Source organism: Novosphingobium subterraneum, assembly GCF_000807925.1.
Taxonomy (GTDB): domain Bacteria; phylum Pseudomonadota; class Alphaproteobacteria; order Sphingomonadales; family Sphingomonadaceae; genus Novosphingobium; species Novosphingobium subterraneum.
Window position 1 is genome coordinate 282,434 of the sequence record NZ_JRVC01000001.1, and the last position, 55,218, is coordinate 337,651.

Below are 55,218 nucleotides of genomic sequence, written 5' to 3' on the forward strand. Positions count from 1 at the left end.
GCGTCCAAGAAGGCGGACCTCGCCAAGACGTGCGAGACGATCTTCGCCGGTAAGGCGATCATCGAGCAGGAGGTCAAGGAAGCCGCCCTTGCCTGGCTGCCCGAGGCCATGAAGTTCAGTGCGGCCATGCCGGAGGGCGCACAAAGCGCTGATCCTGATGCCTCCGAAGACGGCAAGGCCGACATCGACGCGATCGAGGGGGTGGTCGCACTGCCGGATGCCGAAGAGGAACCCGAAGGCGCCGCCACAGACACGGCAGTGGCTGCCTGAACGCCTCACCCTCCTCCTGATGTCCTGGCCCGGTCGCTCACTCGAGTGGCCGGGCCTTCTTCTTCCACGAAGGGAAATGCCGATGCGCCGCGGACCAAAGCGCGATGTCGCGCAGGAAATTACCAATCTCATCATTGCACGGATCGAGGCCGGCACAATGCCCTGGCGGCGGCCCTGGAAAAAGACCGGGGCAGGGGGCGCGCCCTTGCGTGCAGGCGGACTGCCCTACACCGGGATCAATCGCCTCTATCTCTGGGCTGTCGCCGACTGCTTCGGCTACGCCTCGCGCTACTGGATGACCTATCGTCAGGCTCAGGAACTGGGCGGGCAAGTGCGCAAGGGTGAGACGGCCGAGCCGAGCATCTATTTCAACAGCACGAGCAAGACCGACGTAGATCAGGCGACTGGCGAGGAGACGTCGAAAACCATCCGGTTCATGCGATCCTACAGCGTTTTCAATGCCTCGCAGATCGAAGGCCTGCCGCCGCATTTCTATCCCAGTCCGGTCCCCGAAGCACCGCCGCAACCCTCTGTGAAGGCAGCGGCCATCCAGGCCTTCTTTGCTCCGATACCTGCTGATATCCGCCATGGCGGTGACCGTGCATTCTTCTCTCCGGGCGGAGACTATATCCAGCTTCCAGAACGCGGCGCCTTCCGCACCGAGGACGGATATGTCGCCACCAAAGCGCACGAACTCGGCCATTGGAGCGGGCACCCCTCGCGGCTCGCGCGCACATTCGGCAAGCGGTTCGGCGACAAGGCCTACGCCTTCGAGGAACTGGTCGCGGAGCAGGTCAGTGCCCGGATCTGCTATGAGCTGGGCCTCCCCGCAGACCTCCATGAAAGCCACGCCAGCTACATCGCCCATTGGCTCGATATCCTGAAATCCGACAAGACCGCGATCATCACGGCTGCCGCCAAGGCCGATCAGGCTTTCAACCTGCTTGCAGCCTATTCGGGCTATGAGAGTGAACCTGCGGAGGAAGCCCATGAAGAGGCGCCAGTTCCGGCTTACGCTTGAGCCAACCGCAGACGACGCGGTGCGGCTTGCGCAGCTGAGCCGCTATGCCAGCGACCTTGCGAGCAGAGGTTCTGCGGACATTGGCGCAGCGCTCGGCGGCCATGTTGGGGTGCTGTTCCCCGGGCGGAACCGTCATGCGGTCCTGGAGAGCCTCCTCGGCAAAGGAGAACCCGGTTGGTCACTGGTGTCCGATCCGGGGCAGGGCGGCTCCCTGGTTATCCAGACAACCGAGGCTGGCGCTGCGGTCTCGGCGATTGCGAGAATCCTCGAACAGGTCGCTCCCGGGGCTCTCTTGCGGCCGATGATCTATGAGCCACTGTCCCTGAGAAGCTCAGGGAAACATCACCGCAGTCTGCATTGAGGGGAGGGGGAGGAGGCCATTGCACTTGCAATGGAAAGGAAGCCGCATGTCCTGCGACATCGATTATCGTTACCGCCGCGCGCTCGAGCCCTATGGGCTGACGACGTTCGAGACCGCGCTGCGAGCATTGAACGAGGCCGTCGATGATGTGCGCCTCGCAGGCCGGCAGGTCGCCACCTGTCCCGCGGTTCTGCTCCTCACTCGCCACCTTCAGCGCATTGCCGACGGAAGGCCGACAACCTGCGAGGCCGACGACCAGATCTTGCGGGCACAGTGCATCGAGCGCCTCGGCGAGCTCAAGCACCGACCTGCGATCATTGCGCTGGTCAAGCGCGGGATCGACTATCGTCCTGAAGAACTGCGACACTACCGGCGCGAGGGTACGCGCGCGCTGCGCCAGATCGCAGCCGGGATCGGGCTCGATCATTCCGCCTACCGCATCAGCTACTACACCTCGCAGGAGGCCCTCGCCGGTGAGCATGTGCTCGAAGCAGACGGTGTCTACATCCGCATCAGCCCCGAGCGGTTCGGCGAACCGGGTCTCGCCTGGCGGAACCCGTTCTGGAAGCCCCCCGGCGCGGTCATGCGCAAGGCTCCGATCACCGCGCTTGCCGACATTCCGGCACTCACAGCGCGGATCGCCCGCGAACTGCAAATCGCACCTCCGGCTCAGCCGGGGCTCATCTGAAGGACACGCACATGGGCTGGCTCTACATGCACCGCGCAGGGATGGGAGGGCATGAAACGCCCAAAGCCTATCTCGACGATCAGCTGACCTACGAACGGGAGGCCTGCGAAGATGCTCCGTTCCGGGGGTGCCGGGTCCTCAAGAGCGTTTTCACCGGCAGCACCTACTATGCAGCCGTCGAGCGCTACGGTGAAGATCGCGAGAGGCTCTACGTGACGGCGGTTATCTGCCTGGTCCACTGGAACCCGAAGGCGGCCGATGGCCTGATCTTCGGCTACAAGGACATGGATGAGCAATCTGGCCCCGTCGAGGCGAATTGCCCGCGAAGCATCCTGGAACTGCTCACCTCATCCTCGCACCCCTATGCCCTGGACTGGCGCAACCGGTGTTACGCCATGCTGCGTCTCAAGGAGCGAAAGGTTGCCGATGGCGACATCCTGCGGCTTCCCGAACCGCTGCGCTTTACTGACGGCAGCGAACACCGCGAGTTCCGGGTCAGCAAGCGCGGGAGCAAGATCGAGCTGCGGACACCCGATGGCTTCGGGGCCTATCGTATCTCCCGGCTGATGGAGCGGCGCTTCGAGATCATTCGTCCCGCCCGAAGGATCAAGACCTTCTTCCCGATAGCCCAGTAGCGAGGGCCTCTTCCATGACTTCTGCCAGCCTCGATCCGCGCCGCCGTGTCCTTTGCGGGCGGGCCAATGCCGAGCGCGTCGCCATCCGGATGAGCGCGAAAACCGGGAAGAGCCACGCTGTGGTCAGAACCGGCAACACGCTCCAGCCCTTCTGTGTCATGCCGACGGGAGAAAACCCACCCGGTGCGATCGAACTGCAAGTTGTCGTCCTGTGACGAACTCGGCGCCAGCCCTATGGCAGCTTGAAAGCCATGCAGAATGACGCTATATCGCGTCAGAAGTCATGGAGCTTTGCAATGGCGATTCAGAACTATGCGGACAATGGCGCGTTTGCTCCGCGCAAAATCGTCGATGCGCTGCGCACCACCAGCGACGAACTGGCGCGCTCGCTGGGTCTCGGCAAGGACGCGATCCAGCGCAAGGACCGGATTGCCTCCGATCGTACCCAGCGCCGCCTTCGGCAGATGGTCGAAGTGCTCAACAAGGTCGAACCGCGGTTCGGTTCAGCCTTGCTGGCCTATGCCTGGTACCGCTCTGAGCCGCTGCCGGGCTTTTCGGGCCAGACTGCAATGCAGCTTGTGCAGAACAACCGGGCCGATGACGTTCTGACCTATATCGACGCCGTCGACGCCGGCATTCACGCCTAGCCTCATGCACTTCACCGGGCTGCTCTACCGCGCCCACAATCCGGTCTGGTCCCGCGAACCCCTCTCAGGGGAGGGGGCGGCCCGGTTTGGCGGACGGTTCAATCGCATCGGGCGCAGCGCGCTCTATACTTCCCTCGCCCCAGAGACCGCGCTGCGCGAGGCCAATCAGGTTGGCACCCTCCAGCCCACCACGCTCGTCGCTTATCAGGCCGATATCGGATCGTTGCTCGATGGCCGCGATGCGGCTGCATTGCGGCCTTTCGGTATCGCACCGGCTGAGCTCGCCGACCCGGCGTGGCGCGATCGGATGCTCTCAGGCAAACCGGTCCCGACGCAAGATCTGGCGGAGGCCGCGATCGCGCAAGGCTATGTGGGCATTGTCGTGCCGAGCTACGCCCGCGGCGCTCCCGCCGACGCTCTCAACCTTGTCCTCTGGCACTGGGAAGGGCGCATCACGCTCGTAGATGACGACGACCGGCTTGGCCTGCGCGATCCCTGATTTCTGCCTGTTAGGCCGGCAAGCTGATGCCTGCCTAGTCTTCGATCCGGCCGCCAAGCGACGGATCGAGATACCACGAGGGTCCCTCGACGAAGTCGGCCGAGCGTGCTGGAACGGGCCCGTCGGGCTCACTTGCGACATAAGGATTGACCTGCGGTGCAGGCCTCTCGCCGGAGCGAAGGAGCTTCCCCGACATTTCGCAGCGAGGGCGCAGGAGATCGAGCAGCCATTCGAGATCATCCAGCATCTGGACGATGCCGCGCCCCGCCAGCGTGTAGTAGAGACACCGCTGATAATCATCGCACTGGCACGAAAGCACCTGCGTCAGCTTGTTCTTGGCACCGGGTGTGCCCTGGAAAACCCCCTGCAGCGCTTCGTAGAGTTCGCGCGCCGAATAATAGGCATCGAACGCTTCTATCCCGATAGAGGCATTGGCGAGCGAGCGCCGCGTAGGCGTCACCAGTGGGTCAACCGATGCATCGCGCAGCGTCAGATCGAGGTCGAATTGGCCGAGATCGAATACCTTGTTCATAAGACAAAATTCCTCTATGTGACGAACATAGAGTGAACAAAAGGGGCGGTCAAGAGCGTCAGACCATGTGGTTGGTGGCCAAGGACACCACAGGTAGCACCGGGCGCGTCGCCATTGGCGACGGTCTGCGAGCAGCCTTGGTCCGCTGGTACACGGGCCATGGCAACGAGGCCGATCACCGGGCCTGCGTCTCTCTCGTCGTGACAGCGCGCGAGAATCACAAATGGCTCGCCTGCGATTGTCTGGGCGAGGTCACCGCGCCGCCGCTGCTGAGCCCGGCCTACCTGAGCTTTCAGGAAACCTATTACCTGCGGCGGCTGACTTCGAGGCCGATGCATGCGCCGGCGTGTCCATTTTTCCTGCCCCAGGCACCGCCGCGCATCCGCGAGACAGCAAGGGATTCGCTCTACGCGCTCGATGTTCCAGATGGCCTGTTCAACGCGCACCAGAAGGCGCCGGAGAAACTCGCCCAGAAACCGGACCACAGTGAGCCAGACGACCGGTCGCGTGGTGTTGCAATCCCGCGCCTCGGCAAACTGCTGTGGCTGCTGCTCGAGCGGGCGGGTTCCAACGTGCTGCGCGAGCTTCCGCCAGCAGGGCCACGGGAGGGCTCGATCAGCCAGGAGATGCGTTTCCTGCGCCGGGCTGCGCAAGGTCTCGAGATTGCGCCCGGGGTTCCGCTCTCGGCCCATCTCTACACGAACGCCATCGATTACGAAAAGCGGCGGGTTCACGCCCGGCTGCGCGCTGCGGCCGAGAGATGGCCTCATGAATTCGCGCCCCAGGCGTTTCTTCTGCTCGAGGCCAATGCGGTCACTTCCACCGAGATCGTCACCGGTCTCGGCACGATCTCGGTCCGGAACCGCATCCAGCACACCGGGATCATCCGCGCCGAAGTTGAGCCGCCGTTCCTTGTGCTCGCCGTCGTCGGCGAGCACAGCAGGAAGGAGGGCTATGTCGCGCTGCGCGCCTACGCTCAGCCTGTCTTGAGCGGCAACCAGTTCGTGCCGACAGAGCGAGACCACGACCGAGACGTTCTGCGGGCGCTCCAAGACGCGCAGTATATCCTGCGACGCCGGGACATCCGGATGGCGGTGAAGAAGATCCTCTTCGATCTGCCATTTGCGGACGTCTCCGTAAGGCCGGATTTCCTGATCGCCCTTCTCGACGACAACACCGGGCAGGAGTGCCGCTTTGCGCTGCAAATCCTCCAGTCGTCCGACGAGGATTATCTCGCCCTCAGGGCAATCGAGCGGACTCGTCTTTCGCAGCTTGGACCGGTGGCGGCCCTCGCTCTTGGAGACGTCACGCCCGAGATCGTTGCCCGGACCGCTCTCGGGATCCTGAGCTGAAGAAGAGGGGGAGGGTCTGAGCGAACCTGCAACAGGAGAGTTCGCTCATGCCATGTTTTGCCCCATCACCGCGTCCCTCCACTTCCATCTGGGGCGCCGTCCAGCAGGCCGATCAGCTGGCCCCCGGCATATGGTCAGTTATGACCGCCAGCCACGGCGGTATCATTCTGTCCGATCAGAGACAGGCCGCCATGCCAGCGGCGCTACGGATCGAAGGCGGGGCCTACGAAGAAGATTGCGATTGGGGGCTCCCGATCCTTGCCTTCACCAGCGAGCTTGAAGGGCAGGGCTCCTGCTCTGCGGGCTTGCTGCAGCTTGCCCGCGATACTACCCGATGTTGGCACCCGGACCGCTTCAGCGCCTTCACCGGCGAGGCCATAGAGGAGAATTCCTCTGCGATCCTGCGGACGCGCAAGGCCTATATGGCCGCGATCGGCGAATTCTGCGTGACCAGCGCCTGGGGCGATTGGGCCGAGTGGGTGCCGGACGGCAAAGTCGGCGTGATTGCCCGGCAAGTCGAGCGCGTCGATCACCTTGGCCGCCCAACCTATGGCGAGGCCGAGGTCTGCGCGCTCATCGCCAAGGACCTCTACGCCGCGCGCGGCGAGGTTAAGGCGCTGCGTGATACGGCGCACGACATCATCCCGATTCCTGAAGCCCTGCGACCCAAGCGCGTTGGCTGAAGAGCAGGCCAAGGCAGCCGGGCTCCGGCCAGGCATCAATCCGCTGTTCTGAAGGGAAGGGGGAGGGGAAGGGCGAAACAGTGCGATGAAGGACCCCTTGTCATGAACCCGACAGTTATTCGACCCAGCGTCAGCCCGAAGACGATCACCAAAGTCACGCGCCTCTTCAATGGCACCATCGGCGATATCCTCGGCGAGCTCCTCCAGAACAGTCGCCGCGCGGGCGCTTCCCGGATCGATATCGCCTGCTGCGCGGATCAGGACGCAGCGCGCCTGACCCTTGTCGATGATGGAACCGGAGTCGCCCATCCGCAGACCATGATTGCGCTGGGGGATTCGGGCTGGAGCCAGCACATCCATGAGGCCGAAGACCCGGCAGGCATGGGTGTCTTCAGCCTGGCGGGCAAGGAAACCCGGATCAGCTCGCGTCATACCGATGCCGACATCGGATGGTCGGTCCATGTCCCAGCGGATGGCTGGACCGGTGCGCAGGACATTGCCGTGCAGCCCCTTGCTCGCCCCGTCGGGACGACAATCAGCTTCCTGATGCCCGGCGTGAGCGAGCAGACCACCGAGCGGATTCTGCGCGAGGTCGCGAAGTTCTACCCGCTGCCGGTGTTCTTCAATGGCACGGAAATGCCACGCGAGGACTTTCTCGCCAAAGCAATCTACATCGCCGAGTGGAACGGCAGCCAGATCGGCGTGTTCGAAGGGCGCGAATACCACCAGGACCCCACCACGAATTTCTATGGGATGGTGCTCACCCGCAAGCTTGCCAGCGTCTCGGAGAGCCTTGGCGGCAAAACATACCATGCCCGGCTCGATATCGGGGCCACCCCGGGCCTTGCCCTTGTGCTCCCGGCGCGCAAGGAATTCGTCGAGAATGCCGCGTTTGCGGCGCTGCAGGCAGCGTGCAGGCGCACGATCTATGCCGCGCTGGCGCACAGAGGCCAGCACCGGCTTTCCTTCGAGAACTGGAAGGAAGCGCGCGATCTTGGGGTTGCCCTGCCGGAGGCCGACCCCTGCCTGCCCCGCTGGCATGCTGCCATTGCGGAGAGCGACAACGTCAATGTCGAGTATGAGGAAATCGCAGCAGGTGCGGACACGATCCTTGTCGCGGATCTTGAGCCCGATATTGCCCAGGGACTGGAGCGCGCGCTGCGCGACCACCCCTTGCGCCCGCACCTCGTCGAGAACCATCCCGCATACGCTGGCTATGGCTGGTATGACGCGCTGCATCAGCTCGGCAACGTGCGCTTCTATGTTGCAGCCGGAGAGCGCGACCACGTCATCGCCGAAAACGGCAGCTTCCCCCCGCTCGATGACCATGTTCGTGCCGAGACGATCGAGCTGAGGTTCTGCGTCTTCCACCGCGCCAGCGTAACGCAGCGCGAGGAACGGATCTCGGCAGATGTCGCCTTCGTCCTCGGCGAGGATGGTTGGTACAGCGGCATCGACCAGATCCGCATTGCCTATGTTCCGGGTCCGGCGCTGACTCCTGAAACGCTGGTCGATCTGATCGAGAACGTCTGTTTCTGCGCGAACGACGACAGCGAGGCCGACTCCTGGGACACCCAGCACGAGCACTTCCTGCGCGATGCGCGCGAGCTCGCGGCCCGGGTGCTGCTCGGCGAGGACGAGGCCATTGCGGCGCGTATCCGCGACACGCTTGCCGGCATCCTCTGGGTCATTCCCAAGGACCGGCAGGTTGCCATTACCGTTGCTGCCGGGACCGCGATCGATGTTCAGCTTTCCGCTTTTCAACCTGCGGGCTGAGTCCCGCGAGGCCGTCCGGTTGTCCGCTCGTCGTCTCTTGGATCAGGAGGAGACCTCCAATGCATGACACATCTGACCTCACTTGCGCGCGGCAACGCACCGAGCGCATTGCGCTGCTCAATGATGCCGCGCGCCAGGGCCGTGACCGAACGGCCCGCATCGTCATGACCTCCGGGTTGCTTGCAGAATTCGGCGGCGACACGGTGGCACAAAGCATGATGGTTCAGGCTCGGTTGATGGCCGCTCTGCGCCATTGCACCTTCGCCCCGGATTCGCCCGAGCGAGACTTTGCAAGCATGGATGTCGATGGCATCAAGGTGCTGATGAAAGTCGATTATTACGACACCGAACTGGCATTCGGGTCCGAGGATCCGGCCAATCCAGCGATGACACAGCGCGTCATCACGCTGATGCGGCCAGCGGACTACTGATGAGTTCAGGGGCTGACATGTCAGTGCGCCGCGGGGCATCGGCCCAGTTAAGGGTGGGGAGGTAACGAGCGCATGAGCAGGCACAAAGTACCGCTTCGTGACGGGATTGCTGCTGCCAGTGCCTATGTCGGATGGGACCGACCGCTTCAGACCTATTTCGCGCAGGTTCTGAGCGCTCCTGACGAAGACGGGGAGGAAATCGAACTCGTATGGGTCGGAACCGCTTTCGGAGAGCTGCCCCGCGCGGTTGACGCAATCCGCGCGCTCGAGCCCTATTGCCATATCGAGGCAAGTCTTGCCGCACAGCTCGAGATCGACAGGATGGCCTGCCTCGCCACGCGCGATGGACCCAATCAGCTCGAAGCCAAGGCGTTCATGGCGCGCCTCAACCAGATCAAGGACGGGTCCGAGCCCGAAGCTTAGGTCGGTACAGACCGGGCCTGGCTCGTAGCAGGGCCGGTTCAGCTCCAATCCAACTATCGAGACTCCTCAGCCCTCTGGGCTGGACAGGATGACGCGCGCCTGCGGTGGCTGGCGCACGGGCCGGGCCAGGGGCCCGGAGGAGAGGGGGGATGGGAGAAGGTGTTCCGGACAAGGGGTTCGGACGGCATCAGGAGAACTTCGACATGAACATCGGCACCCTCAAGGCCAACGCAGAAGGCGTTCACATCGGCCGCATCACCACCCTGACCTTCAGCGCGACGGTTGCGCTGCGGGCCTTCGAATCCACCAACGAGCGGGCACCCAAGTTCGACCTCATGGCGCTCTCGGCGGACCGCCGCAGCTGGGTCAAGATCGGCGCGCTCTGGGAATACTCGTCGAACGAGACCGGCGAGTGCTTCCTCTCGGGCCAGATCGACGATCCCAGCCTCTCGGCGCCGATCCCGGTCGCCATGTTCCAGCAGAACGATGGCAGCTACAACGTCGCCTGGCGCCGCTCGAAGCCCAAGGCCTCGCTCGACGGCTTCGGCAGCGAGAGTGAAGGCGCCCTGCCGCCGCTGACTGCCACCGGCGACGAACCGGCCAGCGACCGCAGCGTTGACAGCGGTGCTGCCACCGGCGACGGTCTGGGCGACAGCACCGCTCCGGCACCCAAGGGCAAGACGCGCGCGAGCGTCGACGCCTGACCGGGACAAGCCCCCCGTGACCGGTGCCGCGACCCGCGCCGGTCACATCGGGAAGGCCCGTCCGCGCATTCGTCGCGGGCGGGCCTTTTCTTTGCCCGGTGCTTGCAAGCCGAGCCGACCTGCAGCGGAAACTCTGCCTGCGAAAGAGAAGGGGGAGGTGCCGTTCAAGCAAAGGAGGCTTGAATGGCACAGACAAACTGGACTCTCGATCTTGGCGGGGCTCCGTGGAACGAAGACTGCGCGCAGATCGGCCACACCCCGAACTTCGACCTCGTGAATACCGCAGAAGTCACGCTCTACAGGGCTGCGCTGATCGCGGTCGCCGGGCCTCCGCCCGCCGGGATCACCCTGCGGATCAAGGCTAACGCCCATGATTTCGGGACCTACCGGACGGTCGAGGCGAGCGTCGACGACGAACAGGACGATGGTAGCCATGCCAGCTATATCGAGACCCTCGAGACCGGCTTCGCCTTTTGGCATCAAGCCGGGTTTGCACCGCCTGAATTCGGCAAACTGACAGCGAGCAATCAGCTTGCGGGTTTCGTCGTGGATGCCGTCGCAAGCGCGCTGCGGATCACACGGCCGAGCAGCACCGGCGCATTCTTCCCAGCGTCCTCCGGACCGCTTCACCGGAACCTCACCGCAGCCTTTCCGGAGGCGGCGCAGCGCGCCTTTTCCGAAGCGAGCCTGCCATGCTGACCGACAGCGAGCGCTTCGCCTTCAGCGTCTGGCGGATCCATGCGTTCGCCTCGACGGGCAATGCCTACGACGCCGTGCAGACCGACGAGAGCATCGCAGCCGGTGACACCCTGCTTGTTCTCGATGAACGGGTTGTCGGTGTCGCGATGACTTGGCCTTTTGCCATCACGGCACAGCCGGGCAAGCTTCACGCGGTCTGTGCGCCTGGCGCTGGCGAAACCCTTGGGCACATTGAAAGGGCGCTCGATGTTCCAGACGGGTCAATCGCTCGAGCCTGCCGCCTCGCAAGGACACTGGGCATTGCGATTGATGCGGGCCTCGTCCCGTGGCTGTCTGAGCCGCTGGCGAGAGATGGGGACGACTAGCGCGGCGAGTGGCGCCACAGAAATCTTGCTATTTTGGCAATAATTGCTATTTTAAGGCCAAGAGGAGATACCACCATGCCAGCGGCGGCGAATGAGCACCCCAGGGTTCCCCTAACCCAGTTTCACAACAACACCGGCGAGTTCCTCGATCTGGCAACCAAGCAGCCGGTCGTCCTGACCAGCCATGGCCGCGAGCGGCATGTAATCGCAGATAGCGAGTATTTCCGCCATCTTGAACAGGCGGCACGCGGTGTGATCGCCGGCCACATGAATATCGAAGCTGTCGCTTCGTCCGACATGACCGGAGCCGACCGCAAGGCTTTTGCCAATGCACGGCCTTCGGCCAGTGAACTTGCCAATGACCGCTGGGAAGACTGACCGACCCGCCGCAGGCCATATCCTCCGTTACGTCTATCTCTTCGAGGAAGAGCAGAGACGAGGCCGCGACGAAGGCGTCAAGGAACGCTTCGTCGTCGTCGTGGGTGTGGACGGCTCGCGCTATCTGGTTGCCGAGATCACGACCAAGGGCGAGGGGCGCAAGAACGCCATCCCCATCCCCGATGAGATCGCACGCACAGCCGGGCTCGTTCCGGGTAGCGCGATTGTCGTTTCGGAATTCAACCGGTTCACCTGGCCCGGGTTCGACATCAGACCCCTGATGAAGCAGCCCGGGTACATTGCCGGACGACTCCCACCGCGGTTCACAGCAAAGATCATCGATGCCATCGGAGCCTGGGGCGCCGCTGCCGTCGATCGCGATTGATTTCCGGAACGCCGAGGCAGCCTGCTCCTTGGAGCCTTGTCTGATCGTGCATCAACGTCAGGCCAGTCACGCCGGCGTTGTGGATTGGCGCCGGAGGTGGCCGAGGTCGGGTATTCCGGATCAGTGCCGCAGAGGGACCTCTCGCTCACCGGGATCGGCAAGGGCGGGCGAATTATCCCGTGATCATCATCGTCAATAACAAGCCGGTACGCGGCGAAGTTGATGTCCAGGCGTGCGATAAGCTCCTGTGCCAACAGCACGTCCGCCGACCAGTGCCCATGCCTCTTTGGTCGAGCTTAGGGCCAACCTGCAGAAATGCGAGCCGTGTTGCCCGGCAAGCCGGGCTGCCCGCACCACCTCGATTTACGAGGTTCCCCGCGCGCGGAAGCGCGCGGTGTCCCAGCTCTCCCGCCGAGGCTCGACAAGGGCACCGGCGGACGAGCCGTCGGTACCAAGGAGGCTCTTGCAATGAACATCGTCAACCTCGTCGGCCGTCTCGCCAAGGATCCCGTTGCCCGCGACCGCAGCGACACCCGCATCACCGAACTGATCCTCGTGACTGAACGTCCGGTGATCCGCGACGGCAAGGTCCAGAAGGATCCGGAAACCGGCTACCCGGTCAAGGATGCCGAATTCCACAAGATCACCGTCTTCAACGGCCTCGGGCTCCCGCTGCGCCAGCACAAGGCCAAGGGTGACCAGCTCGCCGTGACGGGCCGCATCCACTACTCGCGCTGGCAGGACGCCGAAGGCAACGACCGCTATGGCTGCGAGATCATCGCCGAGAACGTCGAGTTTCTGTGATCATCAGGAGGGCGGCGCTTCGGTGCCGCCCTTCGCCGCGTTATTGATGGTGCGCACCCGAGTGCGGAGCGCAGGCCGGTTAGTTGCCGGTGGGATTTATCCTGGCACCACGATGACCACAGCTGCAGCGCAAGTGCCGGGCTACCATGTCCAGTTTGAGGGGGATCGACCTGGTGAAGCACTGATCGCGCAGCCGGGCCGCCGGCATGATGACTACACGCCTGCAGCGGCCGCACTCGATCTGCGCATTGAGGCCATGACGAACGAGATCGGCGACAGAATCGAGGCGTTTGGTTCCCATACGCCACCGAGAACATATAAAGAACTTTATCGTCAAGGGATGCCGAAGGGGAGGTTGGCGCCTGCCGGCCTATGGCCGGCATCGCACTTTATTCCGCCGGGCTGCCGGCAGCACACAAGCCTTGCTCGTGTGCTGCGTCTGCGACCGGCGTCACCGAGTCCCTGCCGGGTCTCGGCCCGTTCGGGTGGCGATCGCTGGCGCGGTGAGCTTTGCCCAAGCCATGCGTTGCTTTCGGTTCCGCAGGGTATGCTCTTATGTCCGGTTTAGGGAAGCAGTTTGATCGCGCCGGATGACCGGAAGTGGGTGGAAAGGCGAATGGCAGCATCTGGACGACCTGTCGGGTAAGATCAAAACTCGATGTGCACACCAAAGCCCGGGCGCGGGGCAATGGTGGCGCTGCCAGAATGGGCGGCAACGATTGCCGCAACCATGGCCAGCCCCAGACCATGGCCGGGTGTGGATCGGCTGCGGTCTACCCGTGCAAACCGATTAAAGAGGTCTGGCGCCTCATTCTCGCTCACGCCCGGACCATCATCAGTGACGGCGAGGCTGATGCCATTATGGGTGCTTTCGAGGACGATGTGGACGGTCGTTCCCTGCGGCGTGTGCTGCGCGGCATTGTCGAGCAGGTTCGTGAGCATCTGTTGCAGCAGTCTGCGATCGCCGCGCATAGTCAGGGCGGGCGCAATGCTGGTTACAAGCTGGTGGCCGCTGCTCTCCATTGAGGGTCGGAACGCCTCTGCCACATCGGTCACCACCGCGGTGAGATCCACCGTCTGGAAGTGCGCGCGGGCGGCCATACCTTCGACCTCCGCAATCCGCAGCAGGGCGGAAAAGACCTCCAGCAACTCACCTGCTTCCCCGGCGGCAGCCTCGATGGCCTCGCGTTGAAGCACGGCGTCGTGCTCGTGCAGGGCCTCGTCGAGCCGGTTTTGCAAGCGTGTCAGCGGCGTGCGCAGGTCGTGGGCAACATCGCTTGAGACCTGGCGCAGGTTCTCCATCAGGCCGGCGATCCGGTCGAGCATCCGGTTGAGCGTCGTAGCCACGCCGTCGAACTCGTCGCCGGCCCCGGCTAAGGGAACCCGCCGCGACAGATCGCCAGCAATGATCGCAGCCGCAGTCTGATCGATGCGGGCAAGGCGGCGGCGTGTGACGATACCCACCAGCCAAGCCGCACCGATGCCGAGTAGCAGCATCGCGCCGAATGCGCCGAGAAACAGCTGGATGAAGCGGATGTCCATCTCGTCGATTGCGGCGCGATCCGCTCCGACAAGCAGCCGGTAGCCACCCGGGAGGGCGGTGGTCAGCGTTTGCGCGATCCGCTCCTCGCCGCCCAACTTGTAAGGCAGCAGCTCGACATAGCCGGGCTTTGACGGGACAATCGTATCGAGCGATCCCGCTACGGGTCTGTTTTGAGCATCGACGAGCCGATAGCCGAGGCTTGCCGTGCTGCTCGCCGCCTCACGTCGACGGATGGCGGCAGCCACGCCCTCATGTCCGTCCTGCCCTTCGTCGATCAGCGCCTGCGTCTCGATGGCAATGCGGTGATCGAGTTGCAGTTCGAGCGCCTCATGGGTGGTTTCGAATGCCACCGCGCCGATCACGAGTGTCGCCAGCGCAAAACCCATGGCGACGGCGGCCACCAGACCGAAAGTGCCGCGCCACCAGCGCTTCATCCGCCGTCCCTGATGAGATAGCCCGCGCCGCGCACGGTCTCGATCGGATCGCTGTCGAACCCGGCATTGAGCTTGGACCGCAACCGGCTGAGATGGGTCTCGACGATGTTGGTCTTGGGATCGAAGTCGAAATCCCACACCCGTTCGAGCAGCATGGTGCGGGTCATGATCCGCCCGGGGTGCCGCATCAGCTCGGCCAGAAGCGTGAACTCGCGGGGTTGGAGCGCGATCCTGCGTCCTGCACGCAAAACCGTGCGGCGATGCAGATCGAGCTCGATGTCGCCTGCGATCAGCCGGGCGGGCTCCGCTGCGGTCGAAGGACGACGACCGAGCGCATGGATGCGTGCCGCCAACTCGGTAAAGGCGAACGGCTTGACCAGATAATCGTCAGCTCCGCCTTCCAGCCCTTCGACCCGATCGGCAATTCCGCTGACTGCTGTTAGCATCAGCACCGGGGTGGTGTTCCCGGCAGCGCGCAAAGCCTTGACGAGCGCCAGCCCATCCAGCCCCGGCAGCATCCGATCGACCACCATGGCATCGAAGCCGCCATCGGTCGCCTGGAACAGCCCGTCGCGGCCGTCGCCGCTGGTCACCACCTGATGTCCCAGCTCGGCAAGGCCGCGGGCAATGAACTGGCTGGTTTCGGTATCGTCCTCGACGATCAGGATTCTCATGGGGTCATTCTAACGGCTTGGCACCGCTGCGCCAGCCACCGCCAAGCGCGCGGAACAGCGCCACCTGCGCCTGTGCAACCGCGAGTTCGGACTGCGCGAGCGACAGCTCGGCCTGCGCCAATGTCCGGTCGGCGTCGATCCGCAGGAGTGGTGCCGCATCGCCAAGCCTGACGCGCGCCTCGGCGCGGCGAGCGTAGAGACGCCCTTCGTCGCGGGCTTCGGTCAGCGCGCGGTTGCGGCGCACTTCGCCATCATAGGCCGCAAGAGCCGTCTCGACATCGCGCAGCGCCCGGAGGACCGCCACATCCCATCCAGCCAGCGCTGCCCGCTCGGTCGCTTCAGCCTGTTCGATACGTGCGCGGGCCGGGGCCTGATTGGGAAAGGCCCAGCTCACCAGCGGCGACCCGGTCGCGACCAGCCCTCCGCTCAGCAGGCCGAGCGCCCCGCCAAGGTTGATACGGGGGTAGAGATCGGCACGAGCAACACCGATCCGCGCGGTGGCGGCAACAAGGCGCCGCTCGGCCTCGCGGATGTCCGGGCGGCGCAGCAGCAAAGCCGTGCCATCGCCGACCGGAGCCGCATTGCGCAGTTTGGGCGGCGCGCTGCAAGTCACGGGATTGCTGCGGGCCTCTCCTGCCGGACGACCTGCGAGAGTGGCGAGGCGGTAGCGCGCATTGGCCTGCGCGGCTTCCAACGGTGCGATGGTTGCCTTGGTCGAGGCGACAAGGTTGGCGGCCTGCGACACTTCCAGCGGGGAGACCTCGCCTGCCGCCAGCTGGCTGCGGATGATTGTCAGCGCGCGGTCCTGAAGCGCGACCTGCTCTTGCACGACGGCAAGGCTGCGGGTTGCGCCGCACAGATCGACATAGGCCAGAACCGTATCGGCGACGACCGCGACCTTTACCCCATCGAGAGCAGCGGCCTGCGCTTCGGCATCGGCGCGGGCAGCGAGTGCGCCTGAACGGAGCCGTCCGAACAGGTCTGCGTCCCAGCTGGCGGTCACCCCCAGATCGTAGTCGGTCGTCGGCACGTTGCCCGAGGCGCTGGGCTGATTGGCGGGCTTGTCGACGCCGAGACTGCTCTCGATCGTGGTCTGGGGAAGCCGGGCGGCTTGCGCCTGACGCAACGCCGCGCGCGCACCATCAAGATTGGCATAGGCCACTCTGAGATCGGCATTCGCCGCAAGGCTGGCCTCCACCAAGCGGTCAAGCACCGGATCATCATAGAGCCGCCACCAATCATCGGGCACAGGCTCGATAGAAGCGACCGGCAGGCTCGCGAACGGCCCGGCAGCGATCGTGGGATCGACCTTGGTTGCCGCAGGCGGGGCCGTTGTCGCACAAGCGGTCACCATCAGCGCCGCGACGGGGACTAGCCGCTTCATGCCACCGCCTCCGCAAGGTCCGGCTCGGGTGCCGGACGCTCCTTGCCAAAGCGGGCATAAAGCGCGGGCATCAGGAACAGGTTGAGCGCGGTCGATGAGATCAGGCCGCCGAGGATGACGATTGCCATGGGATGCTCGATCTCGTGGCCTGGCTTGTCGCCCGCGACCACGAGCGGCACCAGCGCAAGCCCGGCGCACAGGGCGGTCATCAGGATCGGCACCAGACGTTCCTGAGCGCCGCGAAGGATCAGGGCCGGGCCGAACTCCTCGCCCTCGAACCGTCGCAGATGATCGTAGTGCGAGAGCAGCATGATGCCATTGCGCGCGGAAATCCCGATTACGGTGACAAAGCCGACCAGCGATCCCAGCGACAGAACCCCGCCGGTGAGCGCGACCCCGATCACCCCACCGACCAGCGCGAAGGGCAGGCTGAGGCCGACCAGCGCGGTGATCCGCGTCGAGCGGAACTCCAGCCACACGAGCAGCAGGATACCGACAAGGCAGGCAAGGCCAACCGTCCACAGCCGCGAACGCGAATCCTTGAGCGCTGCATATTCGCCGAGAACCTCGGGGTGATAGCCAGTGGCGAAGGGCACCTCGCTCACTGCCGCCTCGACCCCGCGCGCTACGGCTCCGAGATCGGCATCGCTGGCAATGTTGAGCGTGACATCGAGACGGCGCTGGCCATCCTCGCGCTTGATCTCGTTGGGCGCGGGCACGATCACTACATCCGCGACATCGCGCAGGCGCACCGGCGCGCCGACTGGAGTCTGGATCATCAGATCGGCAAGCGCGTGCTGATCGCCGCGAATGGCTGGCTCGCCCCATAAGGCGACGTCGAAAGCCTTTTGGTCGCGGTAGATCTCGCCCAGCTTCGCGCCAGCGACGAGGGTCTGTGCCTGCCGCCGCACTTCTCCCGGCGTAAGGCCCAGTGTCACCAGATCGGCCGAGCGAGGACGGATCTGGATCTGCGGCACGAGCACCTGCTGTTCGACCTTGAGGTCGGTCACACCGGAAATGCTGGCGACCTTGCCGCGCACCCGCTCGGCTGCGGCGCGCAGCTCGTCCTGATCGGGGCCGTAGATTCGCACCACCACGGTCGCGCCTGCGCCCGAGAGCACCTCCTTGATGCGCTCGCGCAGATAGGTGAGCACGTCGCGGTAAAGGCCGGGATAGCCGTCAACCACTTCCTTGATCCGGGCAACGCTGGCGTCGTAGTCCGCCTCATCGTCAAGGCTGATCCACAGCTCGGTGAAGTTCGGGCCAACCACTTCGTCCGCAGCCTCGGCACGCCCGATATGCGCACCGAAATTGCGCACACCGGGGATCGCGCGCAGCTCCTTCGAGGCGCGGATCGTAATGCGGTCCATCGCATCGATACCGACGCCCGGCTTCTCGACGAAGTGCATCAGAAAGTCTGTCTCGCGGAAGTCGGGCAGGAACTGGTCCTTGAATCCCAGATAGCCCACGCCGGAAAGCAGCAAGCCGCCGGCGACGATGCCCATGGCAAGCCGTGGCCGATCGATGAGCCGGGGAAGGACGCCGAGGTAGCGCTGCTTCAGCGAGGCGACAAAGCGCGTGTCGCGATGCTCCTTCATCGGCGCATTGGGGAGCAGCATCAGGCACATCGCAGGGGTCACCACCAGCGCGACCAGCAACGATGCGGCAATCGCCAGCACATAGGCAATCGCCAATGGCCGGAAGAATGTCCCCGCCACCCCGCCGAGGAAGAAGATCGGCAAGAATACCAGCATCACGATCAGCGAGGCGAAGACCACCGCCGTGCGCACTTCGAGCGAAGCCGACAGAACTACGGCAAAGGCCGAGCGCGGTTTGCCCGCCTCGCGGTTCAGGCGAAGACGGCGGGCGATGTTCTCGACATCGATGATAGCATCGTCGACCACCTCGCCGAGCGCGATCACCAGTCCGGCGATCACCATTGTGTTGATCGTCGCCCCGCTCCACAGCAGCACGAGCCCGGCTGCGAGCAGCGACAGCGGGATCGCCACAAGGCTGATCGTCGCCTGCCGCCAGTCACGGGTAAAGGCGAACAGCACAATTGCGACCAGCACGCAGCCGATCATCAGCGCACGGGTCAGATTGTCGATCGACTTCTCGATGAAGGTTGCCGGGCGGAAGATCGTGGTATCGATCTTCACATCCTTGAGGCCCGGGCGCAGCTCTGCGACCGCCGCCTCGACATCGCGGGTCAGCTGGAGCGTATTGCCGGTCGGCTGCTTCTCGACGATCAGCATGAGGCCGGGGCCATCGTCGATGATCGCATTGCCGATGGGAGCGGCAAAGCCATCGGTCACCCGCGCGACATCGCCGACCCGAACTGGCGCATCGCCTGCAATCTTGATAACCGTGTTGGCGAGATCCTCGGAGGTTTGGATGGCGCTGGCCTGTTGCACCGGCAGCCGCTGGTTGGGCGTATCGACAAAGCCGCCGCCGCCGACCAGCACGGCATCCCCGGTTGCTGCGCGCAGCTCGGCGAGCGTCACGCCCGAGGCTTGCAGCCGGTCGGGGTCGGCAAGAACCTGAAGCTGGCGATCACGATAGCCCCACACCGCGACGTTGGCGACGCCCGGCACCGACATAAGCTTGGGCCGGATCGTCCAGCGCACCAGCTCAGACAGCTGCATCTGATCGAGCTTCTTGGAGGAGATGCCTATCTTCATGGCCCGGCTCGTGGACGATAGCGGCGGCAGCATAACAGGCGGGCGAGCAGCGGCAGGCAGTCGCGCCTGCACCTGTGCCACGCGCTCCTGCACCAGTTGGCGGGCGCGGATCACATCGGTGCCGCGCTCGAACAGGATCGTCACCGACGACAGCCCCAGCACCGACTTCGACCGCAGGGTTGCCAGATCAGGCACGCCATTGACCGCGGTTTCGATCGGCACCGTGATCAGACTTTCGACCTCCTCGGTCGACAGGCCCGGCGCCTCGGTCTGGATCTCGACAATGGGCGGAGCGAACTCCGGGAAAACATCAAGCGGCACATCGGCCGACGCGCGCAGGCCGAGCACCACCAGCAGCGCCGCCATGGCGAGCACCAGCACGCGCTGCTTCAGCGCGGAGCGAACCAGCCAGGCCAGCATCAGTGCGCGACCCCGAACTCGGTGCCGAACAGCTCGGCAGCGCCTGCGGTGACCACCAGCGTGCCAGGACGCAGGCCCCGCGAAAGGATCGCGCGGCCACCTTCCGTTGCTGCCACCTCGATGCGCTGGCGCACATAGGTGTCGGCTTCGGTCTTGGCATAGACCCATTCACCGCCATAGATGTCGCTCAGAATCGCAGAGGTCGGCACGGACAGCCCTTCGCTCCTTCCACCAGCAAGCGGGAGCGCGACGCTGACCCTCTGGCCGACGCGGTATGCCCGATCACGATTATCGAGCGCGAAATAGAGATCGACGGTGCCGGCCACTGCATTGGCAGATGGCGGCGCATCGACGGGCCGCGCCGATCGCTTGGCACCTTCCTGTCCAAGCGGCGAGACCAGCGCCGACTGTCCTTGTTGCAGCCCGGCAAGGTCACTCCCGAAAACCGGGACCCGCACCCAGACGTGGCGCTGGGTTCCAAGGCTCGCCACCGCAGGCCCGAGCAGGCGGCGCTGGGCAGCCGCAGCGTCGGCAGCAGCCTTTGCCGCACCAAGTGCTGCCGTCGCTTCATCGCGCGCGCGGATGCTTCCCGCTTCCTCGTCAACCAATGTCGAGGCGCGATCGTAGGCGACGCGCGCCAAGGCCAGTTGCGCCCTTGCCCGCGCAAGTTCACCATCGGCGGCCACCTGTTGTGCGGCGAGTTGTTGCAGGTTGCTGGCGGAGTTGATTGGCGCGCCGCCGACGCCCGCCGGGATGACGATCTCGCCGCTGGTCATGCGCACGGCCGATGCGGTGCCCGTCCCGATCCGCTCGGTTACAATCCCGAGCCGCTTCTGCGCTTCCGGCGTAAGCTTCAGGCGGACAAGTTCGGTCTCGTGGGCGATCGCCTCGCTGTGAACAGGTGGCTTGCCAGGCGCAGCGGGTTCGCTTCCGCAGGCGGTCAGGAGAATGGAAGGGACGAAAGCGACAAGGGCGAAGCGGTTTGGCATTCCTGCCGCATAAAGCGCCTACATTGGGGCAGTGTTGGCAAAGCTATACAATATCCCAATGTTGCAGCGTGATCCGCTGAAGTCTTGGGGTTACCATGCTTAGGGCAGCTATGGGGTCGCTTTCAGAATGTCGGCTTTCGGTAGCGACGTGAACGAAACTGCCGGGCCGCTTCAAGTACGGGTCATGCTCCTCGCGGAATGTAGCCGGGCACTGCCAAAGGACCCTATCGGTCCTTCCGATCCAGACGGACCGCCTTTCCGATAAAGCCCGGAGGATCTTGCACGAAATGCGCTGCGTCCGATTGGAGAACCGTCCTGATCACAGCTTCCCTGCTTGGCTGGATCATCGCACCTTCCGGCGTTGCAAAGACGCAGTCGAAATACTGCGCGAGCTCGCAGACCCCGCCGATCAATGGCAGCGAGATATCTGCCACGTCGAAGCGGACCTGGATTTCTTCGATGTATTGCTCATCGAAGCTCACCTGGATGTCGTCGTTCGGCTCGTCACCCCACACCCGGAGACCGGTGTAGGATCGCGGCTTCTCGGGCAACAGCGCGTCGAGTTTCGTGAACAGCACGTCCGCCTCTGCGATTGGCAGCGCCAGAACAGCCTCCTCGAGCTGCGTGCGGCTCATCCGTGCAGCGTCGACCCCTGCGATACGCGCCGCAGAGGCAGGGATCAGGTTGATGACGAACTGCCAGACGGCCATCACTCGAACATAGCGCCATTGCGGGGGCCGACAATGGGCTCATTACATGAACGCGGGAGCTGCTTTGCCGCACCCCGGCGCCGCCGCCCGTCCGGGCAGGGCAGCGCCCCTTACCCGCGAACGCGCCCTTCCTTGTCAGGAAGGCGTTCGCGGTCGGAGCTTTCCGACCGTAATGCGCGCAGCGGCGCGCAGGCGGGTCATTCGGCATCCTCCGTCCGGCCAAGTATCGGCTCAGGCTGTCGCTGCGCTTGACTTCGCCGCCCGCGCGGCGGCGCTGCCGGCCTTGCGGCATCGTCCCTGGCAGTCCGTCGCCTGCCGACCAACCCCGCCAAAGGGCCTCTCAAGATTGGTGGTGTTCCCGCTGTAACCCCTGCGCGGGGCCGAAGGGGCGGCCCGGCGTGGCGCTGATGCGCCTGACCGGGCCTGCCTTCGTCTCTCTTGCTCGGGGGCGGGAACGTCTCTTCCACACACAGGAACACCTGCCGAAACATATCGGTCTCCGGCGCTCGTCAAGGATCGCGGTTCCCCCAATTTTCCACACACGTGCCTGCTGCGCTGCGCTTGCGGCAAGTGCGCAGAAAATCGGCACCCCCACGCCCGCCATGGCGGCGGCGAGCATGGCTCGCCGTCCCTGACTGCACGCCTCCCAACCGATGGGTTGTCGGCCGTTCCCGATGTGGGGACGATTTCAACAATCGGAGGCTACCCATGCAGAAATTCAACAGCTTCGCTGATCTCGCCAATGCGCGCATCGAACTCGCCGACAGCCGTGACGGTATCGTCGAATCCTACGACGGTGCCTTTGTCGAGCACAGCGATCTTGCCAAGCTGAGCATCATCGATGAACCGATCGCAGCTGAAATGCCGGATCCCGACATGGCGCGCCGCGCCGTGGAGATGGCTATCGGAACGATCTTCGATGTCCTCAAGGACACGCGCATGGAGGAGTTCGCGCAGCAACTTGCCTGGGGCATGGTCAACTCGTTTCACATGACCGCCCGTCTGGCCGAGGGGCGCGAAGACGATGCCGCCAAGAAGCTGGGTGAGGTCGCTCGTCACTTTGATCCTTCGGAGATCTACGCCGTGGAACTCGAGGAGACACAAGCGCTCTGCCAGACCCTGCAAGGATGCCGAGAAGCCCTCGAGGCAATGCGGGACCATGCTGCCGACGTCTACCGGGTCGAAACAGGCCGGGTATTCACAGCCACGCGCGGGTCGCAGGTCAGCAAGAATGGTGTGACCGCCTCGCAGGTCCAGGCACAGGATTACCTTGCCGCTCGGGCGAGAGATCGGCGGGCACAGTTCCAGCCCGATGGTCCGCTAGTGATCGTCTCTGGCGGCCAGCAGGACTGGCATGACTTCGAGATGATCTGGGAGATCCTCGATGACATCAAGGCCCGCATCCCAACGATGGTTCTGGGGACGACCGGAATGCGCAAGGGTGTCGATGCCATGGCGAATGCCTGGGCACAGCGGAACGGGGTGCAAACCATCCTCTTCATGCCCGATCGTCGCCACGGCAACCGTGCCCCGTTCTTGCGCAATGAGAACATCGTGAAGCTGGGGCCGGTCGAGGCGATTATCGGCGAGGGTTCCGGCATCCAGTCCAACTTGGCACAGCGCCTCCGCCAGGCGGGAGTGCCGCTCCACATCCGGCGCATCAGTGATCAGCGCAAGCCAGGCTCACGCAGCCTCGCATGAGCGCTTTATGGAAGGCTCCGGCTCTGACCGGGGCCTTCCAATCTTCTTTCGTGCGAGCACGGGCTCAGGGGGCATCGAACCCCCCTTGCCCGTCACGGAGGAAGCCCGCTGGTGCCAGATGCTAAGCGCCGATTGGAACATGCAAAGGGCGGGCCGAGATCGGTGAGAATGGCCCCGCTCAGTATCCGGTCCTCACCCCTAAAAGAGGAGGGGGAAAGCAAGATGGCGAGCAGCAGCAGGAGGTAAAGATGCTCGTCACATTCAGGGTGAAGGACAAGACCACTCGGCTCCATTCCGAACCTGCGGAAATCTCCGCGCTCGAGCTCGCAAGCTTGATGCGGCGGCTGCACGCGGGCCATGCCGACATCGAAACCGAGAGTCACGAATTCTCGGCTACACCGCTCAACTTCGAAGTCAACGCGAACTCTCTTTCCCTCGCAAGCTTTGCCGCCTGCTTTGACTGGCGCGCCGAGGTGATTGCGATTGTCGAGGAGGCGCAGTTTCTTGGGCGAACGCTGCGTGTCCACTGCCCCGGCGGACCCTCCCCGATCACCATCATGGTCTCCGAGCATATCGCCCTTGCGCGCGACATCCCGCTGCCATCGGAACTTTCCGCCAAGGTTGTGCGGGCACTGGGGCAGGGCGACGGTTCAGAGGGGGAAATCTCGCTGGATGCGCTACGTGCCCTGCTTAGCGATCACCATACCGCTGAAGCCTTTCGCAGTGCCCAGATCGAGACCGTCTTCGAAAGCCTGTCGGTCCTTGCATACACCGATTGCGGCGAACAGTTTCCAACAATGGAATGGGCGCCGTGAGCGCGCTCTCAGGTAAAGCACTGCTCATCCGCTGAATGGCAATCTTGCTCCCGTTTCTGAATACACAGCGCTAACCAGTTTCAGGTCGATCGACGAACAGCCTCCCGCTCGTTCGGCAAGGGAAAAGGGTGCCCGGCCTCAAGTCGTGGTGCCCTTTTCTCATGCCATGGAACCAGCGCTCTGCGCGAAGACGGCGACGCTCCCAAGGCGCGGTGTAAATCCGACTTCAGCCTCATGCCAATGGCCCGTCCACCACCATCGCCATGAGCACTCCGGACATGCCCGGGTCAACCACAAACAGGCCGACCGGGAAGTCCGCAAGCGGACTTCCGCACCACTCGACCAGTTTGCGGTCAAGCCTCCGCTTCGCTCCGGTGACCCGAGCACATCCGGAGCGCTGTTTCATGGCATGGCGGACGAGCCGCCAACGACAGGAGGCAACGATGTGCTACACCGCAGAAGCCTATGAAGCTGACACCGCCACGATCCGCCAGATTGATACCGACATCATCGCACTCGATGAGAAGATCATGCAGGCAGAACGGCGCTCCTATCACACCTTCTTCGATGTGCACGTGGTCCAGGCCGGAGACGGCTCATATCTGCTGATCGAGGAAGGTGACTACGGTGAGCTTCCGCTGCATCTGATCGACGACATCGTCTACACCGCAACCGGCAAAATGGACGACGAGTATTGAGCCCAACGGGTGCGGGTCGCCGCACCCAAAGGTCTTTGTGTCACTCTGCCCCTCAGCCCAATTTGGTCAGCGCGTCGATCGCCGCTTTGGGCTTCACTTTGACGGCGAGTTCGAGCAGCTGGATTGCCCGGTCTTGCCCCACCTTTCGCACCAGTCTGGCGAGCTGCTTCTCCGCCTCTTCCTGTTCGAGTTCAGCGAGCTTTTTCTTGCGCTCCGCCAACTCCTTTTCAGCGGCTTCCAAAGCAGCGCGCTCGCGTTCAACCTTTGACACCATAAGGCCTAATCCTCGCGTCTCGTTTGATTGCCAGATGATATCCATCTGTGGAGTCAAATCGAGACGTTTTTTTGTCTGATGCTTCTGCGCCCTCGCGGACAATCGTGATGACACCCCGCAGCTGAGGCTTCGAGACGGGCACTGCCGATCGTCGTCGATACAGTGCAGTCTCCGATATCGGGGCACGCCGGCCTTCGGCCTGGCTTCCTTCCGGAATGCCACCTCCGACATGCGACTCCCACCAAACCTTTGATCTCAGCACATAGCCGCCAAGTCCCTGAGAAAGCACACCGAACACGGTTTGACCGTAAGGCGTTTCGGAACGAATCACGTTTAATTGCAGGAGGTTAGACGCAAATAGGCGACCCCGGGGATCGGCGAAACATGTTTCGGGCACTTACGGAGAACGTCTAAAGCATGTGAAATCAGAGAGATAGCGCCGCAACATGTTTCGGATCGCAAAGCGCTTTTCATGGCGTTTCGGCTACGGTATAAATGCGCCTGCGGTATCCAAGCCATGCATAACCTTGTGAGGTTTGCATGGGTAAAGTCTTCAAAGGCATCGGCATCGGTCTGTCCGAGGAGGTGCTGCGCGAGCTGGATGCATTTGCCACCAGCAAGGGTGTTTCGCGGGCTGAAGCGATCCGGGCTTCGATTGCCGTTGGCCTCCCCCTCCTCAACCTTGGCATCGCGCTCAATGCCGAACGCGCTCTGACGATCCTCGAGCATACTCAGCTCGCGCTGTCGCTTCTGGTTGAACGGCAATACCCCGAGGACGTCAACGAGCTCATCGATATGGCTCTGCGCAACGTGCGTGAATACCATGCGTGAGGACATCCGTTTCAGCAAGAAAGCCGTCACGCTGACTCACGACTCCGCGCGCGGAAAAGTGAAGCGAAATGCCGGCAATTTCACTCGCGGATCGCAGCTGTTTCACCATCAGATTCTGATGACCTGGGCAGGGGTGCGTATCCCTCTTTACACATGGGCCGGGACAACGCTCTGTCTGCTGTCCCTGCTCGTTGCGATCACCTTCAAGGACCATGAGGTGAACCTTGTTCTGATGCGGGTCCTTGCGGAGTTCTGGAATTGGGTCGGACTGAACCCCATGAAGTCCGTCAACCTGACCCTCCCGTCGGGCGATATGGTGCAGGGCCGGATGCATATGGTGCCCTTTCATCCCGCCGTGATGGCGGCATGGGGAAAGGCCATTCAAGTGACCGTCTCAGCCATGCTGGGATCGGTCTTCATTTGCGTGCCGCTGACGATCTGGTTCTTTGACTACTCGCGACGCCGCGGGTCAGAGATTCTCACCGAGCGCCATGAGCGCGGTGCGGTCAAGGTCGAGCGTGATGTGCTCATTGCCGCGATCAAGCAGTACAACTGGAATGAGCACCAGAAGGAATGCCTTGCCCGGGTTCCGGCAGAGGATCCCGATGCGGTTCTCAAGGAGAGCCTCAAGAGCCGCACTCGCCGCGGACTTCACCAACCCTACAGGCTGGCTGGTGTCCCGTTCCCTTGGCGCCTCGAGCAGAGCCACGCGATGTTCATCGGCACCACTGGAGCAGGCAAGACAACCGAGCTCAAGAAGATCGTCACACAGGCGCGCGCGCGGGGCCATCGGTGCGTCATCTTCGACCTCACCGGGACCTTCGTCGAGAGCTTCTACGAAGAGACCACCGACTTCATTCTCAATCCGATGGATCAGCGTTGCCAACCCTGGTCGATCTTCAACGATTGCGACAACTATGCCGAGTTCATGAGTGCCGCCAGCGCGCTGGTCCCGAGCGGCCGCAATGCGGACGATGATTTCTGGCAGAAGTCGGCCCGCACAATCTTTGTCGAAATGTGCATGAAGATGATCAAGCTCGGCATCCGCTCGAACGGCGGGCTTGCCTACTTCCTGATGCACGCCGACCTCAAAACAATCAGCCGCTATCTCGAAGGAACTATCGCAGCTCCGTTGATGTCGCCGTCAGCTGCAAAAATGGCCGAAGCGATCCGGGCAACCTTCAATGCGAACGCCAACGTATTCCGCTTCTTGCCTGAGCCGGCCAACGGTCAGCCCGGCTTCTCGATCAACAAGTGGATGACCGAGGATGTGAAGGAAGGATCGATCCTTTTCATCACGTCGACCCACCCAGACCTTGTGCTTAATCGGCCGCTGCTGACCTTGTGGATGGACATTGCCGTCAACGCTCTGTTTCGCATGGGCCGGACCCGCAATCTGCGCACCTGGTTTCTCATTGACGAAGTCCATGCGCTCCATCGTCTGCCCGCCATCGAGAACGGCCTTCAGACCGCCCGAGGGGTCGGCGGTGCCTTCATTCTGGGAATGCATTCCTTCGGTGCCTTGCAGGACACTTACGGGGAGAATGGCGCGACGCATCTCACGTCTCTCGCTGGCACCAAACTGATCCTTAAACTGGCCGATCCGGCCACTGCCCAGCGCTGCTCGGAGTTCATTGGCCGGCGCGAGGTCAGGCAGATGGATGAGGCCTATTCCTATGGCTACAACAGCAACCGGGATGCTTCGACGATCACACCGCGCACCCAGGTGGCCGAACTCGTCTTCCCGGACGACATTTCCAACCTTCCGTCGATGCACGGCTTTGTGAAGTTCCCGGACGGATTTCCGGCAGCCCGGATCGAGCTCAGTTGGAAAGATTACAAGGCGCGCGCGCCCGGTTTCGTTCGTGTCACGGATATGCGCGCGGCAGACTATGTTCCAACGCCCGAGGAAGCCGCAGAGATGTTGATGAGGGCAGGTGAGGAGAGCGGTCCGGACAGGCAGCCGCAGCGGTCTGAAAAGCCCGTCGATGCGGAGCGCACCGATGCCGAGCAGGAAGCGGAAAGGCTGCGCGAGGAGATCGAGCGATCGGTCGAACGAACCGTCGAAGAGGCTGAGCGAATTCTGCGCGAACAGCGCAAGGAGGAAGAGAGCGCTGGGCCACCGACGCGCGATCACGACCCCCACAGCGCCTTCAAGTTCAGCAAGTCTGGCGAGAAGGACAGACGCGAGAGGCAGCAATTCGCTTTGAAGGATGTCGAGGAGCGATCTGGTCTCACGCGGAACCGTACTGAACAGCTGCGCGACAAGGATGCGCGGGATGCGGGCCAGGAGAGCGAGATCCAGCGTGAAAACATCCATGGCTTCGGGGCCGAGGACAAGCGCCGCGCAGAGCCTTCGATTGATGACGATCAGGAGCCGGAACGATGACGGTTCACATCACTGTCCGGAAGCCGGCACCAGCATCCTGCGTTGCCTTCGGCCTACGGCTGCGGACGCTGCGAGCGGCGCTTTCCAAGACGCAGGGCGAGTTCGCCTCGGACCTTGGAATCGCGGTGAAGACGGTCAAGAATTATGAAGGCGGTCACAGGGATCCGCCAGCCACTCTCGTCGCGCTTGTCTGCATCAAATTCACTGTCGATCCAGCCTGGCTTCTGCTGGGCGATGCCGCTCGTCCAATGTTCCAGTCAACGCCTCGGGAAGGGGCCTGACATGCTTTCGGTCGCATCAGTGGGATCGGCAGGAGGCGCAGCCAACTATTTCGCCAAGGATGACTACTATGTTGGCGATGGCCCGGCTGAGCTCAGCGAGTGGGGCGGGAAGGGTGCCGAGGCTCTCGGGCTCAAGGGGCAGGTCTCGAAGGACGACTTCGAGAAGCTGCTCGACGGCAAGCTTCCCGACGGGAGCATCGTCAATACCAATGCCAACCGCCGCGCCGGGATCGACCTGACTTTCTCGATGCCGAAGTCGGCTAGTCTGATGATCCAGTTGGGGGGCGACAAGCGCGTTCTGGAGGCGCAAGCCAGTGCGGTCAAATCTGTCATGGCCTATCTGGAAAAGCACTTCGCAGAAGCGCGGGACTATTCCCGGAATGGCAATGGCGAACCGGTCAGGACCGGCAACCTCGTCTACGCGCTCTTCCAGCACGATACGAGCCGCAAACTCGACCCGCAGAACCACACCCATGCCGTGATAGCCGCGATGACGCAGGACAAGGCGGGCAAGTGGAAGGCGCTCTGGAACGGCGAGATCTGGAAGAACAATTCGGTCCTAGGCTCAATCTATAACGCGGCCCTGCGCAGCAACCTCGAGAAGCTGGGATACCAGACAGAGATTACCGGCAAGCACGGCCAGTTCGAGATCAAGGGTGTGCCGCGCGATGTCATCGATGCCTTCAGCCAGAGGCGTCAGGACATTCTGGCAACCGCGGAGAGGTTGGGTCGCAGTCCGACCGAAACCGAAGCGATGCGCGAGATCACCAAGCGGACCCGCGATCCCAAGCTCAATCCCGACGACAAGCAGGCGCTCAAGGCAGAATGGGCGCGGCGCGCGGAAGGTCTTGGTTTCGACGCCAAGGCCCTTGCCGAACAGGCTATGTCGCGCTCGCAGCTGTCGGCCGAAGCCAAGCTTGGCACCGCCGAGCGCGTGCGCGAGGCGATCAACGACATTCGCGCGAATGCCCGAATCTATACGCGTCCGGCTGACGAACTCACGACTAATGGCCTGGCGCGGACCCTGCTGACCCCAAGACAGCTGCGCACTGAGATGGCAACCGCTTCGGCCATTCGCATGATTGGCGAGCGGGAAACCTCGTGGACGCGAGCCGAGCTCGTGAAAAGCGCGCTCGACCTTGGCCTCAAGGGCGTAACCGCCGAAGGTGTCGAAGCCCGAATGCAGCGGCTGCTGGAGGGCGGCCAGGTGCTCGCAGGCAAAAGCACCCGGATCGATGGGGTGCCTGATCGGTATACCACGCCCGAACACCGAATGATCGAGCGCTCGACACTCGACAACGTGGCGCGAGGGAAGGGGGCCAGTCCAGCCATGATTGCGATGGGCGAGGCCCCGGCACGCCTGCGAGAGGCTGCCGGCGACAAACCACTCAACGTTGAGCAGATCGCCGCTGGCACCTTGGCGCTCGGGAGTGACGACCGCACGGTGGTGATCCAAGGGGTCGCGGGCGCCGGCAAGACGACACTCATTTCCGCCATCGCCAGCGTCTCCCATCAGGAGGGCAGGGAGGTGATCGGCCTTGCCTTTGCCAACAAGATGGTAAGCGACCTCCGGAACGATACCCAGCTTCGCGGTCGCGGCGGCGAAGTGCTGCAAGCGGGGATCGCAGCGCAGACGGTCTCCTCGTTCATCAACCAGCATTTGCGCGGTGCGCTCCATGGGTCAGGGCCGCAGTTCGAGGCCTCGCGCAACGCGGTCGCAGGCAAGGTTCTCATCCTTGATGAAGCCTCGCTCGTTGCCAACAAGCCGATGAACGACCTTCTCACCATCGCCAACCGGCTCGGCGCCGAGAAGGTCATTATGGTGGGCGACAAGGCGCAGCTGCTCTCGATCGAGGCGGGCAAAGCCTTTGCGCTCATCCAGGCGGACAATCCGGCCATGGCCCGGCTCGACACCAGCCTGCGCCAGCGGACACCCCACATGCAGGAAGCCGCCGGCCTTGCGAGGGCTGGCCAGTTCAGGGAGAGCTTTGCTTCGCTTGGGGAGCGCGTGATCGAGGCGGGGCATGATCATCTTCGGGTCACGGCGCAAACCTGGCTAGCGCTGTCGCCGGAAGATCGGGCGCGCACAGCGATATACTCTGCTGGGCGCGATGCACGCGGCGCGCTCAACCGGATGGTGCAGGAGGGGCTGAAAGCCGAAGGAGCGCTGAAGGGCGAGGGCATACAGCTGACGACACTGCTACCGGCCCACGCGACACGCGAAGAGCTGCGCTATGCCAACACTTACGACAAGGGCCAGGTTCTCGAGGTCATGCGTGCCAACGCTCCGGGGGGGCTGGCGTGCGGGCGCTATGACGTTGAAGGCACCGATGGTCAGGGGAGGGTGGTGCTACGCGATGCACAGGGCAAGCTGAAGCGCTTCGACCCTTCCAGCATCGACCCGGCTGACAAGCGCGATGCCCTGCGACTTTCAGAGAAGCACCGGGAGACGATCTACGAAGGTGACAAGGTCCGCTGGAACGAAAAGGACACCGCTCGCGGCCTGATGAAGTCCGAAGAGGCCCGGATTCTGATGATCCAGGACGGGGTCGTAACGGTCGAGAACCGCCAAGGCGACACCATCGAGCTCAAGCAGAACGACCGGATGCTCGAGCGCATGGGTCTCGCCTATGCGCTGAACATGCATCAGGCGCAGGGCGATACCCGTGACATGGCGATCGGCGAGATGCACTCGGCCGCTCGCAACCTTTCCAACCAGCGCCTTGCACTTGTGATGATGACCCGCGTGCGTGACGACATCACGATCGTCACCAACGACAAGGACCGTCTGCTCAGTCAGATTGAGCGCAACCCCGGCGACAAGACCAGCGCGCTAGAGACCCTTGGCGAGAAGCAGGTCGATGAGGGCAAGGGAAAGCGTACGTCCGCTGAATTCAGCCCGAAGATCCCCGAACACCTGCGCGCCGGTAGAGACAGCCTCGCGCCGCTTCCCAATGTGGCAAGGGACAGCCTGCGGTCAGTACCTCAGATCGACCTGCCCGAACGCAGCATCGAACGCAGCCGATAGGAGAAGAGTCATGCTACGACGAGATCCAGCGATGTCCGGTGCGGAATCAGGTTCTGCAAGTGAGCCAATTTCTCTCGTTTCGCATCCGGTAACGGAAGGGTTCATCAAGGCAACAGGGGTTGATGCTCCCGGCGTCGCTGAGCCGGTTGGGGTCCAGCTTGGCCCTTTCCCCGGACCGGAATGGGTTGCTCTCGGTTTGGCCATCCTGGCCTCAGTGGCTGCCGGATCGCTGGCGGCTGCGTGCGCAAAAGTCTTCCGGAAAATAGTGCGGCTGCACCCTTCACGGCTCAGGGCTCGCCAATCAGCCACTACCCGATCGACCAGGCCCCAGAGGCAATCGGCATGATCCTGCGCATCCAATCTTCCAGACCGTCCATCACCACATCAAGGAGAGCATGAAATGGCATTCGATTACGAAGATGCCGGAACCTTCGGCAGCGAGCGCGAGGCGAAGGACTGGGCGCTGCGCAACAAGATTGATCTGCGCGATCTCCACATCCACAATGCCGGCGGTCAGCGGGTCGAGGTGGGTATTCGCAAGAGCGCCTACGACCAGCGCGAAGACTATGACAACCGGTACGGGCAGAGGCAGGACGGCTTCTGGCGGTGAAAGTTTGATGTGATGTGACCGACTGACGCCTGATGAGCCATTGGATCAATCGCGGAAGAGATATGATCCCCCGACAGATCAAGAAGCCAATCTTTTGGCTCATTGCGTGATCCATCTGCGGGCTGGCTCGGGGTCGGTAACCCTGCTTTCCGCGAAAATGAGGCATAGATGATTGTCGTTATTGCGTCGGAATGGCTCATTATTGAGGCAGGAGGACGTTATGAGCACCATCAACCCGGACAAATTGATCTTCCTGCGTAAGGAAGCCGGACTGACCGCCGAAGCGTTGGCCGATGCGGCCCACGTCGGCCGCGCTACCATCACCCGAATTGAAAACGGGAAAGCGGGCCCGACCCGACCCGAGACGGCCAAGAGACTGGCAAGCACCCTGAAGTGCCAGCCTGCGGACCTTTTCACACCTCCCGACCCTGATCAGGCGCGCAACTTTTTCAACGATCGCGCGCCCCTCGACCTCAGCATCTCGAATGCGGCGCAGAATGCGCTGGAGCTTGTCGCCATGCGCTACAATGAGACCCGCGAAACGATCCTCGAACTGGCGCCGCTGCTGTTCGACCTTGTCGCGCGCGAGAGCCTCCTCGAACGCAGCAATCGGCTCGCGGAACTCAGCGCCCGGCGTGACGCCGTTGGTGAAATGGGCCGTCATTTCTCTCACCTCGGCGGCAGGTTCCTGCATGATTGGCAGGCGGAAGAAGTGGAGACCCAGGAGGAGATCTCGATCCGCAAGCGGGATCTTCGCGCCTCCTACGTTCTCGAGAGCACGAAGATCGAGGATGCCTTCGTGCCGCAGGATTATGACGAGGAATGCGACAACCCCTTCGTGGACCATCTGAAGCGGCGCATGGAAGAGGTGCGGCAGGATGGCGACGACGCACCTTCGCTCGACGTGTGGCCAGTATGGCGCAGCCCGAGTTACGACGTTGGAAATGGGGAGGCATTGGTCCTCGCGCAGGGCGATATAGAACTGGCGAGGTCGATCTTGACAGGTGCTGTCCAACTCGCTCGGCTACCGAAAAACCTGCGCGGTGCAGATGCCGCGGAGGCAAGATTGGGCTGGATGCGTGAGCAAAAAGCTCTGCACGACGAGAAGATTGCAGAGCTCCTCGGTGATCTCCTTATCGATGCAATCGAATAAGGAGGGGCGCCATGAACAGGAATCCATTTGGCGCGGGCTCTCTCACCGGTCGCGGCGCGGCTCAGTCGACCCGGCACGGCCAGCTACGACAGGCTGAGCGCTGTGTCCCGCAGTTCATCATCGATGCGCTGATCGACTTTGGCGAGGAGCGGTTTCTCGGAGGCGAATGCAGATCATACAGCTTCACCAAAGCAACCTGGAAAAAATACGCCTGCTATATGGGATCGGATCGACGGGAAATACGCGATGATCGGACGGCAGGATAACGAGAACATCTGGCTCCTGGCCTCGGACGATGTTTACGATTGGAACGGCGGGGCAAGAATAGTCCGGCCGCGTTGGCCTTGGGAATTCGTCCAGATGGGCAACTGCGGCTCGCCGATCGAAATCGACGAGGGTTGGTTGCTCATGACTCACGGTGTTGGACCGGCGCGCAATTACTGCATTGGCGCTTGCCTCCTCGACCGAAATGATCCTGCCAAACTGCTTGCCCGGGTCACACAGCCGTTGTTGCGGGCCGATGCGGACGAACGGGATGGTTACGTTCCCAATGTCATGTACAGCTGCGGTGCGATGGTTCACGGGCGGACTTTGGTGTTGCCCTACGCTGTTGCCGATAGCTTCACTCGTTTCGCCACAATGCCGCTCGATCGGTTGCTGGCGGCGATGGCGTAGCGGGATCGCGATCCAGGGAGAAGCCAGACAATTGACAGCACGCCATCTTGCTGCTTCACCCGCCGCAATAAGGCATATCCGCAGGAGGAACACCCTGACCGGTGAGGGTGTCGTCGTGCAAATTTTTCCTGTGCGTTGTTCCGAGCCCCCTGCCCGCGCGGTCACGCGGCGAAGGTGTGTGCTGCATCGTTCGCCATGGATCGGGTGCACCAGCGTGCATATGCGCGGCCAGGGATCAGTCCCAACAAGCGCCAGGGCCAATTCGGCAGATCGTAGTCGATGAAGACCGTCAGCCGCGAACCGAGTCCTTGGGGGGCAATGTCGAAACCCATCCGATAGGCACCGATGACCAGCAATCGCGGCACGCCTTCGGTTTCCCAGGCCTTGCGGCGAGGCGGATCGCGTTCGGTGACGATCTCGCTCAGCTCGAGCGAAAGGCCCAGCACCTTGCCGTGCATGCCGATCCTCGAGCCCAGCATACGTCCGCGATCGTGATCGAACGTGAACTTCATCGAACTCCCGGCCATCATTGCAGAAGACTGCATCATGTGGGACGCCAGCTTTGCTTGATCGTCCAGGTGCTCGAACAGCGTTGCGGGATCGACGGCAATATCGACCACTACAGCCGCTCTGTGCTGGTAGAATCTCTGTGGTGATTTGCCGTGCGGCATCGAATCCTGCCGTTCTTCGCCCTTCACCGTAGAGCGTTCACTTGACTGCATGGCGCCGGCAAGCCGTTCAACAGCAGCCGCCGGACTTCATCGGCATGGCGGAAGGCGATGGGGACGGCGAAGGGTGAGGTGCCGCGGCGGGCGCGCGCTGGGTTCGCGCGGAGCGCTGCCGATGCCGGACAGGGTGCTTCGGCTTCGCCTTGGGTTTCACCTGCTGCTTTGGAGCAGGCATGTCGCTCATGCCGGGAGGCATCTGGTCGGCCAGGGCGGGGCCGATACCTGCGGTCAGAAGTCCCAAAGCAGCGACGATCATCGATGTTCTTTTCATGCAGTGTTTCCTTGCTGATGGCTGCCACGGTTCGGTCAGCCTCGCGGGGATTCTGCGGCGGGCGGGTTAGAGGCGCTATACGTAGATCGCGAATGGACAGCGCGGGCGATCACGCCGACGAAAGAGCATCGCATCGACAGCGCCAGGCCGCGGAGCGCTGGCCAGGCCTACGATACGGGTTCAAGGCCGAGGCTTATCAGAGCCTGCCAGACCTCATCGGACGTATTTGCATAGGCGAACAGTTCGCGATCGGCGCGATCGATCATGCCGTTCTCGCAGAAAACATCGAGATTGATGGCTGCCTGCCAATAGCTTTGGTCGAACAGCACGATCGGCACCTTGGGAGCCTTTCCGGTCTGGCGGAGGGTCAGGATTTCGAACATCTCGTCCAAAGTCCCGAAGCCGCCCGGGAATACGACCAGAGCGCTGGCGCGCATCGCGAGGTGCATTTTGCGGATCGCAAAATAATGGAACCGGAATGTCAGCTCGGGCGTGGTGTAGGGATTGGGTGCCTGCTCGCGCGGGAGCGTGATATTGAAACCGATCGTCGGTGCACAGGCATCGTGCGCGCCGCGATTGGCCGCCTCCATGATCCCCGGCCCGCCCCCAGTGGCGATGACATTGACCCGTTTGCCATCGTTGCGCGAGAGCGCGCCGCCGCGTTCGGATGCCAGTCGGCCGAACTTGCGCGCCTCGTCATACCAGAAGCCGCCATTGCCAGTTTGCCCTGCCCGGACCCGCGCACTGCCGAAGACGACAATCGTCGACAAGACGCCCCAAGCGCGCAGAGCCTCTTCGACTTTTTCGTATTCGAGCAGAAAGCGGACCCCGCGCATCGAATCGCCGAGAATGAAGTCCTGATCCAGCGCGGCCAAACGGTACGAGGGCAGGTCCGCAGCGCGCACGCTTGGAAAGCAATGCTCGCAGGGATGCGGTGTGAGGGCGCTGCAGTACGGCTCGTCATTCGAGGTCATCGGCGCGCTCCAATATCCTCGGGGCGGGTTCCGCGTGATCCTTGGAGCTGCGGCTGCATGGCCTCGCGATGACCGCCGAACTCCTCGCGCATGGCCGAAAGCATCTTGTCGCCGAACGTATGCTCGTGGCGCGACCTGAACCGCGCATTCAATGCGGCAGCCAGGACATTGGCCGGAACACCTTGCTTGATCGCGGTCGATACGGCCCAACGCCCCTCGCCGGAGTCGTCGACCTGTCCTTCGAGATGCAGCAGCTGGCCATCCTTGGCCAAAGCGCCCGCGATCAGGTCGAGCAGCCAGGAGGATACGACACTGCCCCGCCGCCAAACCTCGGCGATATCCGCGAGGTTGAATTCGTATCGAGCGCCTGTCCGATCGGCCAGGACCGAGGCGTTTCGCAGGATGTCGAAGCCTTCGGCGAACGCCTGCATCATCCCATATTCGATGGCGTTGTGAACCATCTTCGCGAAGTGTCCGGCGCCGTGGGGTCCGGCATGGACATATCCATGGTCCGGCCTCTGGTCTGCGCCCTGGCGTCCGATCGTCTGTGCCGCTGCGCCGATCCCGGGCGCCAGCGCCTTGAAGATCGGATCGATATGGGAGACCGCTTCGGGCGTTCCGCCGATCATCAGCGAGTAGCCGCGCTCGCGGCCCCAGATGCCGCCGCTCGTGCCCACATCGACGTAACCGATCCCGCTTTCAGCGAGCAGGGCCGCCCGGCGAAGATCATCTTCATAGAAGGTGTTTCCGCCATCGACGATGATGTCGCCGGGAGACAGGAGGTCCGACAGGGTGTGAATGGCCGTTTCGGTTGCGGAGCCGGCTGGCAGCATTATCCAGAGGACGCGCGGCGCGGACAGGGCTGCTACCAGCCCGGACAGATCACGTGCTGCTTGAGCTCCAGCTGCCGCGATTTCATCCACCCGCGCCAGGTCGAGATCGAAGGCAATGCAGCTGTGCCCTGCGGCCAGCAGCCTGCGGGCGATATTGCTGCCCATGCGGCCGAGCCCGACAATTCCGATTTGCATGCCGACCGTCCCCCTCTCCATCGTTTTTCGCTTCGAAGCGCGCCAGGCGAATATAGACCCGGCATGCGTTCGAGCGCCCTGACCTGGTGCAACTGCGGCGACGCGGCAAATAGCGCCATAGGTAGATGTCACATTGCCCTAGGTCGCCGCGCGACCATTCGCTGCGAGCAATACGTATGGCCTTCGTCCCGCACGCCAGAGAAAATCGGTCCTAGAACCACGATTTCGGGAGGCAACGTCCATGCACAAGCACAAGAAGCACCGCGCGAAGGACAAGTCCCGCGGACATTTCCTCCCCGGCATCGAACCGCAGGCGAGACTTGACGTAGAGCCTCGTCCGTCCGGACATGGACTTGCGATCGGTTTCTTTGGCGCCAGCGGAACCGTGACGGGATCGCGCTACCTTCTCGAAGACGATTCGACGCGAATACTGGTGGATTGCGGACTGTTCCAGGGTGGCCGGGAGCTCAGGGGACTCAATTGGGCGCCGCCTCCGCCCGAGGTCGATGACGTCGAAACCATTCTCCTCACGCACGCGCACCTCGATCATTCCGGAGCGATCCCGCGCCTGGTTCGCAATGGCTGGAAAGGGCGGGTCATCGCGACGCGCGCCACGGCCGAACTCTGCGAGCTGCTGCTTCCGGACAGCGGCCATCTCCAGGAGAAGGACGCCCAGTTCGCCAACCGGCGGGGCTATTCGCGGCATCGGCCCGCCTTGCCGCTCTACACCCAGAATGACGCTCTCAACGCACTGGAGCATTTCGAAGGTGTGGCTTTCGACGCAGCTGTAGAGGTCGCCCCCGGCATCTCCGCGCGCTTTCGCCGCGCCGGCCATATCCTTGGCGCAGCCTCGATCGAGATCGACTGGAAGGGCACGAGGATTCTCTTTTCAGGGGATTTGGGCCGCTACGACGATGCAGTCATGTTCGATCCCACACCGCCGCCGGAAGCGGACTATCTGATCGTCGAATCCACGTACGGTGACCGTGAGCATGATGCGCTCTCGCCCGAACTGGCTTTGGGCGACAGTATCGAACGCTGCGTTGCACGCGGCGGGACGGTTGTAATTCCGGCGTTCGCGGTCGGGAGGGCGCAGTCGCTGCTCTACTACCTGTCCTTGCTCAAGCAAGCTGGGCGTTTGCAGGGCGTGCCGGTCTATCTCGATAGCCCGATGGCGATCGACGCCAGCGAGATCATGTGTGCCCACTCGGGCGGCCACCGTTTGTCCCGCGAGCAATGCAAAACGGCCTGCGCAGTCGCGCACTACGTCCGCGAATCCGAGGAATCGAAGGCCCTGACGGCAGATCGGAATCCGAAGGTCATCATCTCGGCGAGCGGCATGGCCACGGGCGGGCGCGTGGTCCATCATCTCGCCCAGTTCGCGCCCGACCCCAAGAACCTCATTCTATTCGCAGGGTTTCAGGCCGCCGGAACCCGCGGGGCCGCGCTTGTTGCCGGGGCAACGACGATCCGGATCTTCGGCGAAGAGGTGCCGGTCCTTGCCGAGGTGACCAACCTCTCGATGCTGTCGGCGCATGCCGATTGCAATGAGATCATGCGCTGGCTTTCGGGCATGCCGCAGGCGCCGCGAAGGACCTTTGTGACGCACGGCGAAGCCAGCGCCTCGGCGACGATGGCTGAACGGATCGCACGCGAACTTGGTTGGCACTGCGAAACTCCCCGGCTGGGCAGCTGGGGCGATATAGCGCTGGCCACGGACCACGCCTGACGATGTGACCAATACGTATGTCAAGCCGGGACGCGGGTCCTTATCCCAATGAATGAAGACAGGATCTTCCCCATTAGGCCTGGGGCCGGCCTCCAAATTTCGCGAAGGAGTCGATCATGTTGAAGAAGTCCCTCACCGCCGCGTTCGCTGGAATTGCCTTGCTCGGCGCGACCCCTGTCCTGTCGCAGGGCATCGGCCACACCTGGTTTATGCGCGGCACCATCGTCGAAGTCGGTTCAACCGGAACAGTCGTTTGCATCGGCAAAGCCGACGGTGCCGAGGTCGGACAGGTTCTCGACGTCTATCGGATCGTCCCTCATACTGGCCCGCAAAAGGGCACGGGCCCGAGTTTTCACCGCAAGGAGGTCGGCGAAGTCAGGATCGATCACGTTTTCGACGACCATTTCGCCCACGTCACCGTCGTCAGCGGCAAGCCGGCTCGCAACGATATCGTCGAACTGCAGCGCAGTCACTAAGCGCGGCCAGCCGCGCGCGCGGCGGCGGTCTATGGGCACGTTGGCCTTTCCCACCGGAGGGCCAACGACCCCTACTCCCCGTGCGAGGCGCTGCACGGCCGGGACGCCCAACAACGGTTCCAAGCGGAAACCGCCTGCACACAAGATGCAGCGCCCGGCCAGCCACATTGGGATGGATGCCATGGCAGGATTGAAGATAGGAGAGTTCGCCGCAGCCGCCGGCGTGGGCCGCGATGCGGTTCGCCATTACGAACGCATCGGCCTGTTGCCTGCGGTGGTCAGAAATGGCGCAGGCTACCGGGTCTACAGCGACGACGACCTCGAGCGGCTGCAATGCATTCGCCACGTCCACGAAGCGGGCTTCAGCCTCGAACAGACCCGCGATTTGCTCGAAGCATCGACAGCAAACCGCGATCGGATCGAGACGCTGCTCGGCGTCACGCGCGCGAAGCTCGACGCCGCGAGGGACAATGTCGAGTGGCTCTCGGAAGTCGTAACGTTCCTGACCAGCCTGGTCGCCGCAACGCCGCTAGACGAAGCCCAGCCCCTGTGGGTCGGTTTTCAGGCGGGAAGATGTGCAACGCGGCGCCGCAGATCGCGCTTCGCGCGAGGCAATTGCTAATCATTACCAAGAAAGAAAGGACCGAATATGGCTTACCTAAATCGCAAGGCACTGTCGTGGACTGGCTTCGGTCTGGCGCTTGCAGGCGCCCTCGCGCTGTCGGCCTGCAACAGCAAGGACAAAGAGGCCACCCCCAGCGCGGCAGCCACCGACGCCGCAAGCGAGACAGGAGCCAGCGACGCGACCAATTCCACGGCAGCCGACGATATGCACAACCGGATGGAGGCCGACCAGCGCCAGAAGATGGATCACGACAGCATGCGCATGGGTCCGGGAATGAACCACCCCGCTACCCCGGCTCCCGACTCGCAGCCAACCAACCAGAGCAGTTCGATGCCAAGCGGGGGCATGCAGGACATGTAGGCGGCGATCGAGCGTTCCCCATGTCGATGCCGAAGCCCCGATGCGCTGTGATCGCTATCGCTGCGTGTGCGCTGGCAATGCCGGCGCACGCGCAGGACGGCGACGAGCACAGCGCGCATCATCCAGGCGGTGCCGCGCCGTCGCCCATGGCTACGCCCTCCCCCATGAGCAGCAACGGCGGGGCCAAGCCGGGCGGCCAGCCCGCCGCCGATAGCGCCATGTCCGCGATGATGCAGGACATGATGCAGGAGATGATGGGCGGAGAAGGCGAACATGGCGGAGCGAACCGGCGCGGTCCGTTTTTCGCCAAACTGCTGACATTGCCAGCCACTTCGGCCGAGGAGAAGCAGGCTCTGGCCAGCCAGGCGGAACAGCGCGTCTCAGACGGCTTGGCAATGGTCGAAGCGGCCAACGCGGCGGCAATGCACGCCGCGACCCCGCAAGCCCGGCTCGATGCGGCAAAGAAGTTGCGCGAAGGGCTCGATCTTCTGAAGAGCGGTGCTGCCGGTCAAGCCGCGCTTGCGAGCGAAGCGCAAGCTCCGATCGCGGCGCAGACCTGGTTTCGCGACCAGCTCGGCATCGCCGATCCGGCGCATGCAAGCGCTCGGCAATTGTTTGGACTTTCGCCTTCGCACTTCTTGCTCATGCTCTTCCTCGCCTTGGTCAGCGCCAGTCTAATCGCGCTGCAAGTGCTCCGGCTTCGCCGTGTCCGGACGCTGATGGGTGCGGCGAATGCCGCGAGCGGCCCTTCGGTCGCGGCGCCCGTTGCCGCCCTCGCCAGGACCTCGGGGCAACCGCTGCCGGAATCGCTTCCCCCGGCTCGCGACGCCGTGCCGACGCAAGACGTCCCACCGGCTGCGGCCTTGCGTCCTTCGAAACGGTGGTCGGGCCAGCTAAAGGTCGTTCAGATCGTTCGCGAGACGCCTACGGTCCAAACCTTCCGATTGGCCGATCCCGGCGCGGATCGCCTGCCATTCGACTTTCTGCCGGGCCAATTCTTGCAGGTGGAGGTCACCCCGCAAGCGGACAAAGCCGTGCGAAGATCCTACACGATCGCCTCCTCGCCGACGCAACGGGCCTACGTCGAACTCACCGTCAAGCGCGAGGAACAGGGCGCGGTTTCGAAGTTTCTCCACGATGAGGTCAAGACTGGCGATCTGCTCAAGGTGACGGGCCCCTTCGGTGAGTTCACCTTCACCGGAACCGATGCCGAGAGCATCGTCCTGATCGCCGGGGGCGTCGGCATCACACCGATGATGTCGGTGCTGCGCTATCTTACCGACATCGCCTGGCCAGGAGAGATCTTCTTCCTCTATGGCGCGCGCTCGACCGAAGAATTCGTCTTTCGCGACGAGCTCGAACGGCTGGAGCGACGCTTCGCCAACCTTCATGTGATGGCCGCAATGCAACGCTCCGCGGGCACCGTCTGGCTTGGGCCGGAAGGGCCGATCACCCTGGAAATGCTGCGCGCCGCTGTGCCGGACATAGCCAAGCGCCGGGTCCACCTGTGCGGTCCCCCCGGCATGATGGCGGCAATGCGCGCGCAGCTCGCGGAGCTTGGCGTGCCCGAGGCGCAGTTGCACACCGAGGCATTTGGCCCTGCCTCCTTGCCGGACAACGCGGCTGAGATCGAAACGAAAGAGCGTCCGGCGGCGGCACGCACGAAGCGCAAGGATGCCGTGGCGCCAACAACGGTGACCTTTGCGGTCTCGGGCGTCTCGGCCCCGCTGTCCGCAGAGGAGACTGTGCTGGAAGCCGCCGAAGACGCCGGCGTCGAGATTTCCTATGCCTGCAGAATTGGCGAATGTGGCGTCTGCGTCACCAAGCTGATCTCGGGTGAAGTCACGATGGCGGTCGAGACCGGTCTCGATCCGGAGGACAAGCAAAAGGGTTACATTCTGGCGTGCCAGGCGAAGAGCGCCGGACAGCCGCTGGTGGTGGAAGCCTGATGCGCGAGCGCGGTGATATCCTGGTTGCTCTCATGGTCGCGTTCGTGATCCTCTTCCCGTTGGGATATCTGCTGCACGTCTCTCCGCGCTTCCCGGGCAGCCTGGCTGGCGGGGTCATTGGCATCGCGGCTGCGGTGCTGATGCTGCTGACCTTGCCCTATGTCCTGGTCAAGCACGTCAAATCGATCGCCGAGGCGACCGCGCACCGTGTCAGCAAGCCGACGCTGCTGGCGATTCACATCTACGCCGGGGTTCTGGCCGCGATCCTCGGCCTCGTCCACGCCGCGCATAGCTTGGAGAGCCCGGCCGGATTGGTCTTGACCGGGACGCTATTGCTGACGGTCTTGAGCGGCTACATCGGCCGCTATTTGCTGGGCCAGTTGGCTAAGGCGCTGCGCGGACGGAAATCCGAACTGGCCTCGCTACAAGCGGCGCTTCTTGGCCTCGACGCGACCATTGCCAAGGAGGCGGAAGCGCCCCCGCTGCGCCGCTGGCACAGATTGTTGTTCGTCTCCGCCGAGCGGCCCGCCGATCCCGCCGCGAAGGACGCTGAATCCCTGGCCGGAGCAATGGTGGACATGGAATTCGCGGTGCGGGCGGAAAGCGCAACCGATGCCCTGTTCGGCAAGTGGCGGTGGCTGCACATCGTGGTCGGCTGCATTCTCTACGCCGTCCTTGTCGTCCACATCGGCGCCGCGATCTATTTCGGATTGCGCTGGATATGAGGTTTGCGCGCCTCCTTTTTTGGCTCTTCGTTCTCGCGACCGTGGCTCTGCTGGTGGGTGCGCCATTGGCCTTGCGCACGAACGCGCCTTCCGAGGCCGGGATTGTGGAGCGTTTTGTCGCTCCCGGACCCTTGTCGAGCGCCCACCGGTCGCTGGCCGGACAATGCGCCAGCTGCCACACGCCCCTCAAGGGAGTTGAGGCGAAGACCTGCCTGTCATGCCACGCCGGAACCGAGTTCGGGGACAAGCAATCGACCATGTTCCATTCCCAGGCCACGCAATGCAGTTCCTGCCATGTCGAGCATCAGGGCAATCAGGGGATTGTCCAAATGAGCCACGCCGCGTTGCTCGATCCGAAGAACTGGAGCGGCCCGGCTCTGCAAATGCAATCCCGCAAACCCCTGGCGACGTCCGGTGCGACGCTCGATTGTGCGAGCTGCCATTCGATCAGGGACAAGCATCTCGGGCTGTTCGGCGCCGATTGCGCCACCTGCCACAGCACCGATTCGTGGACGATTGCCAGCTATCGCCACCCTTCGACCAATTCGACGCAGTGCGTCGAGTGTCACAAAGCGCCTCCCAGCCACTATATGGAACACTTCAGCATGGTTTCGCAGCGGGCCGCACGCGAGAAGGCCCGGGTCGATCAGTGCTATTCCTGCCATACCACCGACAGCTTCAACAACATCCGGCGCCGGGGGTGGTATGATCACCATTAACGCGCCCTGGCTAAGCCAGTTTTTCCACCTGGCCGTCGTCGTTCTGGATCTGGCCGGCACCTTGGTCATCCTGGTCGGCGCGGCCTATGCCAGTGGCGTGTTTCTCCGGGCGTTTCGAGGGAGCGACCGGTCGCGCGCCTATCTCGCCTTCCGTTCGACGCTGGGGCGCAGCATTCTTCTGGGTCTCGAATTCCTGGTCGCAGGCGACATCGTCAAATCGCTGGTGATCAACCCGACAATCGCCGACCTGGTCGTACTGGCCGGGCTGGTCCTGGTGCGCACGTTCCTCAGCATCTCGCTCGGTGTCGAGATCAATGGCCATTGGCCCTGGCAGGATACCGTCATGGCGCGTCATCGCTCGCTTGCCGCAGGTAGCGGTGGCCAACCCGGCTGCGGGGAGAATCCCGGGATCGATCCAAACGGTTCATGATGGAGGTAAGGATGATCGAACGCAGAACCCTGTTGGCGAGCGGTACGGCGCTTCTCGCTTCAGGAGTGGCAAGCGGCGCTGTCGCAAGCGATGGTTCGGGGCACGCCGCAGCAATGGCGATGCCGATGAAGGACTGCATCGATCTTTGCGCCGCGTCGCATGCCATGTGTTTGGAGACGGCGAACTATGTCGCAAGCTCGAGCCGATCGCCGGCCAGCGCCCCGCTGCTCACGCTCCTGAGCGATTGTGCGGACGCTTGCGACCAGTGCGCTCGCGAATGCGAGCAGCGGCGTGACGACCCGCAGCTGACCCATTGCGCTGAAGCCTGTAGACGGTGTGCGGAAGGCTGCCGCCATATGGCCGCGATGGCCGACTGAACGGGGCGCTTCGCAAACTACGTATAGTTTCAAGCGGCGGGTGGTCCCATTGCAGAGCCAAGAAGCGGCGAGAAAAACGCAAGAGTATCGCCAGTTTAGCGGAGACGCGAAATGACCCGGAAAGCCATCTATCTTACTGTTTTCGGCTTGCTCACCAGTGTCGGCGGCGTAGCCTATGTGATGGCCGACGAACTGCCGGCCGACATGCCTGCGGTCACGGCCCCAAAGCCCACAGCATCACCCAAAGCGCCTGTCGCCCCGCCGCCGCCGTCGACCACGGCCGCTCAGGACCATGCGCACCAGCAGGGCATGGATCACGGCGGGCAGCAGATGCACGATCAAATGATGCAGGACCACCAGATGGGCATGCAGGGCATGCAGCAGCAGGGCATGCAGCAACAAGGTATGGGCGGCATGGCGGCGCAAGGCGGCAAGGCGGGCATGCCGATGAAGCCGGGCAAGGATTGTTGCCCGAGCAAAGGCATGAAGCCAGCGGACAAGCCCATGGCGATGCCCTCGGACAAACCGATGCCGATGAATGACATGTAGACTCCGCTCCCCGGAGCTGACGGCCCGCCGCCCCGCCCCCGGCGGCGGGCCGTTCTTGCCCCCCTTTCGCCGCAAAGGGCCGGATTTGCGCCATGTATCGCTAGGACCACGCGCGCTCCCGTCAGACTCAAATCGCGGGACAAACCCTGAGTGCAAGCGATGCTCGATAGGCGGCGGGCGAACGGGGTAACCGGATCCTGCCGCAAGGGCCGCGCTTGGCCGTCACGCACACACTTGACGAGGACAACACAAGGACCGGGATCATGTTCGAACAGGCCATCGAGACAATCAATGCCGCGCCAACTTTCCGGCATCGCTACGACAATTTCATCGCCGGGCGCTGGAGCCCGCCTTCCACAGGCCAATATTTCGCCGACACGAGCCCGATCAACGGCGCGCTGATCGCCGAGTTCGCCCTCTCTACCACCGAAGATGTCGAGCGCGCGCTCGACGCTGCCCACTCCGCCAAGGACCAATGGGCGAGGCTTGCGCCGGCCGAGCGCGCAACGCTGCTCAACAGGATCGCCGACCGTCTGGAACACAATCTTGAACTGCTGGCGCTTGCCGAGACGATCGACAACGGCAAACCGATCCGCGAGACGCGCGCCGCCGACGTGCCGCTCGCGATCGACCATTTTCGTTATTTCGCCGGCTGCATCCGGGCGGAAGAAGGCACGATCTCGACGATCGACGCCGACACCATCGCCTATCATTTCCGCGAGCCGCTCGGCGTCGTTGGCCAGATCATCCCAAGGAACTTCCCGCTGCTGATGGCGGCATGGAAGATCGCCCCGGCGCTTGCCGCCGGCAACTGCACGGTCATCAAGCCGGCTTCACAGACGCCGCTCACGCTGCTGATGTTGGCCGAGCTGACCGCAGATATCCTGCCCCCGGGCGTGCTCAATGTGGTGACCGGACCAGGCCGGACCGTCGGTCAGGCGATCGCCGCCAATCCGCGGATCGCCAAGGTCTCGTTCACCGGCGAGACCGTGACCGGCAAGCAGATCATGCACGCTGCCGCGAATCACCTGATTCCGCAGACGATGGAGCTTGGCGGCAAGTCACCCAACATCTTCATGGCGGATGTCCTCAATGAGGACGACGCGTTCCTCGCCAAGGCGATCGAGGGCTTCACGCTGTTCGCATTCAACAAGGGCGAGGTCTGTACCTGTCCGTCGCGCGCGCTGGTGCACGAATCGATCTTTGATCGCTTCATCGAGCGTGCGGTCGCGCGCGTCGCCGCGATCCGCCAGGGCGATCCACTCGACCCCGCGACCCAGATCGGCGCCCAGGCCTCCGAGGACCAGCTCCACAAGATCCTTGGCTATATCGACGTCGGCAAGGCCGAGGGCGCGCAGTGCCTGACCGGCGGTGCGCGCGCGCTGCCCGGGGGTGACTTGAACAAGGGCTTCTTCGTCCAACCGACCGTGTTCGTGGGCCAGAACCACATGCGCATCTTCCAGGAGGAGATCTTCGGTCCGGTCCTGGCGGTGACGACCTTCAAGACGGTCGAGGAAGCGATCGCGATCGCCAACGACACCGCCTACGGCCTGGGTGCTGGTGTCTGGACCCGCAACGGCAACACTGCTTACCGGCTGGGCCGCGCGATTGAGGCCGGCCGGGTCTGGACCAACTGCTATCACCAATATCCCGCCCACGCCGCTTTCGGCGGATACAAGGCGTCGGGCTTCGGGCGCGAAAACCACAAGGCGATGCTCGACCATTACCAGCAGACCAAGAACCTGCTCGTCTCTTACGACGAGCGCGCTCTCGGCCTGTTCTGACCTTCCTTCTGATGGAGAAGCAGACATGGCGAAAACCATGAAGGCGGCAGTCGTCCGCGAATTCGGCCAGCCGCTGGTCATCGAGGAGGCGCCGATCCCAGTGGTCGGTCCTGGTCAGATACTCGTCAAGATCGCGGCGACCGGCGTGTGCCATACCGATCTGCATGCCGCCGAGGGCGATTGGCCGGTCAAGCCCAACCCGCCGTTCATTCCGGGCCATGAGGGCGTCGGCCATGTCGCCGCGGTCGGATCGGACGTCACCCACGTCAAGGAAGGCGACCGCGTCGGCGTGCCCTGGCTGTACACAGCCTGCGGCCACTGCGTACATTGCCTGGGCGGCTGGGAAACGCTGTGCGAAAGTCAGCAAAACACCGGCTATTCGGTCAACGGCAGCTTCGCCGAATATGTCCTCGCCGACCCGAACTATGTCGGCCACCTGCCCGACAATGTCGATTTTCTCGACATCGCGCCGATCCTCTGCGCGGGCGTCAACGTCTACAAAGGCCTCAAGGCCACCGAGGCGAAGCCGGGTCAATGGGTTGTGATCTCCGGAATCGGGGGGCTTGGCCACATGGCCGTGCAATATGCCCGTGCGATGGGCCTCAACGTGGCGGCGGTCGACATCGACGATCGCAAGCTCGATCTCGCATCTCGTCTCGGTGCCACGCTGACGATCAACGCGTGCGATGAGATTCCTTCGGCGGCCCTCAAGAAGGCGATCGGCGGCGCGCATGGCGCGCTGGTCACTGCGGTCTCGCCCACAGCGTTCCAGCAGGCGCTCGGCATGGTCCGCCGTGGTGGCACGGTGGCGCTCAACGGTCTGCCGCCAGGCGACTTTCCGCTGTCAATCTTCGACACCGTTCTCAACGGTATCACCGTGCGCGGCTCGATCGTCGGCACCAGGCTCGACCTTCTCGAAGCGCTGACCTTCGCCGGCGAGGGCAAGGTCCACGCAACCGTGCATGCGGAGAAGCTCGAGAACATCAACGATGTCTTCTCGCGCATGCGTCACGGCGACATCGAAGGCCGGATCGTTCTCGATCTGGCGTGATCCCATCATTCGCGAAAGATACTGTCCATGCTTCCTTTCCACAGCCTGCCTATCGCGCGGCGCCATTTCGTCCAGGGTCTGGCGGTCGGCGGTGCGGTTGCAGGCTTCACCCCGGCGCTTCTCGCACGGTCCACTGCCGCTTCGGCGGCAGAGCTGCGCGGCACCGAGTTCGACCTTGAGATCGCCGAGCTGCCGGTCAATTTCACCGGCAAGCGCCGGGTCGCGACTGCGGTGAACGGGGCCGTGCCCGCGCCGGTTCTCCGGCTGCTGGAAGGCGACACGGTTACGCTGCGCGTACGCAACAGCCTCAAGGAGATGTCGAGCATCCATTGGCACGGCATCATCCTTCCGGCCGAGATGGACGGCGTGCCGGGCATCAGCTTCGCCGGCATCGCGCCCGGCGAGACCTTCACTTACCGCTTCGAGCTGCGCCAATCGGGCACTTACTGGTATCATGCCCACACGCTTGCCGAGCAGACCGGCCTTTATGGCGCGATCGTCGTCGAACCGCGTGGGCCCGTCGCCGCGCCGGATCGGGACTATACGGTGATCCTCAGCGACTGGTCTGACGAACCGCCATTGCAGATCTTCACCAACCTCAAGAAGCTGAGCAGCTACTACAATTTCGCGCAGCCGACGGCGGGCGACTTCCTCAAGGACGTACGCCAACTGGGGCTCGGCAAGGCGCTCGATCGGCGGGCGATGTGGAATGGCGCGCGGATGAGCCCGACCGATTACAGCGACGTCTCGGCGGCGACTTACACCTACCTCATGAACGGGACGCCGCCTGCGGGCAACTGGACCGGCATCGCCGCGCCCGGCGAGCGGGTCCGGCTGCGCTTCATCTGTGCGGGGACCGCGACCTTTTTCGACGTACGGATTCCGGGGGTCGCGCTGACCATCGTCGCGACCGACGGGCAACCTGTCGAACCGGTTACGGTCGACGAGTTTCGCATCGGCCCCGGCGAGACCTACGATGCCGAGTTCACCATGCCCGACGCTGAAGCCCATACGATCTTCGCTCAGTCGATCGACCGGACCGGCTATGCCCGCGGCACGATCGCGCCTGCGCCTGGCATGACTGCGGCGGTACCGCCGCTCGACGAACGGCCCTGGCTCGAACCAATCGACATGATGGGTGCAATGGCCGCGATGGACGGCGGCGAACACGCCGGACATGGGATGGCCGAAATGCCGCCCAAGGCCCGGCACGCCCGCACTGAATATGGCGCGAACACCGACATGCGGGTCGATTATCCCCGCAGAAATCTCGACGATCCCGGCGCCGGCTTGCGTGACCGCCCCTGGCGCGTTCTGACGCTGGCGGACCTGCGCACGCCGAACGGCGATCCCGATCCCCGCGAGCCGGAACGCGAGATCGAACTCCACCTCAACGGCAATATGGAGCGCTTCATCTGGGCGCTCGACGGGATCAAGCTCAATGACTCGCGCCCTCTGCATTTCCGCCCGAACGAGCGGCTTCGCGTCACGTTGGTGAACGACACGATGATGTCCCATCCGATGCATCTCCACGGAATGTGGAGCGATGTCGAAGGCCCGGATGGCAAGTTTCGGGTGCGCAAGCATACCGTAGTCGTCCAGCCCGCCCAGCGCGTCAGCTTCCGCGTGACGGCCGATGCGATGGGCCGATGGGCGTTCCACTGCCACCTGCTCTACCATATGGCGGCCGGCATGTTCCGCGAGGTGGTGGTCGCATGATGAGCCACGCACACCCCCGCACCGCACAATTCGCTCTCGCCACCATCGTCTCGGTTGCGGTCGCGACTCCAGTTCGGGCCCAGGAAGCTCCGCAACAGCCACCGGCCGCTTCCCAGGCCGACCAGTCGGTCAAGCCCGCGCAGGAGCCGCAGCCCGCTCCGCCGGTCGAAAATCATGCGAGTATGAACATGCCCGGCATGGATATGTCCGGAGCGGGCAGGTCGCCAGACAGCACGGAGATGGACACGGGCAAGATGCAGGGCGGCAGGGCACCGCGCGATGCCCGCAATTCCGACGACTATGCCGATGGTTACCGCAACTCGACGCTGCCCAATTACGAAATGGCCGACAAGCTCTCGATCCCCAAGATCCTGGTCGATGAGCTCGAGTTCGCCACGGGCAACGAGGGACAGGGGTTCGGCTGGACAGTGCTGGTCACAAACGGGCCGGACGACAACAAGCTCTGGCTCCGCAGCCAGGGGCTCAAGAATTCACGCGATCGGCTCGATCCCGAGAGCAGCGTCGAAGGGTTCTGGTGGCACGGCGGGGGCGCATTCTGGGGTACGTTGGTCGGCGTTCGCCAGGATCTCGGGAAAGGTGGCACGACTTGGGCCGCCGTCGGCGTTGAGGGCCTCGCTCCCTACTGGTTCGACATTCAGCTGACCGGCTATGTGGGCGCCGATGGCCGCTTGGCGGCGCGCGCCAAGGCCTCCTATGAAATCCTGTTCACCAATCGCCTCATCCTGACGCCTCAAGTCGAGACCAACATCTACAGCAAGCGATCTACCGACCGCGAGCTTGGTGGCGGCTTCAGCAATGTCGAACTCAGCGGTCGCCTGCGCTACGAGTTTTCTCGAAAGTCCGCGCCCTATGTCGGTTTCGTCTGGGAACGCGCGCTCGGCGGCACCGCCGACTTTCGGCGCGCCGAGGGCGAAAGCCCGGTCGAACGTCGCGTCGTCGTCGGCTTCCGACTGTTGCTGTGATTCTGGGGCGGCTGTCCGAGACATGGCAGACCGGCCTCGGCCATCTTGCGCGCCCGCAAGGCAGGCAATCGCTCTCGTCCATTCTTCTTCTGCTCGCCGTAGCCGCTGCTGCGGCGGGGCAGACCGCCATTCTCGCCTTCCTTCCGGCCCTGGTTGATCGCAATGCCGCACAGCTTGCGCCGCGCCTGCATGACTTCCACGTCGCCAGCCTTACCGGCGTCCATCCGCTCGCGGCCTTGCTGCTGGCCCCGCTCTGGGGCTGGCTCGCGGATCGGATGGATTACCGGATCCTGCTTCGCACCGCTCTCGTCGCACTCGCATTCGCGACGGCGCCAGTCGGAGCGGTGCCGCTACCGGCTCTCTATCTGCTCCGCGCGCTGGCCGGCATGGCCGCTGCGGCCATCATCCCGCTGGCGTTGCTGTCCGCGAGCTTCGCGGTTCCCGAGCGCGGCGAGCAGGCGAAGCGCTTTACCTGGCTAACGGGGTTCGTCTTCCTGGGGGACATGATTGGGCCTTTGCTCGCAGAGGGTTCCGCCGCCGTAACTCCCGGCGCACCCCTGCTGATGGTGGCGCTCGGCATCGCTGGCGTCGCCAGCCTGCTGTGCTTCGCCCATCTGCCGCCTCGGTGCATCGCTTGTTCCGAGATTCGCCACCCGCAATCGTCGTCCAGCCCCGCGATCTCGATGCTACTGCTCATCGCGGTCGTTGGTGGCGGTGGGCTCGCGGCCATGCATGTCGCCCTGCTCATCCCGCGAAGCACGGATGCGCCCAATCGAGAGACGATCGCCTGGATGCTTAGCCTTTGCGGGTTCGCCATGCTTGCCGCGCAGCTGTTCCTTGCAAGAGTCACCTGGCTCGTGACCTCACCGAGACGCCTCGCCGGCATTACCCTTGCCCTTCTCGCGTCAAGCGTCTTCCTCTATTCCCTCAACCTTGCGACCCTGCCTATGGCTGGCACCATCTTTGTGGCCGGCTGGAGTTCCGCAAGCCTTCGCCTGATCACCAGTTTCTGGATCGGCGGAAACACAGCTCCTTCGGGCTCGAGACTGGGTTTGCAGCATGCGGCGGCCAGCATCGGCCAGGCGCTTGCACCATTGGCCTTCGCACTGGCATCGCCGCAATATCAACCCGTCATCCTCTGGAGCATCGGCAGCCTTGCGCTGCTTCTCCTGCTTGTTCTGCCCCTTGTCTGGAGAGGGGCGACATCAGTCCAATGATAGTGGACGTCGGGCAACGGCCACATACTCCACCCGGGTTTCACCAACGGGGCCGCGCTTGGTCTTGGCCACCCTTTGGGCTGCCCAATACAAGGACCGCGCACTGAGAGAGCCGGAGACCAGACTAGCAGCCGCACCCTGTGCCGCCTTCGCGGTCCTCGTCACAATCCCCAGGCTCGGCGCAGTCGCACAAGCGGTACAGCGCCTCGAGAACCGGTGTTCGGATGAAGGGTTTCTGGATCACTTCTGCATAGCCGCAAGCTTTGGCCCGCAACCTCAGCTCGCGATCGCAAGATGCGCATATGAGGATCGCGGGGCCGCTCCATCCCTTGGCCCTGAACGCGCCGAGCAAGCTGACGCCATCGAGATCCGGCATGTTGTAATCGGCAATCATGCAGTCGGCGGAGAGCGAAGCCGGATCGGCCAGCAAGGCCGATGCCGATCGGTAGCTGAGCGGTTCATAACCCCGCGCATGCAGCAAGAATTGCAACGAACGGCGGATACTGGCCTCATCGTCGGTGATGAGAACCTTGTAGCGCTTCTTGCCAGGCTCGCTCTGACTTGTGGACATGGACCCTGTAACTGAAACTGAGAAGGCAACTCCTATCAGGAATCGCCGGTCTTGCGGACAATGTCCTTACGTAGATGTCACAGAATCCTAGATTCTTGTGCTAAAGACCAGCGGCGAAGGCAATCCGCAGCAGATCGGACAGGCTGTGCACATCGAGTTTTTGCATCAGGCTTGCCCGGTGAACCTCGACGGTGCGCGACGAACACCCGAGATCATAGGCGATCGTCTTGTTGGGATAGCCCTTGGCCAGACCCTCGAGGATCTCGCGTTCACGCGGCGTGAGTGACGCTATCCGCGTCCGCGCCTCCCGCTCTTCGAGATCGCGGCTATCGTTGCGTTCAAGTCTCGCAAACGCCCGCTCGAGGGCGCCGAGAAGCGCGGCCTTTTCGAACGGTTTTTCGAGGAACTCGACCGCTCCGGCCTTCATCGCCTGGACGGCAACGGTCACATCGCCATGACCGGTAAGGACGATCACCGGCATGTCGATACCGCGATCGGCCAACGCGGCCTGGACCTCAAGCCCATCCATCTCTGGCATCCGAACGTCTAGCACCACGCACCCTTTCGGCGCGGATTTCGCCGACTTCAAGAATTCGACGCCCGAACCATAGGACAGAACCTTGTAGCCCGCGCGCGACAAGACGAAGCCCGCAGATTTGCGGATAGCTTCTTCGTCATCGACGAGGTGAACGACACGACTATCGCTCATCGGCAGCCTCCTCAGCCGCATGCATCAGCGTGAAATGAAAACGGCTTCCGCCGGTGTCGGGATGCTCGGCCCAAATGCGTCCCCCATGGGCTTCGACGATCGTGCGGCAGATCGACAGGCCCAACCCCATCCCTTCCTGCTTGCCGCTGACGAAGGCCTCGAACAGTCGAGGGCGGATGTCGGGCGCGATGCCGGGGCCGGTGTCGTGCACCGTGACTTCGACGTATCCGTCCGGCCGAAGCCTGGTTCCAACGGTCAAATCCCGGACTTGGCTTTGCGCCGTGGCCTCAACCGCGTTGCGCATCAGGTTGAGCAGAACTTGCTGGATCTGCACCCGATCGACCAGCACTGGCGTCGCCAGCGGGTCGAGGTTGAACAAGGCGCGCACGCCATTCTCGCGGGCACCGGTTAGCGCGAGCCGACCGGCATCCTCGATCAGGCCAGGCAATTGCTCGACGCGCTTGTCGACCTCGCCCTTCGCAACGAATTCGCGCAGCCGGCGAACAATGTCGCCGGCCCGGAATGTCTCGTTCGCCGCTTCCGCGAGCGCGTCGCGCATGATTATCGCGTTCTCGTCGGCCGCCTCCTCGAGCATGTCGCGCGATTCCTCCAGATAGTTCGCCACGGCGGTCAACGGCTGGTTGAGTTCGTGCGCCAGCGTTGAGGCCATGGTGCCCATGGCGCTCAGCCGCGAGACATGGACCAGTTCGGCTTGCAATTCCTTGAGCTTGAGCTCGTCGCGCTCCTTCTCCGTCAGGTCGCGGATGAAGCCCGTGAAAATCCGTTCGCCATCCTTCCCCGCCTCGCCAACCGAGAGTTCAAGCGGAAAGGTCGTTCCATCGCGCCGTTGTCCGGTCACGACCCGGCCGATCCCGATGATCCGCTTCTCGCCGGTCGTGCAGTAGTGCTCCAGATAGGCGTCGTGGCGTTCGCGATCCGGAGTGGGCATCAGGCACGATACGTTGGCTCCGAGCAGCTCGCTTTCCTCATAGCCGAACAATCGTTCGGCCGCGGCGCTGAACGAGGAAATCCGGCCACGCTCATCGATCACGATCATGGCGTCCGGAACCGTCGCCAGGATCGAGTTCAAATGCTGTTCGCGCGCCTCCATCGCCTCGCGGATCGCGGCCTCTTCGGTGACATCGCGCGCGATGCAGAAATAGCCCAGCAATCGGTCGCCTTCGCGCAAGGCAGCAAACGACACATGTGCGAGATATTCCAAGCCCGATTGGCGAACCCGCCAGCCATTGCGCTCAAACGACTTGCCACGCCGGGCCGCTTCAAGATCGGCAACCGGAAGACCGGAAGCGGCTTCATCGGGCGCGTAGAAAATTTCGTGAGACTGACCGATAGCATCGGCCGGACACCAATGGTCGGCGCGCCCTTCGTCGTCGCTCAGCGCCAGGATCTGGCCACGACTATCGAGCAAAACAAAAAAATGCCCAGGGGCGCTCAGGAAGGCGAGATAGGCGAGCCGAGGCAGGTCTGGCTGGTTGCCATCCGGGGCCGGCCTGTGCCGATCGCCCGCCATGTCTAGCACGCCACGCTTGCGACCCGCGGGCGGAAAAGCCGGTCCTCGCGAAAGTCGCTTCGGGCAGTCATTGGAAACATGCGAATGGAATCTTCCGGTACACGCGCTGGGCCTTCGTTCTAGAATACGCACAGCGACCGGCCACCCCTCACGAATTTCGGACACGTGTCCCGTCCGCTGGCCGCACCGGTGAGGCGCGCTCATATTTTTCCCGGGAATCACCCCCGTGAGGGCTGCAGCGCTCGGGACAGCCCTCTCGGGGGTGATTGGCAGTTTACCGCGACATTTCGGCCTCGTTTGCAACGGCGGACCGGTCGAGTCAGCGCCGCAAACGGTCAATGCCGCGCATAGACAGTCGGCGCCCCGGCGCCGATGGCGTAAACCGCAAAGCGTTGGGGTTCCTGCCCCGGCACTTCCATCCCCGGCGACCCCAGTGGCATGCCGCCGACCGCAAGGCCGCTCACGCCTCTCGGCCTTGCCGAAAGGACACGCCGCATATCCTCGATCGGAACGTGACCTTCGAAGGCCATCCCGTCGATCACGGCGGTGTGGCACGAACGGAGGGTGGGTGGAATTCCATACCTTGCCTGAAGGGCTGCGCGGTTGGAGGCGTCGACCGCTCTGATGGTCTTGCCCAGCCCCTTGCGGACTTGTGCCGCCCACTTCTCGCAACAGCCGCATCCGGGATCCCGGTGCATGATTGCCGCGGTCGAGGCCATGGCGGGTGAACCCGCTAACGCCAGTGCCAGAATGAGTTTTCGCATTGTATA

61 protein-coding genes and 1 pseudogene (1 of these 62 running past the window's edge) are annotated in these 55,218 nt (G+C 63.4%); 45 read left to right on the top strand and 17 right to left on the bottom strand.

The genetic code is table 11. The annotated features are described in order from the left end of the window. From NJ75_RS01330 to NJ75_RS01365, 8 genes are all read left to right on the top strand, one after another. Positions 1-270, top strand: partial view of a ParB/RepB/Spo0J family partition protein gene (locus NJ75_RS01330; RefSeq protein WP_039330896.1) — the final stretch only. 1,809 nt of this gene lie to the left of the window's left edge; 270 of the gene's 2,079 nt are visible here — the last part of the coding sequence; the start codon falls outside the window, past its left edge; its stop codon occupies positions 268-270. Between the two features lie 82 nt (positions 271-352). Next, entirely contained in the window at positions 353-1,291 is a 939-nt protein-coding gene (locus NJ75_RS01335) for an ArdC family protein (RefSeq protein ID WP_086740700.1), read from the top strand. Next, positions 1,260-1,652 (top strand): hypothetical protein, encoded by a 393-nt coding sequence (locus tag NJ75_RS01340; protein WP_039330687.1) that lies wholly within the window; start codon positions 1,260-1,262, stop codon positions 1,650-1,652. The genes NJ75_RS01335 and NJ75_RS01340 overlap by 32 nt, the downstream gene beginning before the upstream one ends. 46 nt (positions 1,653-1,698) lie before the next feature. Beyond that, positions 1,699-2,340 carry a hypothetical protein gene (locus tag NJ75_RS01345; RefSeq protein WP_052241785.1) on the top strand — a complete coding sequence of 214 codons (642 nt, stop codon included), beginning with the start codon at positions 1,699-1,701 and terminating at the stop codon, positions 2,338-2,340. 11 nt (positions 2,341-2,351) lie between these two features. Further along, positions 2,352-2,975, top strand: coding sequence for a DUF6927 domain-containing protein (locus NJ75_RS01350; protein ID WP_039330689.1), 624 nt, complete (start codon positions 2,352-2,354; stop codon positions 2,973-2,975). A gap of 14 nt (positions 2,976-2,989) precedes the next feature. After that, positions 2,990-3,190: a hypothetical protein gene (locus tag NJ75_RS01355; RefSeq protein WP_039330691.1), complete on the top strand. Its 201-nt coding sequence runs from the start codon at positions 2,990-2,992 to the stop codon at positions 3,188-3,190. A gap of 81 nt (positions 3,191-3,271) precedes the next feature. After that, entirely contained in the window at positions 3,272-3,622 is a 351-nt protein-coding gene (locus tag NJ75_RS01360) for an antitoxin Xre/MbcA/ParS toxin-binding domain-containing protein (protein ID WP_022675518.1), read from the top strand. 4 nt (positions 3,623-3,626) lie between these two features. Beyond that, positions 3,627-4,121, top strand: coding sequence for an RES family NAD+ phosphorylase (locus NJ75_RS01365; protein WP_039330694.1), 495 nt, complete (start codon positions 3,627-3,629; stop codon positions 4,119-4,121). A 34-nt stretch (positions 4,122-4,155) separates the two neighbouring features. Here the strand turns inward: NJ75_RS01365 and NJ75_RS01370 are convergent, their stop codons facing one another. After that, a complete protein-coding gene (locus NJ75_RS01370; protein WP_039330696.1) occupies positions 4,156-4,653 on the bottom strand; it encodes a hypothetical protein in 498 nt (165 codons plus the stop codon). A 65-nt stretch (positions 4,654-4,718) separates the two neighbouring features. Here NJ75_RS01370 and NJ75_RS01375 point away from each other — a divergent pair, with 65 nt between their 5' ends. From NJ75_RS01375 to NJ75_RS01425, 11 genes are all read left to right on the top strand, one after another. Beyond that, positions 4,719-6,005 (top strand): hypothetical protein, encoded by a 1,287-nt coding sequence (locus NJ75_RS01375; protein WP_039330698.1) that lies wholly within the window; start codon positions 4,719-4,721, stop codon positions 6,003-6,005. 47 nt (positions 6,006-6,052) lie between these two features. After that, positions 6,053-6,688: a DUF7007 domain-containing protein gene (locus NJ75_RS01380; protein ID WP_372587596.1), complete on the top strand. Its 636-nt coding sequence runs from the start codon at positions 6,053-6,055 to the stop codon at positions 6,686-6,688. A gap of 102 nt (positions 6,689-6,790) precedes the next feature. Then, positions 6,791-8,464: a hypothetical protein gene (locus NJ75_RS01385; protein ID WP_039330700.1), complete on the top strand. Its 1,674-nt coding sequence runs from the start codon at positions 6,791-6,793 to the stop codon at positions 8,462-8,464. A 59-nt stretch (positions 8,465-8,523) separates the two neighbouring features. Continuing rightward, the gene (locus tag NJ75_RS01390; RefSeq protein ID WP_039330702.1) at positions 8,524-8,895 is read left to right on the top strand and encodes a DUF3768 domain-containing protein; all 372 of its coding nucleotides are present in this window, start codon (positions 8,524-8,526) and stop codon (positions 8,893-8,895) included. 72 nt (positions 8,896-8,967) lie between these two features. After that, positions 8,968-9,318 (top strand): hypothetical protein, encoded by a 351-nt coding sequence (locus tag NJ75_RS01395; protein ID WP_052241788.1) that lies wholly within the window; start codon positions 8,968-8,970, stop codon positions 9,316-9,318. Positions 9,319-9,467: 149 nt separating this feature from the next. Continuing rightward, positions 9,468-10,022, top strand: a complete 555-nt coding sequence (locus tag NJ75_RS01400; RefSeq protein ID WP_052241790.1) for a DUF736 domain-containing protein — start codon at positions 9,468-9,470, stop codon at positions 10,020-10,022. 183 nt (positions 10,023-10,205) lie between these two features. Beyond that, entirely contained in the window at positions 10,206-10,721 is a 516-nt protein-coding gene (locus NJ75_RS01405) for a hypothetical protein (protein ID WP_039330704.1), read from the top strand. Further along, the gene (locus NJ75_RS01410; RefSeq protein WP_022675508.1) at positions 10,715-11,086 is read left to right on the top strand and encodes a hypothetical protein; all 372 of its coding nucleotides are present in this window, start codon (positions 10,715-10,717) and stop codon (positions 11,084-11,086) included. The genes NJ75_RS01405 and NJ75_RS01410 overlap by 7 nt, the downstream gene beginning before the upstream one ends. 75 nt (positions 11,087-11,161) lie before the next feature. Beyond that, positions 11,162-11,464 carry a type II toxin-antitoxin system prevent-host-death family antitoxin gene (locus tag NJ75_RS01415; protein ID WP_039330707.1) on the top strand — a complete coding sequence of 101 codons (303 nt, stop codon included), beginning with the start codon at positions 11,162-11,164 and terminating at the stop codon, positions 11,462-11,464. Further along, positions 11,445-11,849, top strand: coding sequence for a hypothetical protein (locus NJ75_RS01420; protein ID WP_039330708.1), 405 nt, complete (start codon positions 11,445-11,447; stop codon positions 11,847-11,849). The genes NJ75_RS01415 and NJ75_RS01420 overlap by 20 nt, the downstream gene beginning before the upstream one ends. A gap of 468 nt (positions 11,850-12,317) precedes the next feature. Beyond that, positions 12,318-12,653: a single-stranded DNA-binding protein gene (locus NJ75_RS01425; RefSeq protein ID WP_039330710.1), complete on the top strand. Its 336-nt coding sequence runs from the start codon at positions 12,318-12,320 to the stop codon at positions 12,651-12,653. Between the two features lie 648 nt (positions 12,654-13,301). Here NJ75_RS01425 and NJ75_RS01430 read toward each other — a convergent pair. The 6 genes from NJ75_RS01430 to NJ75_RS01455 all read right to left on the bottom strand — a co-directional run bounded on the left by NJ75_RS01430 (position 13,302) and on the right by NJ75_RS01455 (position 21,488). Continuing rightward, the gene (locus NJ75_RS01430) at positions 13,302-14,630 is read right to left on the bottom strand and encodes a sensor histidine kinase (RefSeq protein ID WP_052241792.1); all 1,329 of its coding nucleotides are present in this window, start codon (positions 14,628-14,630) and stop codon (positions 13,302-13,304) included. Next, on the bottom strand, positions 14,627-15,304 hold the full coding sequence (locus tag NJ75_RS01435; RefSeq protein WP_039330712.1) for a response regulator transcription factor: 678 nt from the start codon (positions 15,302-15,304) through the stop codon (positions 14,627-14,629). The genes NJ75_RS01430 and NJ75_RS01435 overlap by 4 nt, the downstream gene beginning before the upstream one ends. A 4-nt stretch (positions 15,305-15,308) precedes the next feature. After that, the gene (locus NJ75_RS01440) at positions 15,309-16,688 is read right to left on the bottom strand and encodes an efflux transporter outer membrane subunit (protein WP_039330714.1); all 1,380 of its coding nucleotides are present in this window, start codon (positions 16,686-16,688) and stop codon (positions 15,309-15,311) included. Then, positions 16,685-19,789 carry an efflux RND transporter permease subunit gene (locus tag NJ75_RS01445; protein WP_039330717.1) on the bottom strand — a complete coding sequence of 1,035 codons (3,105 nt, stop codon included), beginning with the start codon at positions 19,787-19,789 and terminating at the stop codon, positions 16,685-16,687. The genes NJ75_RS01440 and NJ75_RS01445 overlap by 4 nt, the downstream gene beginning before the upstream one ends. Further along, positions 19,789-20,778, bottom strand: a complete 990-nt coding sequence (locus NJ75_RS01450) for an efflux RND transporter periplasmic adaptor subunit (protein WP_039330719.1) — start codon at positions 20,776-20,778, stop codon at positions 19,789-19,791. The genes NJ75_RS01445 and NJ75_RS01450 overlap by 1 nt, the downstream gene beginning before the upstream one ends. Before the next feature lie 224 nt (positions 20,779-21,002). Continuing rightward, positions 21,003-21,488: a hypothetical protein gene (locus tag NJ75_RS01455; RefSeq protein WP_039330721.1), complete on the bottom strand. Its 486-nt coding sequence runs from the start codon at positions 21,486-21,488 to the stop codon at positions 21,003-21,005. A gap of 708 nt (positions 21,489-22,196) precedes the next feature. Between NJ75_RS01455 and NJ75_RS01460 the strand changes: the two genes are divergently transcribed. Together NJ75_RS01460 and NJ75_RS01465 are read left to right on the top strand one after the other, a co-directional pair. Then, positions 22,197-23,189, top strand: coding sequence for a DUF2493 domain-containing protein (locus NJ75_RS01460; protein WP_039330724.1), 993 nt, complete (start codon positions 22,197-22,199; stop codon positions 23,187-23,189). Between the two features lie 248 nt (positions 23,190-23,437). Continuing rightward, positions 23,438-24,004 (top strand): hypothetical protein, encoded by a 567-nt coding sequence (locus NJ75_RS01465; protein WP_137775974.1) that lies wholly within the window; start codon positions 23,438-23,440, stop codon positions 24,002-24,004. A 232-nt stretch (positions 24,005-24,236) separates the two neighbouring features. Here the strand turns inward: NJ75_RS01465 and NJ75_RS24200 are convergent, their stop codons facing one another. Then, complete coding sequence (locus NJ75_RS24200) at positions 24,237-24,410, bottom strand: hypothetical protein (protein ID WP_156135669.1); 174 nt, start codon at positions 24,408-24,410, stop codon at positions 24,237-24,239. 37 nt (positions 24,411-24,447) lie between these two features. On the opposite strand from NJ75_RS24200, the gene NJ75_RS01470 reads away from it, so the two are divergent. Then, positions 24,448-24,702: a hypothetical protein gene (locus NJ75_RS01470; protein WP_052241794.1), complete on the top strand. Its 255-nt coding sequence runs from the start codon at positions 24,448-24,450 to the stop codon at positions 24,700-24,702. A 52-nt stretch (positions 24,703-24,754) separates the two neighbouring features. Here NJ75_RS01470 and NJ75_RS01475 read toward each other — a convergent pair whose 3' ends face one another. After that, positions 24,755-25,021: a hypothetical protein gene (locus tag NJ75_RS01475; protein ID WP_137775973.1), complete on the bottom strand. Its 267-nt coding sequence runs from the start codon at positions 25,019-25,021 to the stop codon at positions 24,755-24,757. 495 nt (positions 25,022-25,516) lie between these two features. Between NJ75_RS01475 and NJ75_RS01480 the strand changes: the two genes are divergently transcribed. The 8 genes and pseudogenes from NJ75_RS01480 to NJ75_RS01510 form a co-directional block, all read left to right on the top strand. After that, positions 25,517-25,807, top strand: coding sequence for a ribbon-helix-helix domain-containing protein (locus tag NJ75_RS01480; RefSeq protein ID WP_022675496.1), 291 nt, complete (start codon positions 25,517-25,519; stop codon positions 25,805-25,807). Positions 25,808-26,084: 277 nt separating this feature from the next. Continuing rightward, positions 26,085-28,196, top strand: a complete 2,112-nt coding sequence (locus NJ75_RS01485; protein ID WP_236727030.1) for a type IV secretion system DNA-binding domain-containing protein — start codon at positions 26,085-26,087, stop codon at positions 28,194-28,196. Continuing rightward, the gene (locus NJ75_RS01490) at positions 28,193-28,477 is read left to right on the top strand and encodes a helix-turn-helix domain-containing protein (RefSeq protein ID WP_052241798.1); all 285 of its coding nucleotides are present in this window, start codon (positions 28,193-28,195) and stop codon (positions 28,475-28,477) included. Before NJ75_RS01485 ends, NJ75_RS01490 begins: the two co-directional genes overlap by 4 nt. Position 28,478: 1 nt before the next feature. Continuing rightward, positions 28,479-31,505: a MobF family relaxase gene (gene mobF / locus NJ75_RS01495; protein WP_039330730.1), complete on the top strand. Its 3,027-nt coding sequence runs from the start codon at positions 28,479-28,481 to the stop codon at positions 31,503-31,505. Between the two features lie 400 nt (positions 31,506-31,905). Continuing rightward, positions 31,906-32,115, top strand: coding sequence for a hypothetical protein (locus NJ75_RS01500; protein WP_039330732.1), 210 nt, complete (start codon positions 31,906-31,908; stop codon positions 32,113-32,115). A 172-nt stretch (positions 32,116-32,287) separates the two neighbouring features. Continuing rightward, a complete protein-coding gene (locus NJ75_RS01505; RefSeq protein ID WP_156135671.1) occupies positions 32,288-33,268 on the top strand; it encodes a helix-turn-helix transcriptional regulator in 981 nt (326 codons plus the stop codon). Positions 33,269-33,279: 11 nt separating this feature from the next. Then, positions 33,280-33,534, top strand: a complete 255-nt coding sequence (locus NJ75_RS24205; RefSeq protein ID WP_137775971.1) for a hypothetical protein — start codon at positions 33,280-33,282, stop codon at positions 33,532-33,534. After that, a pseudogene (locus NJ75_RS01510) lies at positions 33,494-33,943 on the top strand (glycoside hydrolase family 130 protein); the annotation flags it as partial. The gene NJ75_RS24205 and the pseudogene NJ75_RS01510, both read left to right, overlap by 41 nt. 161 nt (positions 33,944-34,104) lie before the next feature. On the opposite strand, the gene NJ75_RS01515 reads toward NJ75_RS01510, so the two are convergent. The 4 genes from NJ75_RS01515 to gnd all read right to left on the bottom strand — a co-directional run bounded on the left by NJ75_RS01515 (position 34,105) and on the right by gnd (position 36,998). Beyond that, on the bottom strand, positions 34,105-34,641 hold the full coding sequence (locus tag NJ75_RS01515; protein ID WP_196490602.1) for an SRPBCC family protein: 537 nt from the start codon (positions 34,639-34,641) through the stop codon (positions 34,105-34,107). Positions 34,642-34,681: 40 nt separating this feature from the next. Further along, a complete protein-coding gene (locus NJ75_RS24210; protein WP_156135672.1) occupies positions 34,682-34,942 on the bottom strand; it encodes a hypothetical protein in 261 nt (86 codons plus the stop codon). A 167-nt stretch (positions 34,943-35,109) separates the two neighbouring features. Further along, positions 35,110-35,916: an LOG family protein gene (locus NJ75_RS01520; RefSeq protein ID WP_082013211.1), complete on the bottom strand. Its 807-nt coding sequence runs from the start codon at positions 35,914-35,916 to the stop codon at positions 35,110-35,112. Then, positions 35,913-36,998 (bottom strand): phosphogluconate dehydrogenase (NAD(+)-dependent, decarboxylating), encoded by a 1,086-nt coding sequence (gene gnd / locus NJ75_RS01525; RefSeq protein ID WP_269078563.1) that lies wholly within the window; start codon positions 36,996-36,998, stop codon positions 35,913-35,915. The genes NJ75_RS01520 and gnd overlap by 4 nt, the downstream gene beginning before the upstream one ends. A 187-nt stretch (positions 36,999-37,185) precedes the next feature. Between gnd and NJ75_RS01530 the strand changes: the two genes are divergently transcribed. The 15 genes from NJ75_RS01530 (at position 37,186) to NJ75_RS01600 (ending at position 51,637) form a co-directional block, all read left to right on the top strand. Next, positions 37,186-38,673 carry an MBL fold metallo-hydrolase RNA specificity domain-containing protein gene (locus tag NJ75_RS01530; protein WP_082013213.1) on the top strand — a complete coding sequence of 496 codons (1,488 nt, stop codon included), beginning with the start codon at positions 37,186-37,188 and terminating at the stop codon, positions 38,671-38,673. A 116-nt stretch (positions 38,674-38,789) separates the two neighbouring features. Next, positions 38,790-39,149, top strand: coding sequence for a hypothetical protein (locus NJ75_RS01535; RefSeq protein WP_039330738.1), 360 nt, complete (start codon positions 38,790-38,792; stop codon positions 39,147-39,149). 181 nt (positions 39,150-39,330) lie between these two features. Beyond that, a complete protein-coding gene (locus NJ75_RS01540) occupies positions 39,331-39,771 on the top strand; it encodes a MerR family transcriptional regulator (protein WP_137775970.1) in 441 nt (146 codons plus the stop codon). 27 nt (positions 39,772-39,798) lie between these two features. After that, positions 39,799-40,134: a hypothetical protein gene (locus tag NJ75_RS01545; protein ID WP_039330740.1), complete on the top strand. Its 336-nt coding sequence runs from the start codon at positions 39,799-39,801 to the stop codon at positions 40,132-40,134. A 26-nt stretch (positions 40,135-40,160) separates the two neighbouring features. After that, positions 40,161-42,083 carry an FAD-binding oxidoreductase gene (locus NJ75_RS01550; protein ID WP_407668279.1) on the top strand — a complete coding sequence of 641 codons (1,923 nt, stop codon included), beginning with the start codon at positions 40,161-40,163 and terminating at the stop codon, positions 42,081-42,083. Next, the gene (locus NJ75_RS01555; protein ID WP_039330914.1) at positions 42,083-42,808 is read left to right on the top strand and encodes a hypothetical protein; all 726 of its coding nucleotides are present in this window, start codon (positions 42,083-42,085) and stop codon (positions 42,806-42,808) included. The genes NJ75_RS01550 and NJ75_RS01555 overlap by 1 nt, the downstream gene beginning before the upstream one ends. 41 nt (positions 42,809-42,849) lie before the next feature. Further along, positions 42,850-43,527: a cytochrome c3 family protein gene (locus NJ75_RS01560; protein WP_232824572.1), complete on the top strand. Its 678-nt coding sequence runs from the start codon at positions 42,850-42,852 to the stop codon at positions 43,525-43,527. Next, positions 43,514-43,957 (top strand): DUF1622 domain-containing protein, encoded by a 444-nt coding sequence (locus NJ75_RS01565; protein ID WP_052241802.1) that lies wholly within the window; start codon positions 43,514-43,516, stop codon positions 43,955-43,957. Before NJ75_RS01560 ends, NJ75_RS01565 begins: the two co-directional genes overlap by 14 nt. An 11-nt stretch (positions 43,958-43,968) precedes the next feature. Beyond that, positions 43,969-44,334 (top strand): four-helix bundle copper-binding protein, encoded by a 366-nt coding sequence (locus tag NJ75_RS01570; RefSeq protein WP_039330916.1) that lies wholly within the window; start codon positions 43,969-43,971, stop codon positions 44,332-44,334. Between the two features lie 180 nt (positions 44,335-44,514). After that, positions 44,515-44,883, top strand: coding sequence for a hypothetical protein (locus NJ75_RS24215; RefSeq protein ID WP_156135673.1), 369 nt, complete (start codon positions 44,515-44,517; stop codon positions 44,881-44,883). Between the two features lie 263 nt (positions 44,884-45,146). Beyond that, positions 45,147-46,667 carry an aldehyde dehydrogenase family protein gene (locus tag NJ75_RS01580; protein WP_052241808.1) on the top strand — a complete coding sequence of 507 codons (1,521 nt, stop codon included), beginning with the start codon at positions 45,147-45,149 and terminating at the stop codon, positions 46,665-46,667. 25 nt (positions 46,668-46,692) lie between these two features. Next, positions 46,693-47,718, top strand: a complete 1,026-nt coding sequence (gene adhP / locus NJ75_RS01585; protein WP_039330746.1) for an alcohol dehydrogenase AdhP — start codon at positions 46,693-46,695, stop codon at positions 47,716-47,718. 27 nt (positions 47,719-47,745) lie between these two features. Next, positions 47,746-49,437: a copper resistance system multicopper oxidase gene (locus NJ75_RS01590; RefSeq protein WP_039330748.1), complete on the top strand. Its 1,692-nt coding sequence runs from the start codon at positions 47,746-47,748 to the stop codon at positions 49,435-49,437. A 182-nt stretch (positions 49,438-49,619) separates the two neighbouring features. Beyond that, on the top strand, positions 49,620-50,420 hold the full coding sequence (locus NJ75_RS01595; protein WP_039330921.1) for a copper resistance protein B: 801 nt from the start codon (positions 49,620-49,622) through the stop codon (positions 50,418-50,420). Beyond that, positions 50,417-51,637: an MFS transporter gene (locus NJ75_RS01600; protein WP_082013215.1), complete on the top strand. Its 1,221-nt coding sequence runs from the start codon at positions 50,417-50,419 to the stop codon at positions 51,635-51,637. Before NJ75_RS01595 ends, NJ75_RS01600 begins: the two co-directional genes overlap by 4 nt. Positions 51,638-51,761: 124 nt before the next feature. Here NJ75_RS01600 and NJ75_RS01605 read toward each other — a convergent pair whose 3' ends face one another. From NJ75_RS01605 to NJ75_RS01620, 4 genes are all read right to left on the bottom strand, one after another. Then, positions 51,762-52,208: a response regulator gene (locus NJ75_RS01605; RefSeq protein ID WP_052241814.1), complete on the bottom strand. Its 447-nt coding sequence runs from the start codon at positions 52,206-52,208 to the stop codon at positions 51,762-51,764. Positions 52,209-52,308: 100 nt separating this feature from the next. Continuing rightward, positions 52,309-52,917, bottom strand: a complete 609-nt coding sequence (locus tag NJ75_RS01610; RefSeq protein ID WP_039330750.1) for a response regulator transcription factor — start codon at positions 52,915-52,917, stop codon at positions 52,309-52,311. Continuing rightward, positions 52,907-54,448, bottom strand: a complete 1,542-nt coding sequence (locus tag NJ75_RS01615) for a PAS domain-containing sensor histidine kinase (RefSeq protein WP_052241816.1) — start codon at positions 54,446-54,448, stop codon at positions 52,907-52,909. The genes NJ75_RS01610 and NJ75_RS01615 overlap by 11 nt, the downstream gene beginning before the upstream one ends. A gap of 335 nt (positions 54,449-54,783) precedes the next feature. Then, entirely contained in the window at positions 54,784-55,212 is a 429-nt protein-coding gene (locus NJ75_RS01620; protein ID WP_039330752.1) for a DUF411 domain-containing protein, read from the bottom strand. Positions 55,213-55,218: the final 6 nt, after the last annotated feature.

Bases quoted from the DNA above. Each gene is read 5' to 3' on its own strand.
- NJ75_RS24210 (WP_156135672.1), bottom strand. From the start codon at position 34,942: ATGAAAAGAACATCGATGATCGTCGCTGCTTTGGGACTTCTGACCGCA.
- NJ75_RS01615 (WP_052241816.1), bottom strand. From the start codon at position 54,448: ATGGCGGGCGATCGGCACAGGCCGGCCCCGGATGGCAACCAGCCAGAC.
- NJ75_RS01620 (WP_039330752.1), bottom strand. From the start codon at position 55,212: ATGCGAAAACTCATTCTGGCACTGGCGTTAGCGGGTTCACCCGCCATG.
- NJ75_RS01555 (WP_039330914.1), top strand. From the start codon at position 42,083: ATGCGCGAGCGCGGTGATATCCTGGTTGCTCTCATGGTCGCGTTCGTG.
- NJ75_RS01350 (WP_039330689.1), top strand. From the start codon at position 2,352: ATGGGCTGGCTCTACATGCACCGCGCAGGGATGGGAGGGCATGAAACG.
- NJ75_RS01610 (WP_039330750.1), bottom strand. From the start codon at position 52,917: ATGAGCGATAGTCGTGTCGTTCACCTCGTCGATGACGAAGAAGCTATC.
- NJ75_RS01475 (WP_137775973.1), bottom strand. From the start codon at position 25,021: ATGGATATCATCTGGCAATCAAACGAGACGCGAGGATTAGGCCTTATG.
- NJ75_RS01370 (WP_039330696.1), bottom strand. From the start codon at position 4,653: ATGAACAAGGTATTCGATCTCGGCCAATTCGACCTCGATCTGACGCTG.
- NJ75_RS01460 (WP_039330724.1), top strand. From the start codon at position 22,197: ATGCAGAAATTCAACAGCTTCGCTGATCTCGCCAATGCGCGCATCGAA.
- NJ75_RS01405 (WP_039330704.1), top strand. From the start codon at position 10,206: ATGGCACAGACAAACTGGACTCTCGATCTTGGCGGGGCTCCGTGGAAC.
- NJ75_RS01345 (WP_052241785.1), top strand. From the start codon at position 1,699: ATGTCCTGCGACATCGATTATCGTTACCGCCGCGCGCTCGAGCCCTAT.
- NJ75_RS24200 (WP_156135669.1), bottom strand. From the start codon at position 24,410: ATGAAACAGCGCTCCGGATGTGCTCGGGTCACCGGAGCGAAGCGGAGG.
- NJ75_RS01430 (WP_052241792.1), bottom strand. From the start codon at position 14,630: ATGAAGCGCTGGTGGCGCGGCACTTTCGGTCTGGTGGCCGCCGTCGCC.
- NJ75_RS01375 (WP_039330698.1), top strand. From the start codon at position 4,719: ATGTGGTTGGTGGCCAAGGACACCACAGGTAGCACCGGGCGCGTCGCC.
- NJ75_RS01455 (WP_039330721.1), bottom strand. From the start codon at position 21,488: ATGGCCGTCTGGCAGTTCGTCATCAACCTGATCCCTGCCTCTGCGGCG.
- NJ75_RS01465 (WP_137775974.1), top strand. From the start codon at position 23,438: ATGCTCGTCACATTCAGGGTGAAGGACAAGACCACTCGGCTCCATTCC.
- NJ75_RS01435 (WP_039330712.1), bottom strand. From the start codon at position 15,304: ATGAGAATCCTGATCGTCGAGGACGATACCGAAACCAGCCAGTTCATT.
- NJ75_RS01565 (WP_052241802.1), top strand. From the start codon at position 43,514: ATGATCACCATTAACGCGCCCTGGCTAAGCCAGTTTTTCCACCTGGCC.
- NJ75_RS01490 (WP_052241798.1), top strand. From the start codon at position 28,193: ATGACGGTTCACATCACTGTCCGGAAGCCGGCACCAGCATCCTGCGTT.
- adhP (WP_039330746.1), top strand. From the start codon at position 46,693: ATGGCGAAAACCATGAAGGCGGCAGTCGTCCGCGAATTCGGCCAGCCG.
- NJ75_RS01450 (WP_039330719.1), bottom strand. From the start codon at position 20,778: ATGCCAAACCGCTTCGCCCTTGTCGCTTTCGTCCCTTCCATTCTCCTG.
- NJ75_RS01420 (WP_039330708.1), top strand. From the start codon at position 11,445: ATGACCGCTGGGAAGACTGACCGACCCGCCGCAGGCCATATCCTCCGT.
- NJ75_RS01410 (WP_022675508.1), top strand. From the start codon at position 10,715: ATGCTGACCGACAGCGAGCGCTTCGCCTTCAGCGTCTGGCGGATCCAT.
- NJ75_RS01335 (WP_086740700.1), top strand. From the start codon at position 353: ATGCGCCGCGGACCAAAGCGCGATGTCGCGCAGGAAATTACCAATCTC.
- NJ75_RS01550 (WP_407668279.1), top strand. From the start codon at position 40,161: ATGCCGAAGCCCCGATGCGCTGTGATCGCTATCGCTGCGTGTGCGCTG.
- NJ75_RS01360 (WP_022675518.1), top strand. From the start codon at position 3,272: ATGGCGATTCAGAACTATGCGGACAATGGCGCGTTTGCTCCGCGCAAA.
- NJ75_RS01400 (WP_052241790.1), top strand. From the start codon at position 9,468: ATGGGAGAAGGTGTTCCGGACAAGGGGTTCGGACGGCATCAGGAGAAC.
- NJ75_RS01425 (WP_039330710.1), top strand. From the start codon at position 12,318: ATGAACATCGTCAACCTCGTCGGCCGTCTCGCCAAGGATCCCGTTGCC.
- NJ75_RS01500 (WP_039330732.1), top strand. From the start codon at position 31,906: ATGGCATTCGATTACGAAGATGCCGGAACCTTCGGCAGCGAGCGCGAG.
- NJ75_RS01445 (WP_039330717.1), bottom strand. From the start codon at position 19,789: ATGCTGGCCTGGCTGGTTCGCTCCGCGCTGAAGCAGCGCGTGCTGGTG.
- NJ75_RS01590 (WP_039330748.1), top strand. From the start codon at position 47,746: ATGCTTCCTTTCCACAGCCTGCCTATCGCGCGGCGCCATTTCGTCCAG.
- NJ75_RS01535 (WP_039330738.1), top strand. From the start codon at position 38,790: ATGTTGAAGAAGTCCCTCACCGCCGCGTTCGCTGGAATTGCCTTGCTC.
- NJ75_RS01530 (WP_082013213.1), top strand. From the start codon at position 37,186: ATGCACAAGCACAAGAAGCACCGCGCGAAGGACAAGTCCCGCGGACAT.
- NJ75_RS24205 (WP_137775971.1), top strand. From the start codon at position 33,280: ATGAACAGGAATCCATTTGGCGCGGGCTCTCTCACCGGTCGCGGCGCG.
- NJ75_RS01480 (WP_022675496.1), top strand. From the start codon at position 25,517: ATGGGTAAAGTCTTCAAAGGCATCGGCATCGGTCTGTCCGAGGAGGTG.
- NJ75_RS01520 (WP_082013211.1), bottom strand. From the start codon at position 35,916: ATGACCTCGAATGACGAGCCGTACTGCAGCGCCCTCACACCGCATCCC.
- NJ75_RS01595 (WP_039330921.1), top strand. From the start codon at position 49,620: ATGAACATGCCCGGCATGGATATGTCCGGAGCGGGCAGGTCGCCAGAC.
- NJ75_RS01470 (WP_052241794.1), top strand. From the start codon at position 24,448: ATGTGCTACACCGCAGAAGCCTATGAAGCTGACACCGCCACGATCCGC.
- NJ75_RS01540 (WP_137775970.1), top strand. From the start codon at position 39,331: ATGGCAGGATTGAAGATAGGAGAGTTCGCCGCAGCCGCCGGCGTGGGC.
- NJ75_RS01365 (WP_039330694.1), top strand. From the start codon at position 3,627: ATGCACTTCACCGGGCTGCTCTACCGCGCCCACAATCCGGTCTGGTCC.
- NJ75_RS01355 (WP_039330691.1), top strand. From the start codon at position 2,990: ATGACTTCTGCCAGCCTCGATCCGCGCCGCCGTGTCCTTTGCGGGCGG.
- NJ75_RS01380 (WP_372587596.1), top strand. From the start codon at position 6,053: ATGCCATGTTTTGCCCCATCACCGCGTCCCTCCACTTCCATCTGGGGC.
- NJ75_RS01485 (WP_236727030.1), top strand. From the start codon at position 26,085: ATGAAGTCCGTCAACCTGACCCTCCCGTCGGGCGATATGGTGCAGGGC.
- NJ75_RS01605 (WP_052241814.1), bottom strand. From the start codon at position 52,208: ATGTCCACAAGTCAGAGCGAGCCTGGCAAGAAGCGCTACAAGGTTCTC.
- mobF (WP_039330730.1), top strand. From the start codon at position 28,479: ATGCTTTCGGTCGCATCAGTGGGATCGGCAGGAGGCGCAGCCAACTAT.
- NJ75_RS01570 (WP_039330916.1), top strand. From the start codon at position 43,969: ATGATCGAACGCAGAACCCTGTTGGCGAGCGGTACGGCGCTTCTCGCT.
- NJ75_RS01440 (WP_039330714.1), bottom strand. From the start codon at position 16,688: ATGAAGCGGCTAGTCCCCGTCGCGGCGCTGATGGTGACCGCTTGTGCG.
- NJ75_RS01415 (WP_039330707.1), top strand. From the start codon at position 11,162: ATGCCAGCGGCGGCGAATGAGCACCCCAGGGTTCCCCTAACCCAGTTT.
- NJ75_RS01580 (WP_052241808.1), top strand. From the start codon at position 45,147: ATGTTCGAACAGGCCATCGAGACAATCAATGCCGCGCCAACTTTCCGG.
- NJ75_RS01545 (WP_039330740.1), top strand. From the start codon at position 39,799: ATGGCTTACCTAAATCGCAAGGCACTGTCGTGGACTGGCTTCGGTCTG.
- NJ75_RS24215 (WP_156135673.1), top strand. From the start codon at position 44,515: ATGGCCGACGAACTGCCGGCCGACATGCCTGCGGTCACGGCCCCAAAG.
- NJ75_RS01385 (WP_039330700.1), top strand. From the start codon at position 6,791: ATGAACCCGACAGTTATTCGACCCAGCGTCAGCCCGAAGACGATCACC.
- NJ75_RS01395 (WP_052241788.1), top strand. From the start codon at position 8,968: ATGAGCAGGCACAAAGTACCGCTTCGTGACGGGATTGCTGCTGCCAGT.
- NJ75_RS01340 (WP_039330687.1), top strand. From the start codon at position 1,260: ATGAAGAGGCGCCAGTTCCGGCTTACGCTTGAGCCAACCGCAGACGAC.
- NJ75_RS01390 (WP_039330702.1), top strand. From the start codon at position 8,524: ATGCATGACACATCTGACCTCACTTGCGCGCGGCAACGCACCGAGCGC.